Below are 57,671 nucleotides of genomic sequence, written 5' to 3'. Positions count from 1 at the left end.
GCCGACCTGGCCCTCTTCGCCGTGCTGTTCACCGACGGCATGCACGTCTCCTTCCCCGCGCTGCGCCGGGCCTGGCGCAACCCGGTCCGCGCGCTCGGGCTGGGCATGCCGCTGGCCTTCCTCGGCGTCGCGCTGCTGACGCACTTCCTGGTCGGCCTGGACTGGACGACGTCCTTCCTGGTCGGCGCGGTGCTGGCGCCCACCGACCCGGTGTTCGCGTCGGCCATCGTGGGCCGCAAGGAGGTGCCCGCGAAGCTGCGGCAGCTGCTCAACATCGAGAGCGGCGTCAACGACGGCCTCGCGCTGCCCTTCGTCCTGGTCCTCATCGCCGCCGCCGCGCCGTCCGGGCACGCCGAGGACGCCGACTTCGGCACGATCGCCACCGAGCTGGTCCTCGGACTGATCTTCGGCATCGTCCTCCCGCTGCTGGTGAACTGGCTCGTCCGCTTCCGTCTGCTGGGCGCCGAGCCCCGGCTCCAGCCGCTGCTGCCGCTGGCCGTCGGCGTGACCCTGTACGCCGCCTGCCACCTCACCCACGCCAACCCCTACCTCGCCGCGTTCTCGGCGGGCGCGGTGATCGTCGCCGTCGCCCCGGAGGCCAAGGAGGCGTTCGAGCCGCTGGGGGAGTCCCTGGCGGAGCTGGCGAAGTTCGCCGCGCTGCTGGTCTTCGGCGCGCTGCTCACGCCGCAGCTCTTCGGCGACCTGTCCGCCGGCGGCTACGCGGTGGCGGTCCTGGCCATCGTGCTGATCCGCCCGGCCTCGCTGCTGCTGTCCCTGGTGGGCACCGACTTCGACCGCAAGGAGAAGCTCACCGCGGCCTGGTTCGGCCCCAAGGGCTTCGCCTCGGTGGTCTACGGGCTGCTGGTGCTCCAGTCCGGCATCCCGCGCGCCGAGGAGGCGTTCACGCTGATCGCCGTCACCATCGCCTTCTCGATCGTCGCCCACAGCAGCACGGACGTGCCCATCGCGCGGGTCTTCGACGTCGAGGAGCTGGCGGGCATCCCGGACGACGGAAAGGGGCCGCGCCCGCCGGTGGGCGGGCGCGGACGGGACGGCGGACGGGACGGCGGAGGAGACGGGGGCAGCGGTACGGGGTCCGGCCGGGACGCCGTCAGCCCTCGCGGTTGATCCGCCCGGCGGCCTCGCCGCCGCTCGTGCCCCGCGGCCGCTCGTAGACGTCCGGGATGCCGTCGTGGTCCTCGTCCCGGTTCTCCTCCTCCCACAGCCGCTTGTACCGGCCGTCGCGGACCTTGAGGAAGATCGCGGCGGCCAGCGCGGCGGCCAGCGAGCCGATCAGGACCGCCGCCTTGACCTGCTCGGCGACCTCGGCGTCGGCGAAGGCCAGCTCGCCCACCAGCAGCGAGACGGTGAAGCCGATGCCGGAGAGCAGCGCGACGCCCACCACGTCCGCCCACTCCAGGTCCTCGCTGAGCTGGGCCCGGGTGAAGCGGGCGGCCAGGTACGTACCGCCGAAGACCCCCAGGAGCTTGCCCGCGAACAGGCCGAGCATCACGCCCAGCGCCTCCGGCTGGCGGAAGGTGTCGCCCAGCGCGTCGCCGGAGACGCTGACGCCCGCCGCGAAGAGCGCGAACACCGGCACCGCGAAGCCGGCCGACAGCGGCCGCACCAGGTGCTCGATCCGCTCGGCGGGGGACTCCTTCTCGGTGGGCCAGCCCGCGCTGCCCTTGGCCGGGATCACCCGCAGCAGCATGCCCATCGCCACACCGGCGATGGTGGCGTGCACGCCGCTGGCGTGCATCAGCGCCCAGATGACGATGCCCAGCGGCACGTACACGTACCAGCCGCGCACCCGCAGCTTGTGGTGGAGGAACCAGAACACCACCAGCCCGGCCAGCGCCCCGGCCAGGGCGGGCAGGTTCAGGGAGGAGGTGTAGAAGACGGCGATGACCAGGATCGCGCCGAGGTCGTCGACGATGGCGAGGGTGAGCAGGAAGGCCCGGATGCCCGACGGCAGGTTGGTGCCGATCACGGCGAGCACACCGAGGGCGAAGGCGATGTCGGTGGCCATGGGGATGGCCCAGCCGTCCATCTGCCCGCCGCCCGCGGCGTTGACCGCGACGTAGAACAGGGCGGGCACCACCATGCCGCACACCGCGGCGACCACCGGCAGCGCGGCGGCGGCCGGGCGCCGCAGCTCACCGAGGAGCAGTTCGCGTTTCAGCTCGATGCCGGCGACGAAGAAGAAGATCGTCAGGAGGCCGTCCGACGCCCAGTGCCCCACCGACAGGTCGAGGTGGAGGGACGGGATGCCGAAGTGGAAGTCGCGGACGGTCTCGTACAGGTTCCCCCAGGGAGAGTTCGCCCACACCAGCGCCACCACCGCGGCGGCGAGCAGCAGCATTCCGCCGACCGTCTCGGTGCGCAGGGCCTCCAGCAGGAAGCGGCGCTCCTGGAACGACGGGAGGCCGAAGAGGGAGGTGCGCTCTTTGGGGGCGTTGGACATGGAGTGACCTCCGGGGTCGGTTTCCGGGTACGGCGAAGGACGTCGCCGACCAGACTTCCCGGCACACCACTCGTGATCTTGATTGTCATACCACCGTACCCACATCCGGCCGTTTCGACGCAAGAGCGGATCCGTGCGGGGCTGTGCGAGTACTGTCCGGTAATTCCCCGGCGCGCCCGGCCCTTGTCGGTGAATGCCCAGACCGTCCCGGTCCTACCGGTGACGACCATCACACCGCCACCGCGCCGTGCTCCCCGTCCCGCGACGCGCCCCGCCATCTCCGTCGCCGCCGCCCGGCCCCTCCCCCTACGCTGTCTACGCTGTGCCGGTGACCTGGGCCGGACGGCCCGGAGGGCGGCCGGTACGCGGCTGGAGGGGAGCTGTACACCGATGAGGCGCGGCGGGATTCCCGACTCCTTCCTCGGCGACTACGCGGAGCTGCTCGCCGAGGTGTCCCGGACGGGGCGGCTGCCGCGCCGCACCGAGCTGGACGCCTTCCGCGAGGCGGGGGAGCGCGCCGCCGAGCAGGGCTACGGCCTGCGCGAACTGGTCGGCCTCTACCTCGCCGCGACCCGCCGCCTGTGGGGCGCCCTGCCCGGCATCGCCCGTTCGGCCACCGCCGCGGAGCGGGCCCGCACCGGGGACGGCCTGCTGGCCGCCGTGGAGGCCACGGTCGCCGCGCTCGGCGAGGGGCACGAGCGGGCCCAGCGGCTGGCGGTGCGGCAGGAGGAGGCCGAGCGCCGGGAGTTCGTGGACGACCTGCTCTACGGCCGCAGCGACCTGGGCCGGCTCGCCGAGCGCGCCCAGCGCTTCGGCCTGCGGCTGGCCCGCGCGCACGCGGTCGCGGTGGCCTCGGGCACCGAGAAGTACGACGACGTGCACCCCACCGTGCGCCGCATCGAGCGCGAGCTGGTGGGCCGCTTCGGCGAGCGCGACGTGCTGCTCGCCACCAAGGACGGGCGGCTGGTGTGCATCGCCGCCAGCGCCGAGAGGTCCGTCCTGGAGGCCTTCGCCAGGCTCGCCGAGAACCCCGGACCGGGCTACCCCGCCGCCGGGCGCGTGGCGCTCGGCCGGTCCCACAGCGGCCCCAGCGGCGTGGTGCGCTCCTACGAGGAGGCGCTCGGGGCCCTGGACCTGGCCGACCGGCTCGGCCTGGAGGGCGCCCGGTTCAACGCCTCGGAGATGCTGGTCTTCCCCGTGCTGCTGCGCGACCGCGCCGCGATGGCCGACCTGGTGCGCACCGTGCTGGGGCCGCTCACCCAGGCCCGCGGCGGGGCCGCGCCGCTGCTGGAGACCCTCTCGGTGTGCTCGGCGGCGGGCTACGTGAACGCGGAGGCCGCCCGCCGGCTGGGCGTGAGCGTGCGGACCCTGTCGTACCGCCTGGCGCGCATCCGGGACCTGACCGGCTACGACCCGGGTGACGGCCTCCAGCGCTACACCCTGGAGACCGCCGCGATGGGCGCCCGGCTGCTGGGCTGGCCGGAGAAGCCGCTGTAGGTCCCCGCGCTCCGTGCCGGACGCGCCGATGGTTCCCTCCGGTTGCCGGACGTAAGCACGGCATAAAGATTGCCGGATCCTGGCAATGTACGGTCCGGCAGCGGAGTGTCAGCATATGGCCACGCCGCGACCGGTACGGGGGTGGAACGATGAGCGAGTTCGTGCGTACGGCCATGGGCTTCCCCGCCAATCTGTTCGGATTCGGACTGGTGGTGGTGCTCCTCTACTGGTTGACGGTGCTGGTGGGAGCGGTCGGCGTCGATGCCCTCGACGGGGGTGAGGACACCGGCGCCGACCCGGCCGGCACCGGCCCCGCGGGGGCGCTCGCGGCGGCCGGGCTCGGCGGGGCACCCGTCTCCGTCACCCTGTCGCTCCTCATCTCGATTTCCTGGTTCGCATCACTGAGCGGTGCGGTGCTGGTCGAGGGAGCGGGCGGGGGCGGCCTGGCCCGCCTGCTGGTCCTCCCCGCCGCGCTGCTCGCCGCCTGGACGCTGACGCGGCTGCTGGTCCGCCTGTCGGCCCGGCTGGCGCCGCGCGAGACGGGCACCAGTCACCGCGATCTCGTCGGCCGGGTGTGCGTCATCCGCACCGGGCACGTCAGCCACCGCTTCGGGCAGGCCGAGATCACCGCCGACGACGGCTCGGCCGTGCTGGTCCAGGTCCGCGCCCGGGGCGAGGACGCCGCCGGCCTGGGAGCCGGAAGCACCGCCCTGGTCTTCGACCACGATCCCGACGGCGGCTTCTTCCACGTCATGCCCTGCGATCCCGTGCTGGACCCCCGCCCGGACGGCGGCCGGCCGCCGCGCTGAGCGCGCCCACCGCGCGCCCGCCCACACGACCTCAAGCCCACAACCCCACAAGGAACCCATCGCCATGGACGTCATCTCCACGGGCCTCGGCGTGCTCGTCGCCGTGCTCCTGCTCATGGGAGCAGCCCTCCTGATCGTGGTCAGCCGCCTGTTCCGCAAGGTCGAACAGGGCAAGGCGCTGATCGTCTCCAAGATGCGCAAGGTCGACGTGACCTTCACCGGCACCGTCGTCCTGCCCGTGCTGCACCGGGCCGAGGTCATGGACATCTCGGTGAAGACCATCGAGATCGGCCGCACCGGCCGCGAGGGCCTGATCTGCCGGGACAACATCCGCGCCGACATCCGCATCTCGTTCTTCGTCCGCGTCAACAAGACCGTCGAGGACGTCATCAAGGTCGCCCAGGCCATCGGCACCGAGCGCGCCAGCGACCGGGGCACGCTCCAGGAGCTGTTCAACGCCAAGTTCTCCGAGGCGCTCAAGACCGTCGGCAAGCAGCTCGACTTCGCCGACCTCTACACCAAGCGCGACGAGTTCCGCGACCGGATCATCGCCGTCATCGGCACCGACCTCAACGGCTACAGCCTGGAGGACGCGGCGATCGACTACCTGGAGCAGACCCCGCTCGCCCAGCTCGACGGCGACAACATCCTCGACGCCCAGGGCATCCGGAAGATCACCGAGCTGACGGCCGCCGAGCACATCCGCACCAACGAGTTCCAGCGCAACGAGGAGAAGGAGATCACCCGGCAGAACGTCGACGCCCGGGAGGCCGTCCTCGAACTCGAGCGCCGCCAGGCCGACGCCGAGATCCGCCAGCAGCGCGAGATCGAGACCGTACGCGCCCGCGAGGAGGCCGAGACCGCCCGCGTCCAGGCCGAGGAGCGGCTGCGCGCCCACACCGCGCACATCCGCACCGAGGAGGCCCTCGGCATCCAGAACGAGAACCGCGAGCGCGAGATCGCCGTCGCCAAGCTCAACCGCGACCGGGTCGTGGCCATCGAGAACGAGCGCATCGAGAAGGACCGCCTGCTGGAGGTCATCGCCCGCGAGCGCGAGACCCAGCTGCGCCGGATCGCCGCCGACAAGGAGGTCGAGGCCGAGAAGCGGGACATCGCCGACGTGGTCCGCGAGCGGATCGCGGTGGAGAAGACCGTCGCGCAGCAGGAGGAGGAGATCAAGAAGCTGCGCACCGTGGAGGAGGCCGAGCGCGAGCGCCAGGCCCTGATCATCGCCGCCGAGGCCCAGGCCCAGGAGCGGCTGGTGAAGGACATCAAGGCGGCCGAGGCCGCCGAGCAGGCCGCCGGGCACCGGGCCGCCGAGGAGCTGACGATGGCCGAGGCGCGCCGCAAGGCCGCCGAACTCGACGCGGCGGCCGCCGTCCGCCTCGCCGAGGGCAGGAGGGCCGAGGCCGCCGCGGCCGGACTCGCCGAGGCCGAGGTCAAGGAGCGCATGGCCGACGCCATCGCCAAGACCCGCCACGCCGAGGCCGTCGCCGAGCGCGAGATCGCCCTGGCCCAGGCCGACGGGCTGCGCGAGAAGCTCAAGGCCGAGGCCGAGGGGCTCACCGAGAAGGCCGGCGCCATGGCCCGCCTGGACGAGGCGAGCCGGGAGCACGAGGAGTACCGCCTGCGGCTGGAGGCGGAGAAGGAGATCCGCGTCGCGGGCATCGACGTCCAGCGGCAGATCGCCGAGGCCCAGGCCACCCTGATCGCCACCGGCCTGGAGAACGCCAACATCGACATCGTCGGCGGGGACTCCGTCTTCCTCGACCGGCTCATCGGCTCCATCGCCGCCGGCAGGAGCGTCGACGCCTTCGTCGACCGCAGCCAGACCGTCCAGGCCATGGCGGGCCCCTGGCTCGACAAGGAGGCCTCGACGTTCACCGGCGACCTCACCGCCGTGGCCGCCGGGCTCGGCGCCGGCGGACTGCGCGACCTGACCCTGGCCGGCCTGCTGACGAAGCTGGCCGCCGCCGGCGGCCCCACCGCGCCGGAGCTGTCGGCCCTGCTGGACGCGGTGCGCGGCTCGGGCGTCGCGGACCTGCCGCTGTCGGCCCTGGCGGGCGGCGGGGCGGGCCGCGCCCCCGCCGCCGCGAACGGCGCCCCTGCGGGCCGCTGACCCGCACACCACCGAAGGACCTTGAGCAAGCGAGGAGTTGAGGGCACGTGGCGACCGAGGTACGCGACACGCGGAGCACGCGGCCGGACGCGGGAACCCACGAGGTGCTGCGGGACCGGATGGCCGCCGCCGCGGCGGACCTCGCGGCCCGGGCCCGGGCCCTCAACGCCCGCCGCGTCGAGGCCTTCGGCGGCGCCGGGCTGGAACTGGCGGGCACCGCGCGGCTGGCCACCGGGCGGCCCCGGGTGCCGTGCGACGCCGTGGCCGTCGGCGGGGCGCTGCTGCTGGGGGCCAACCCGCCCGCCGGGCACGGGCGTCCCGAGGAGGTCGGCGACGTGCTCACCCTCCACCGCCTCCACCACCCCGACGGCGGCGGCCCGCCGGCCTTCGAGCCCGCCGCCCCGGGCGCCGTCCCCGGCCTGCTGGACGACCCGCGCCTCCACCGCGACCTGGAGGAGCTGTACCGCTACTACCGCCACGCCCGGCTGCTGCGGCTGCGCCGCACCGGACCGCTGCTGCTGGCCGTCTTCTCCACCGGGGAGCGGGCCTCCGACATCCGCGTCCTGCGCTGGCGCGTCGGGGACGACGGCGCCGTCGCGTACCTCGACGCCAAGGGCGAGCGCGACCACCACGGCCGGACCGCCCGCTCCGCCTCCGACGTGGTGTGGACGCCGGCCGGCCGCGAGGACCACGTCACCGGACGCCATCCGCACGTCGCCGTCGACGGCGGGACGCTGTACGTCTCGACCGTCGGCGGGGCCCTCACGGTCAAGACCGGGAACGACACCGAGACCGCCGAGGGCGTCTACGGCGAGCCCGTCGACGACCCCCTCCAGTCGCTGGCCGACGCCGAGATCGCCCACGCCCGCGTGGGCCCGCTCGTCCTGCTGCGCGTCCTGCCGTACAACGAGGCCGCCCACCGCCACCTGGTCTTCAACACCCGCACCGGCGAGACGCTGCGGCTGGACGGCATCGGGCGCGGCTGCCGCCGCCTCCCCGACGACCAGGGCGTCGTCTTCCCCGGCGGCTGCTACCTCGCCGACGCCCCGGCCGGGGCCGCCGCCCGCACCTTCGAGGCCGACACCGAGGGGATGGAGTTCGAGGCGGCGGTGCGCTCGCCCAACGGCGAGGACGTGCTGTACGTCTTCCACGCCCCCGCCCGGGGCCGCACCCTGCTGCTGCCGTACAACCTCATCCGCAAGGAGGCCGCCGCCCCGATCCCCGCCCTGGGCCACGCCCTCTTCGACGACGGCACCCTGGCCGTGCTGAGGGAGACCCCCGCGGGGGAGGAGGCCCTGGTCGCGGGGGAGACCGCGCACCCCGTCCAGGTGTGGCGCACCCCGTACCTCTCCGACGCCCGCGCCGCCGCGCGCCCCGCGGGGGACGGGCCGCTCGCCCGCGTCGGCAACGCCGAACTGGTGCGCGGCATCTCCGACTGCCTCTCCGTCGTGCGGCTGGCCGAAGGGGTGACCGGACGGACGGGCGGGGGAGCCGCCGGGAGCGAGCCGCCCACGGCGGCCGCCCTGGAGGCGGTCGCCGCCGCCTGCGCCCGGACCGCCGACCGCCACCACTGGCTGGACGCCCCCGGCCTGGCGCGGGAGCTGGAAGGGCTCGGCGGGCCGCTGCGGACGCTGCGCGAGGCCGCCGGGCAGGCCGTCGCGGAGTACGCGCGGGTGGCCGAGCTGCGCGAGCGGGCCGCCGCCGCCGTGGAGGAGGCGGCCGTGCGGACCACCGCGCTGGTGCGCCGGTCCCGCGGCGAGGCGCCCGGCGACGCGTCCGGCTGGGTCGCCCTCCTCGCCGAACTGCGCCGCGCCCGGGGCTCGGTGGAGACCCTGCGCGAACTGCGCCACGCCGACCCCGCGCGGATCGACGGGCTCGGCGCGGAGCTGGACGGGGCGCTGGCCGCCACCGGCCGCCGCGCGGCGGCCGAGCTCTCCCGCTCCGGCGCCTTCGGCGGCGTCATCGCGGACCTGGCCGAGCTGGCCGACCGCGCCGCCGCTGCCGCCACGTCGGCCGAGGCCGACGCGCTGGGCGGGCGGATCGCCGGGCACGCCGACGGACTCGGCGCCGTCACCGAGGTGATCGGTTCCCTGGAGGTCGCCGACGCCACCGTGCGCACCGCCCTGCTGGAGCGGATCGGCGAGGCCACGGCCGCCGCCAACCGCGCCCGCGCCGTACTGGAGGGGAGGCGCCGGGAGCTGCTGGAGGCCGAGGGCCGGGCGGAGTTCGCCGCCGAGACCGCCCTGCTGGGGCAGGCGGTCACCGGCGCGCTGGCCGCCGCCTCCACCCCCGAGGAGTGCGACGAGCAGCTCGGCCGGCTGCTGGTGCGCCTGGAGGACCTGGAGTCCCGCTTCGGCGCCCACGAGGACTTCCTCGTCCGCCTGGCCGAGCGGCGCGAGGAGATCGGCGAGACCTTCGCCGCCCGCCGCCAGGCCCAGCTCGACGAGCGCGCCCGGCGCGCCGAGCGCCTGGCGGTGTCCGCCGCGCGCGCCCTGGAGGCCGTCACCCGCCGCTGCGCGGCCCTCGCCTCCGCCGAGGAGGTGGCCGCCCACTTCGCCGCCGATCCGCTGGTCGCCCGGATCCGCGCCACCGCCGGGGAGCTGCGGAGCCTGGGCGACACCGCGCGCGCCGAGGAGCTGACCGGCCGGCTGGCCGCCGCCCGGCAGGAGGCGGACCGCGCCCTGCGCGACCGCGCGGACCTCCGCGCCGGCCCCGGCGGGGCCGGGAGCACCCTGCGGCTCGGCCGCCACCGCTTCGCCGTCAACACCCGGCCGCTGGAGGTGACGCTGGTCCCGCACGGCGACGGGACGGCCTTCGCGGTGTCCGGCACCGGCTACCGCGCCGCCGTGCGCGACCCGGACTTCGCGGCCACCCGCGAGTTCTGGGACCAGCCGCTGGTCTCGGAGTCCCCGCAGGTCTACCGCGCCGAGCACCTGGCCGCCGCCGTCCTGGCCGGCCTGCCCGAGGGACACGGCGGCGGCGCCGAGGACCTGCTGCCCGCGGTCCGCCGGGCGGCCGAGGCCGCCTACGACGAGGGGTACGACCGGGGCGTCCACGACCACGACGCCGCCGCGATCCTCGCCGCGGTGCTGCGGTTGCGCGCCGCGGCCGGGCTGCTGCGCTTCACCCCCGAAGTGCGGGCCGCGGCGCAGCTCTTCTGGGCGTACGGCACGGACGAGGCGGCCCGCGCCGCCTGGACGGTGCGCGCCCGGTCCCTGGTCCGGGCCCGCGCCGTCCTCGGCGCGGGCGGGGCGCTGGACCCCCTCGCGGACGAACTGGGCCGGGCCGCCGCCGGGTTCCTGGCCGGGGCCGGACTGCCGGCGCCGCCGCGACCGGTGGCCGTGGGCGAGTACCTGGCGGAGGAACTGGCCGCCGGCGGCGGCCGGTTCGTCGTCGGTCCCGCCGCCCGCGCCCTGCTGGACGGCTTCCACGACGCGCTGGGCGGCCCGGAGTCGGTCCCGGCCAAGGAGTTCGCCGAGGACCTGCGGGTGCTCGGGGGCGGACCGGCGGCGGGCCCCGGGAGCCTCGCCGCCCGCCACCAGCTCGCGGCGGCCTGGCTCGGCTCGTACGCCGGATCCGCGGGGTCCGCCGGGTCCGCCGGCCAGGATCCCGACCTGCCCGAGGCCGTCGCCGTCGCCCTGTGCGGCGAGGCGCTGGAGTACCGGGACGTCGACGCCCCGCTGACCACCACCGTGACCGGGCTGCTGGGCACCCACCCGCGGATCACCGGCGGCGCCCTGCCGCTGCGCCTGGACGAGTTCCTCGCCCGCACCGGGGAGTTCCGCGCCGTCCGCGTCCCGGCCCACCGCGCCTACACCCGCCGCCGCGCCCGGCTGCTGGACGCCGAGCGGGAGCGGCTGCGGCTGGACGCGTACACGCCGCGCGTGCTGCCCGCGTTCGTCCGCAACCGCCTCATCGACGAGGTGTACCTGCCGCTGATCGGCGACAACCTCGCCAAGCAGCTCGGCACGGCCGGGGAGGACCGGCGCACCGACAGCCAGGGCCTGCTCCTGCTGCTCTCCCCGCCCGGCTACGGCAAGACGACGCTGATGGAGTACGTCGCCGCCCGCCTGGGCCTGGCGTTCGTCCGCGTCGACGGCCCGGCGCTCGGCCACCGCACGACCTCCCTGGACCCGGCCGCCGCGCCGGACGCCACCGCGCGGCGCGAGGTCGAGAAGATCAATTTCGCGCTGGAGGCGGGAAGCGACGTCCTGCTCCACCTCGACGACGTCCAGCACACCTCGCCCGAACTGCTCCAGCGCTTCATCCCGCTGTGCGACGCCCAGCGCCGCCTCGACGGCGTGCGGTTCTCCGACGGCCGGCCGGCCACGTACGACCTGCGCGGCAAGCGGTTCGCGGTGTGCATGACGGGCAACCCCTTCACCGAGTCCGGCGACCGCTTCCGCGTCCCGGACATGCTGGCCAACCGGGCGGACGTGTGGAACCTGGGCGACGTGCTGAGCGGCCGGGAGGAGCTGTTCGCGCTCAGCCACGTCGAGAACGCCCTCACCGCCAACCCGGTGCTGGCGCCCCTGGCCTCGCGCGAGCGCGCCGACACCGAACTGCTGGTGCGGCTGGCCGGCGGCGAGCCCGGCGCCGACCCCGGCCTCGCCGACCGCCTGGTCCACCCGTACGCGCCGGCCGAGCTGGAGCAGGTGCTGGGCGTGCTGCGCGGGCTGCTGCGGGTGCGGCGCACGGTGCTGGCGGTCAACGCCGCCTACATCGCCTCCGCCTCCGCGGACGAGGCCGCCCGCACCGAACCGCCGTTCCGCCTCCAGGGGTCCTACCGCGACACGGCGAAGCTGGCCGGACGCCTCGCGCCGGTGATGACCGACGAGGAGGTCGAGGCGCTGATCGACGACCACTACACGGCCGAGGCCCGCACCCTGGCGGCGGACGCGGAGGCGAACCTGCTGAAACTCGCCCGGCTGCGCGGCCGCATGACGGACGGACAGGCGCGGCGGTGGCGGGAGATCAAGGAGGCGTTCCGGGCCCGGACGGCCCGCGCCGCCGGTGCGGGTGCGGGGGAGGCGCGGTGACGGGCCGGACCCGCCGCGGGCCCGCCCGCGACCGGCGGGCCGCCGCGCCGTGCGTCCGTGGGAAGGCGGCCGAGGCGAACGCGGCGAACGCTGCGGACGCGGCGGACGCCGCGGACAGGGCCCGGGAGAAGGTCCGGATGTCCGGCGACCTGGGCCGCGCCGTGTACGGCCGCCGCAGGGCGCTGGGCATCTCCCAGGCCGAGCTGGCCCGCCGCGCGGACATGACCCAGCCGCAGGTCTCCAGGCTGGAGCTGGGCGGCGCCATGCCGACCCTCGCCGTCCTCGCCCGGCTGGCCCGGGGCCTGGAGGCGACCTTCGCCCTCACCTTCGACGGCGGGGAGCCGCGGGTGGTGTTCGAGCCCCTGCCGCGCCCCGCCGGGGCCTCCGCCGCACCACACAGTGGCATATGACGATCGCGGAGAGTGGCGCGAAGGGCGGGACGGACGCGGGGAACCGCCCCTAGAGTGCTGATATGACCGATGAGGGGGAGGGGCCGACGGCGGTACTCCGCCGGCAGCCGGACCCGTACGGCCCGGCGCGCGGCCCCGAGCGCGGCCCGCGCCTACGCGCAGGGCGCCGAGGTGGCGTCCCCCAGCGTCTCCAGTGCCCCGCGCAGCGCGCGGATGCTGGTCAGCCGGCGGTCGGCGCCCGGCGGCACGATCCAGTGCAGGCCCGGCGGGCGGGTGCAGGCGGCGTCGGGCACGACGACGTAGGAGCCGCGGCCGAGGACCCGGGCGCCGGGCAGTTCCCAGCGCTCGGCGGCCCTGGGCGGGATCAGGAAGTACATCCGCGACCTTCCCTCGCCCTCCTCCGGCGCGCCCGGTTCGCCCGCCTCCCCGCGCAGGTCGGCGATGACCGGGCCGGGCGGTCGGTCGCCGTGCCGCAGCAGCGCGTCGAGGACCCGCAGCCCCGTCCGCCCCGGCATCCGCACCGCGTCCCACCAGGTGCCCGCGGGCACGGCGCGGTGCGTCCCGCCGTACGGCAGCCAACTGGGCCGGGCGGCGTACGTGGTCCCGTGGACGGGACGCCGGACGAGGTGGGGCACCGGACGCGGGCCGGGCTCGGCGGGGGCGCCGGCCAGCCGTATCCGGCCGCCTCCCTCGCGCTTGACCTCCCGCAGCGCCACGTCGGAGTCCAGCAGCAGGTCGGACAGCCCGCCCGACCCGGAGCCCGCCGGGTCCCAGACGGCGACGCCGAGCGAGACGGTCTGCCCGGTGATGGTCACGGTGGTGCCGCGGCTGACCCGGGCCGGCACGGACATCTCCCGCACCCCCCGCTGGACGAGCCGGGCGGCGGCCAGCGCCTCCTCGGCCCCGGCGCCGGGCAGCAGCGCCAGGAACTCGTCGCCCGCGTGGCCCCCGTAGCGTCCGCAGACCGCGCCCTCGAGGCGGCGCAGCACGTCCGCCGCGGCGCGCAGCACGGCGTCCCCGGCGAGGTGGCCGTAGGTGTCGTTGACGCTCTTGAAGCGGTCGAGGTCGCCCAGCAGCAGCGCGAGCGGCCTGCGCTGCCGGCGGGCGGAGGCGAGGGCCTGGGAGGCCCTGATCTCCCAGGCCCCTCTCACCAGCAGGCCGGTGAGGTCATCGGTCAGGGGGTGATGTCCGCCTCCCGGACAGCACGAGGGGGACGGCGCGTGCTCCTCGGTCATCCTCGGCGCAGTACTCATCGATCCCCTTCTCCCCCGGTCGGTCGTTCCGGTGCGCGGGCGGTGGTGAACCTGCGGTTGAACAGTTCGCCTTTCAACTCAACTGGTAGTTGAGTGGATGCGATGAGTGAGTCTAGGCTTCCGAATGACCGAACTGTCAACTCCCACTCAGAGGACAGGAGTTATGATGCGGTGACGGCTCCTGGTCGGTTCAGGTGTGGTGGTGGAGGTGGATGCGGTGTCCGATCCCCGCGGGCGTCGGACGCTGGCCGAGAAACTCGACCGGCTCTTCGACACGATCCGCCCGGAGGGGCCCAAGGGCCGCCGGTACACCAACGAGGAGGTCGCCACCGCCGTCAAGCGGGCGGAACCCGGCATCCGGGTGGGCGGCGCCTATCTGTCGGCCCTGCGCAAGGGCACCAAGAAGAACCCCTCCACCGAGCTGCTGACGGCCCTGGCCCGCTTCTTCGGCGTACCGGCCTCCTACTTCCTGGACGAGCACACCGCGGCCCGGACCGACGCGGAGATAGAGCTTGCCAAGGTCGCCCACAACCTGGGCGTCAGGCGGCTCGCCCTGCGCGCCCTGGAGCTGTCGCCCGAGGGGCTCGCCGCCGTGACGAGGATCGTCGAGAGCGTCCTGGAGAGCGACCCCGGGACCCGTGCGCGGCCGGCCGGCCCGCCGCCCTCCGGAGCCCCCGCGGAGCCGCCGCCGGACGGCCGGCCGGGGGAGCGCTGATGCGATGGACATGAAGGCCATGCGCCGCAGCTGCGCGGCACTGGTCCGCGACCTGGACCTGCCCGTCCCCGCCGAGCCGGACCAGGTCATCTCCGCGCTGTGCGACCGGATGCGGCAGCGGCTGGGGAAGGACGTCCACCACCGCCTCGTCCCCTTCCCGCCCGACACGGTCAGCGGCCTGTGGGTGGCCACCGACTCCGCGCACTACATCCTCTGCGAGGAGCGCACCAGCCCCTGGCACCAACTGCTCATCACCTGCCACGAGTTCTGGCACATGGAGGTGGAGCACGAGGCCACCGAGGCCGGCGACGACGCCCTCGGCCCGCTCCTGCCCTCCCTCGACGCGAGCACCGTCGCGCGCATCGTCGCCCGGCGCAGCCACTGCGACGCCGTCGCCGAGCAGGAGGCCGACTTCTTCGCCTCCATGCTGATGGCCAAGGTCAGCCGCTGGCTGCCCGAACGCACCTGGGAGGTCCCCGACTCGGCCGCCGCCGTCGTCCACCGGCTGGAGGCCGCGCTGGGCAACGGGACCGAGAGCCGCCGCCCCGGCGCCGGGGAGCGGTGAAGCGCCGGTGAACGACCTGAGCGCGGTCCAGCTGCTCTGCTCCGCGGTCGGCTGGGTGGCGTTCGCCGTCAAGCTGCGCGACCTGCGGCGCGCGCCCCGCAACCCCATGCGCCGGGCGGTCTGCGCCACCCTCTTCCTCGCCTCCGCCTGCGTCTTCTGCGGCGCGCCCGCCGTCATCGAGGCCGTCAACCGCCTCACGGGCGTGCCCAACTTCTCCGCCCCGCTGGTGTACTGCCTGCTCGTGGCCCTCGGCGCCTCCTGCCACGTGCTGATGGCGTACTGGCGCCTGTCGGCCGAGGAGGCGCGGCCCGTCGCGCGCCGCTGGACGCTGGCCTACGCGGCGGTGGTCGTCACCCTGATCGCGCTCTTCGTGGTGGGGGACGCCTCGGTCGAGAAGCCGGTGAACTTCGACACCCACTACGCCACCACCCCCTACATCGCCCAGTTCGTCCTGCTCTACCTGGTGGCGCTGAACGTGGCGATGGTGTCGCTGATGCGGATGTGCTGGGGCTGGGCGAAGGTCGCCGGGCGCCCCTGGCTGCGGCGCGGACTGCGGCTGATCGTGCTCGGCGCGCTCGGCGCGTTCGGTTTCGGCGTCGCCAAGCTGACCGCCGTGGCCGCCCGGTGGACCGGCACCGACTGGGACGGCCTGGACTCCGTGCTCGCGCCCGCGCTGGCCATGGTCGGCCTGGTGGTGAGCGCCGTCGGCTACGCGCTGCCCGCCCTGGGCGACCACCTGTCGGTGCTGCGCGGCCGGATCGGGCGCTACCGCGCCTACCGGGCCCTGTACCCGCTGTGGGACGCGCTGCGGAGGGCCACCCCCGCCATCGTGCCCCCGGCCCGCGTCCCCTGGTGGGACTTCGAGCTGCGGCTGACGCGACGGCTCGCGGAGATCAACGACGGCCGGCTCGCGCTGCGTTCGCACTGCGACCCCGAGGTGGCCCGGACCGCACTGCGGCTGGGGCGCGAGGCCGGGCTCACCGGCGCCGAACTGCACGCGGCCGTCGACGCGGCCCGGCTGAAGGCGGCCGTGGCGGCCAAGGCGGAGAACGTCAGGTTCCCCCAGGAGGACCCCGGGGAGGAGAGCGCCGCCGGTGACGGAGGCGCCCGCGGGGGCACCGACGCCATCGGGGAACTGGCCTGGCTGGTCGGCGTCTCCCGGGCCTTCGCCGCCTCGCCGGTCGTGGCCGCCGCGGTCGACCGGACCGGCAGGCCCGCCGGGACCGCCCGGTCCGCGAGAGGATGAGGCCCCCACCCCGGGGCGGAGCAAGGAGGATCGGTGCGCCCGACGACACATGCCGTGGTGCTCGGTGGAGGACTGGCCGGAACGCTGGCCGCCGCGGCACTCGCCCGCCACGTCGACGAGGTCACGGTCGTCGAACGTGACGTCATGCCGGACGGCCCGGAGCCCCGCCGGGGCGTACCGCAGGCCCGCCACTCCCATCTGCTGTGGTGCGGCGGCGCCCGCGCCATCGAGGCGCTGCTGCCGGGGACGACCGAGGCGCTGCTGGCGGCCGGGGCGCACCGCGTCGGCCTGCCCAGCGGACTCGTCCTGCTGACCGCGCACGGCTGGATGCCGCGGTGGCCCGAGACCCACTTCATGATCTCCTCCAGCCGCGACCTGCTGGACTCCACGGTGCGGCGGCAGGTCCTCGGGCGGCCGGGAGTGACCCTGCGGCAGGGCGTGCGCGCCGTCGGTCCGGTCGGCACCGCCGAGCGGATCACGGGGGTGAGGGTCCGGGACGAGAGGTCTGGAGAAACCTTTGTGCTGGAGGCCGACTTCGTCGTCGACGCCACCGGACGCGCCTCCCGGGCGGACCGGTGGCTGGCCGGCCTCGGCCTGCCGGCGGTGCGCGAGGAGACCGTCGACTCCGGACTCGCCTACGCCACCCGGGTCTTCCGCGCGCCGCCCGCGGCCGGGAAGGACTTCCCCGTGATCACCCTCCAGGCCGACCCCCGCGACGGGCAGCCCGGCCGGGGAGCGGCGCTGCTGCCCATCGAGGGCGACCGCTGGCTGGTGACGCTCTCCGGCACCCGCGGCGGCGAACCGCCCACCGACGAGGAGCGCTTCCACGCGTTCGCCCGCGGCCTGCGCAGCCCCGTCGTCGCCGAGCTGATCGAGGACGCCGAGCCCCTCACCCCGGTCCACGGCTCCCACGGCACCGCCAACCGCCGCCGCTACTTCGAGCGCCTCGACCCCTGGCCCGACGGCTTCGCCGTCCTCGGGGACGCGGTGGCCGCGTACAACCCCGTCTACGGCCAGGGCATGTCGGTGCTGGCCCACGGCGCGGTCCTCCTCGACCGGATCCTCGGCCGGCACGGCCTGCGGCCGGGGACGGCCCGGCGCGTCCAGCGGGCGGTGGCGGGGCCGGTGGACGGCGCCTGGCAGACGGCCGTCGGCCAGGACGTCCAGTTCCCGGACGTGGCCGGGCCGAGCCCCTCGGCCGTGGACCGGCTGCTGCTGCGCTACCTGGACCGGCTGGTGAGGACGGCCACCTCCCGCCCCGCGGCGGCCGAGGCGTTCCTCGAGGCGATCACCCTCTCCGGGCCGATGACCCGGCTGGTCGGCCCGAAGGCCCTGCTGACCACCCTGCTCGGCCCCCGCCGCCCGGCCCCCGCCGCCCCGACGCTCACGGCCGACGAGCGCTCCCGGGCCCGCGGGGCGGGCGCGACACCGGAGGTGCCGGACACCGTTTGACGCTGTCTGACACCTTTTGGCACCGTTTGGCGCTGTCTGGTGCCGCCCGACACCGCCCGACGCCGTTCGGCACCGTCCGACGCCTCCTCACGCGCCCCGACACCGGACATGGTTGCCCGAATCGTCCCGTACTCCTACGCTCTGGGACGAATCGTCGCCGTGTGAGGAGAGCCGACCTTGACGCTGCTGATGGGCGCCGTGGCCTACGACCCGAAGACCGTCACCATCTGGACCGGCTTCCGCGCCTGGCTGCGCGCCCAGGGCCTGCCCTTCGACTACGTCCTCTACTCCCACTACGAACGCCAGGTCGAGGACCTGCTCGCCGGACGCCTCCACGCCGCCTGGAACTCGCCGCTGGCCTGGGTGCGCGCCGACCGGCTGGCGAGGGCGGAGGGCCGGGAGGTCCGCGCGCTGGTGATGCGCGACACCGACCGGGACCTCACCTCCGTCGTCCTCACCCGGCAGGACTCCCCGGTCGCCTCGCCCGCCGACCTCAAGGAGCGCACGGTGGCCGTCGGCGCGGTCGACTCCCCCCAGGCCACCCTGCTGCCGCTGGAGACGCTGCGCCGGGCGGGCCTGCGCCCCGGCGAGGACTTCCGCGTCCGCCGGTTCGACGTCGGCACCGGCCTCCACGGCGACCACGTCGGCGGGGAGCGGGAGGCGGTGCGCGCCCTGCTCGCGGGCGAGGCGGAAGCCGCCTGCGTCCTGGACGCCAACCACCTGCTCTTCGGACGGGAGGGGACGCTGCCGCCGGGCGGCACGCGGGTGCTGGCGCAGTCGGAGCCGTACGACCACTGCACCATGACGGTCGCGGACGGCGCTCCCGCCGACCTGGCCGAGGAGTTCGGCCGGCTGCTGCTGTCCATGTCCTACGCCGACCCCGAGGTGCGCCCGCTGCTGGACCTCGAGGGGCTCACCGCCTGGCGGCCCGGCCGCACCACCGGATACGCCCTGCTGGAGGCCGCCGTCGACGGGGCGGGCTTCTACGACGCCGCCGGCCGGATCACCGCCGCGGACTACCTGCCGTGACCGGGCCCGGCCGCGCGCGCCTCCACCTGGGACGGCTGGGCTTCGAGCGGGGCGCGCACCTGCTGGTGCAGCGCGCGCTGCGCGACCTGCGCCCCGGCCAGGAGCTGGACGTGACCGGGGACGACCCCGCGCTGCCCGTCCACCTCCGCGCCTGGAGCCGCGCGCACGGCCACGAGGTGCGGACGCCGGAGGCCGGCGAGCGTCTCGGCCGGGCGCCCGTACGCGTCCGGATCGTCCGCGGCCGGGCCGACCTCGACCGCTGGTCGGACGCCGAGCGGGCGGGACGGCCCGGCCCGGACGGCGTCGCCGCGCGCCCCTCGCCCGCCTGGGGCCTGGCGGCGCGCGGCGCGCTGGTCGAGAGCGGCGGCCCCGCCGGGCCCTTCGACCTGGCGGACCGCGACCACGTCTGGGCGGACGTCGCCCCCCACCTCTACGCCCGCGCGGCGGCTGCGCAGTGGGACCCGGCCCGCGCCGTCGACTGGGACGCGCCCTTCACCCTCCCCGACGAGGTCGAGCGGGCCGTCGTCCAGGTGATGACGTACCTGGTGGAGAACGAGCAGGCCGCCCTGGTCGTCCCCGCCCGGCTGCTGGCGCGCGTCCATCCGCACTTCCGGGAGGTCGTCCAGCTCCTGGCCGTCCAGGCCGCCGACGAGGCCCGGCACATGGAGGTCTTCACCCGCCGGGCCCTGCTGCGGGGCGGGGAGATGGGCACCTCGTCGGCCGGGGGCCGGGAGTCCCTGCACACCCTGCTGACCGAACCGGACTTCTCCCTGGCGTCCTTCCTGCTCTCCGTCCTCGGCGAGGGCAGCTTCCTGAGCCTGCTGGAGTTCCTGGAGCGCCACGCCCCGGACCCGGTCACCCGCCGCGTCACCGCCCTGGCCCGCCGCGACGAGGCCCGGCACGTCGCCTTCGGCGTCGCCCACCTCCACCACCGCGGCACCGTCGACCCGACCCTGCGCACCCGCCTGCGCGCCGCCGTGGAGCGCCGCCACGACGCCCTGGCGGACACCTCCGGCCTCAACCAGGACGTCTTCGACTCCCTGGTGGTCCTCGCCGCCGGCGAGTGGACCCCGGAGGCGATCGCCCGCGGCCACGACGCGGTCCTGCGCCTCCAGGCCGAGATGGACGAGGGGCGGCAGCGCCGCCTGGTCCACCTGGGCTTCCCCGCCGACGAGGCGGCCGAACTCTCCGCGCTCCACACCCGGAACCTCATGTGACGGCTGCGGCCCGGCCGGGGCGGGCCGCGGACGGACGCGCACCCGGAGCGGGATCAGGGCGCGAGGACCGTCAGCCGCGGGAGAGCGGCGGCGGCCAGGACGGCGGGGAGCGCGTACCACCACCCGCGCAGCCACCCGGCCCTCACGAAGGCCCACGTCAGCAGTGCCGAGACGAGGACGACCACCAGGGCGGTCCCCGCCGCGAAACCGGAGTGGGCGGCGGCGTCCCGCTCCCAGGGGTCGGCTGTCCCGGCCGTGTACGCGAGGAGGGCGAGGTACCCCGCCACCGTGTGCGGGAAGGCCAGGACGGCGGCGCACACCGCGGCGCCGGCCCGGCCGGGAGCGCCCGGTTTCCGGCCGTGCCGCGCCGGGGCGGGGGAGGGGGCACCGTTCACTCCAGGGCCTCCTTCGCCCGGTCCGGCTTGCTGTCGAAGCCCCGGCCGTACGCCTGGGCGTCCTCGCTCCGGTGGCAAGGGCCGCCGTTGTAGCGGGCGGCGAGCTCCTGCATCCGCTCCCGGGTCATCCGCTCCGGTGGGACGTTGGCGAAGCTGCTCTCGGCCTTGGGCTGGGCCAGGTACTCCGAAGCGATGAAGATGTTCCGCGCGGGGTCCCTGACCGCGCTCACGACGGCGTCGCGCTGCACGCCGGTGGGGTTTCCGGGGTCGTAGCCCAGCGCCTGGGCGGCCCGGCGGACCCGAACGGCCATCGGGCCTCCGGTGAGCTAGGAGGAGCGAGGGCTCCCCGGCTCGGTTGCAGTGCCGTCTGCGTCATGCCGTTCGGCGCGGTCTGCGGCGGAGGGCTCGTAAACCCCCACGCCTTCCGCATCCACGACCCAGCGCGCCGGCTTCGTCAGCTCCAGGCTGGAGAGGTGCTTCTTCAGTCTCCTGGCCATGGGGAGGAAGGTCGCGAGAGTGAGCCCGCCGGAGACGACGGCCCCGACGACGGGGATGGCCTTCGAGACGCTCTTTGCGAAGGACTGCTTCGTCATCTCGACGCCGAGGTAGCCCGCCACCTTCTTCACCATCGGATAGATGACGCCCTTGGTGAGTGCCCTCTGGGGCAGCTTCTTGGCGACCTGCTCCGAAATCATCCCCGCGACCTTCCCCACGGCGGCGTTCGCCTGTTGGGTGCCGAACATCACGCCGAAGAAGAGCGTGAGTATTCCCTCGGTCGCGTCGTCGAGGCCGTCGCTGTCGTGGGAGAACAGGTCGGGCCAGCTGTAGAGGTAGGCGAGTTTCTGTGCGATGCGCAGCAGGTGGCCGAAGTGCTGGGCCGCATCGGCGGGCACGGTGGCGGGAAGGAAGAGCAGGCCGGGTATACCGGCAGCCGCGGAGAGCGTGCTGACCTTGGCGGCTTCGTATTTGATGGAATCGTTGGCCGCTTTGTCCAGGACGTCGAGGGGGATGCCCGCCGCCGCAGGGGTCTCTTCGACCGCTCTGCGGATCTGCTCCTCGGAGCAGTGGCGAGCCAGCGCCTTCCGGAGGTATGCCTCCCTGTCGACACGCACACCCGGAAGCTTTGCCGCGGCCACCAGCACTGCGGAGAAGCGCGACTCGGGGTTCTCGCTCACCTCGTTCTTGGCCATGGCTGGAACCTACAGCACCCGGAAGACCCGGAGTCCTTTCCAACCTGCTTGCCGGGCAATGCAGTTGAGGGTGTGGGCGATGCGCGGACGTGGAGAAGCCCCTGGTGGTCGGTTGGGTGTCGATTCCACGCCGTCCTGCCGGGAGCCTCCGCGTGCCGGCTCCCGGCCGGCGCCGGTCCGTCCACCTCGGCCCCGTACCGCCTCACTTCGGCCCGGGTGGGGCGCTGGAGAGTCCGGTGGGTCGGCCGGTATCCGGGTTGGGAGGAAACGGCACCGAAGTCGCCCGAGTCCTGATACGGTCCCAGGCCGACACCGGCGGGGGCGGGCGCGGTGGGTGCTCGAAGGGGGACGGGTATGGCAGGCGAGGGGCGCTACACCAAGCTGGGAACGGTCATCGGTGCGATCGGCCTGCTCATCGCCTACATGTCCCTGGCCTCGGACCGGTCGTGGTGGCCGTACGACCAGGCCGTCGGCGACGACAGGGGGGTGGAGGCCGTCCCCTCGTCACCGTCCCCGGATCCCTCGCCCGAGCCCTCGCCCAGCGAGGAGCCGTCCCCCACGCCCGACCCCACTGCCGGCGGCGAACGGACCGGCGAACGGACCGGCGAACCGTCGGCCGGGGTGGGCCGTGACGACGGGGGCGCCGAGGACTCGTCCGTTCCGGACGCGGGACCGTCGCCGGTGCAGTACCTCAGTGACATCGAGGGCACCCGCGACAAGAGCGCGACGCTCGTCCTCGGAGGGCGGCAGCGCCAGTGCCTCAACAGCCTCATGATCGCGGCTCACCTGTTCCAGGACACCAAGACCCTGGAGTACTCGATCGATCCGGGCTGGGACGCCTTCCGCGCCGTCGCCGGCATCGACACGGCACCGCCCGCCGGCAACCGGATGCGGTTCACGGTGTTCGTGGACGGCCGGCAGGCCGCCGTCCACGAACTCTCCGACCGGGAGGCCGTGGAGATCGAGGTTCCGGTGGCGGGGAAGAGCCAGCTGAAGCTCGTGACCGAGACGCTCAGAGCGGGAAAGGTGCCGAAAGGCGGATACGGGGCGTGGGGGGACGCCCGGTTCACGCGGGGGGCGGACACCGAGGCCGCCTGCTGAGGCCGCCCGCCGGCGCGACCCCCGGACGCACGCCGTCCGCGCACTCCGCCCAGTCGGCGCGGAGCCCGACGCCCCGGGCACGGCGCGGTGCGCCGGATCGGGCGCCTTCACCGACGCGGTGGTGGGCACCCCGCTGCGTCGGACCGGCTCTGCCTGCACGCCGTGGACGACAGAGCGGGGCGCGGGCTGAGGTCCGGCGAGGCCCTGCCCCCGTGGCCGGCGGAGGCGACCCGGCCACCCATCTGGCCGCCCCGGACTCGGCCGCCGCCGTCCTCTCCGAACCGGTGCGGTTCGCCGTCGGTGCTCGGCGACCCCCGTCCGGGCGGCCGGAGCCGGGGGAGGGGCGGTGGTGCGGGCCGTCCCGCTCTCGTTCCTCCGCGACGTCCACCCCCGTAGCCGCGCGCGAGTTCGGCCAGGCCGTGGTCGTGGCCGACGGCGCGCACCGACCGGCGGCATCGCCGCCGGCGGGTGGCGGTGGGCGCCCCCGGCAGGACTCGAACCTGCGGCCAAGCGCTTAGAAGGCGCCTGCTCTATCCACTGAGCTACGGGGGCCGGAGCGGTCGCGGACGGACGGTGGGGGGCGCCTCCGGGTGACCTTGCCGCGACAAGGATAGAGGCCCGGTTGCTTCCTCCCCGTTGCTTCACGTCCGCGACACCCTGTGGAGGTTCAGTGAAGCGGTCCGATAATCGCAGGCGAGTACGAATCATGCATCGGTTTGAACGCCCCGCGGGTCGGGTGTTGTGCACTCGTTATGCCTTCCACCGTCACCATCGCGCGGGCCACAGGGGTCAAAACAACCGGTTCTAGACCTAATGCACTTCAAAAATCATTCGAAATTGGGCATTCTGCGCATGTGGCGATCTTGGAAGCTAGGACCGAACTGCTCGACGCGCTCACCACGCTGCGTGACCGCGTCGCGGCAGCCCGCTTTCCGCTGCCGCTGCCCGGGGCCGAGCGCGCCCGCCGCTCCCGGAACGAGCTGCTTGCCCAGCTCGACGACTACCTGGTGCCGAGGCTGCGCGCTCCCGAGGCACCGCTGCTCGCCGTCGTCGGCGGTTCCACCGGGGCCGGGAAGTCCACCCTGGTCAACTCGCTCGTGGGGCGCCGGGTCAGCGACGCGGGCGTGCTGCGCCCCACCACGCGGACGCCCGTGCTGGTCTGTCACCCCGCCGACCAGCACTGGTTCGCCGGCCCCCGCGTACTGCCCCGGCTGAGGCGGGTGTGGACGCCGCGGCGGTACGACTGCCGGACGGGCGAGGACGAGCGGCCCCTCGCCCACGAGGACGACCACGGGGCGGACGACGGGGACACCCCGCCCGCGCTCGCCGTGGAGACCGCCGAGGCCGTACCCGTCGGGCTCGCCCTCCTCGACTCGCCCGACATCGACTCCCTGGTGGCCGCCAACCGCGAACTGGCCGCCGAGCTGTTCTGCGCCGCCGACGTCTGGATCCTGGTGACCACCGCCTCCCGGTACGCCGACGCGATCCCCTGGCACCTGCTGCGCACCGCCCGCGAGTACGACGTGACGCTGGCCACCGTGCTGGACCGGGTGCCCCACCAGGTCGCCGCCGAGGTCTCCCGCCAGTACGCCGCCCTGCTGCAGCGGGCCGGGCTCGGCGACGTGCCGTGCTTCACCGTCCCCGAGCTGCCCGAGTCCGCGCGCGGCGGCTCCGGGCTGCTGCCCGCCACGGCCGTGGCCGAACTGCGCCAGTGGCTGCTCCACCACGCCGGGGACCCCGCCGCCCGCGCGGTCGCCGCCGGCCGGACGGCCGCCGGGGCGCTGGCGTCGCTGCGTTCCCGCGTCCCCGAACTCGCGGGCGCCGCGGCGGCCCAGCACGCCGCCGCGCTGCGGCTGATGCGGTACATCGACGGCGCGTACGAGGAGGCCGGCGCGCGGGTGCGGCGGCAGATCGCCGACGGCGAGCTGCTGGCGGGCGACGCCCTCGCCCGCTGGCGCGGCTTCCCCCGGGACAGCGGCGGCGACGAACTCCTCGACGCCTTCGCCGACGGCCTCTCCGCCCTGCTGCGCGGAGCCGTCGGCGACGCCGACGAGCAGGCGGCCGACGCCTGGCGCCGCGAGCCCGGGGCCCCCGAGTGCGGACGCGCCGACGAGCTGGTCACGGAGCGGATCGAGCTTCTGGTGCGGCGCTGGCGGCGCTGTCTGGAGGAGGTCGCCGACGAGGAGCTGCGCGCGGCCGAGGGCGGCTGCCCGCTGTCGGCCGAGGAGGTCGCGGCCCTGCTCGCGGCCGTCCTGCTGGGCGGACGCCGCGCCCGGGGCGCGGGCGAGGCGCTCGCGGGGTCCCTGGGCGCCGCCGTGGCCATCCGGCTGCGCGAGCGCGGCGAGCGGTTGCTGGAGGACTGCCTGGACCGCGTGCTGCGGGGGGAGCGCGGCTACCGCCTGGCGCCCCTGCGGGACCTCGACGCCACCCCCGACCAGCAGGTGGCCCTGATCGCCGCACTGTCCGTACTGCAGAGGGAGAGGTGACCGCGGTGGGCGCGGATGTCCGCACAGACGGCGGCCGGACCTGGGACGACGGGCTGATCGCCCGCAGGGCCCGTACGGACGGGGGCGCCGGGCCGCGCGAGGAGGCGGAGGGCGCGCCGTTCCCCGCCGGGCCGTTCGACGGCGTCCGCTCCAGTGCCCGCTCCGGCGGGCGGTACGGCGGCTGGGAGGACCGCTGGGACGGCCGCCGGGAGGGCGGCGCGCGGGCGTACGCCGCGCCGGGCACAGCGCCGGGTGCCGCGCCCGAGGAGGAGACGCTGCGCGAACGGCTGCGCGCCCTGCGGGAGTTGGTCGGCCTCTCCCGCACCCGGCTGGACGGCGAGGTGCTCGGCGAGGCGGGCCGGGTCCTGGACGAGGTCGCGGCGCGCACCCGGCTGTCGCGGGCCTACACCACCGTGGCCGTCGCCGGGGCCACCGGCAGCGGGAAGTCGATGCTGTTCAACACCCTCGCCGGGGTCCAGTTCTCCGAGACCGGGCTGCGCCGCCCCACGACCTCGGTGCCCGTCGCCTGCGTCTGGGAGACCGAGTGGGACAGCGGCGCCGACGGCCTGCTGGAGCGGCTGGGGGTGCCGCCCCGGGCCCGGCGCCGGGTCCAGCCGCGCGATCCGGCGCTGCGCGGCCTGATCCTCATCGACCTGCCCGACCACGACTCCGCCGCGCCGGGCCACCGCGAGCAGGTCGACCGGATGCTGCGGCTGGTGGACGCGGTGATCTGGGTGACCGACCCGGAGAAGTACGCGGACGCCGTGCTGCACGAGCGCTACCTGCGGCCGCTGGCGGGCCACGCCGAGGTGACGCTCGTCGTGCTCAACCAGGTCGACCGGCTGCCGGGCGACGCCGTCGACACCGTCATGGACGATCTGCGGCGGCTGCTGGACGAGGACGGCATGGCGCTCGGCGAGCACGGCGAGCCCGGCGCGACCGTACTGGCCCTGTCCGCGCTCACCGGCGGGGGCGTCGACGAACTGAGGCACTCCCTGGGCGAGCTGGTCTCGGAGCGGCGGGCCGCGGCGCTGCGGCTGTCGGCCGACGTGGACGGCGCGGTCACCCGGCTCCGTCCGGTCTACATGGCCGACACCCCGCACGGCCCGGCCGGGCTGACGGAACGGGCGCGCGAGGAGTTCGAGGACCGGCTGGCCTCGGCGGTGGGCGCGTCGGCGGCCGGGCAGACCGCCGAGCGCCTCTGGCTGCGGCACGCCGAACAGGCCTGCGGCACGCCCTGGGCCCGGCTGCTGCGCTGGTACGAGGCGCGGCGCGGGCGCGGGGAGACGGCCACGGCCCCGGTCCGGGCGGGCGCCGGGGAGGCGGGCGGGGCGGGCGCGGTGGAGACGGCCGGGCCGGAGACGGCCGCGGTGGCCCGGCCCGTACTGGCGCAGGCGGTGCGGACGCTGGCCGAGGAGGCGTCGGCCGGTCTGCCGCAGCCGTGGGCGCGGTCGGTGCGGGACGCGGCCTGGCGCGGCGCGCTGGGGCTGCCCGAGGCGCTGGAGGAGGCGATCGCGGGGGCCGGGGACGAGAGCGGGGAGGGCGGCGCCGCGGGGGCGGGCGGGAGCGGAGGCGGGTCCGGCGGTGGGTCCGGTGGTGGATTCGGTGGTGAGCCCCGGTTGCCGAGGCCGCGCTGGTGGACGGCGGCGGCGTGCGCGCAGTGGCTGATGCTGGCCGTCCAGTTGCTGGGCCTGTACCTGCTGGTGGACCTGGTCGCCGGAGGACCGGGGTGGGGCGGTGTCTGGCTGCCGGTGGCGCTGCTGGCGGGCGGCGCGCTGGGCGGTCCGCTGCTGGCCTGGTGCTGCCGGATCGCGGCACGGGGGCCGGCGCGGGCGTACGGGCTGGAGAAGGAGCGCCGGCTGCGGCGGCTGGCGACCGGCTGGGGCCAGGCGTGGGTGCTGGAGCCGGTGGCCGCCGAACTGCTGCGGTACCGCGAGGTGCGCGAGCAGTACGTCATCGCGGCGGGCGGCACGGACCGCGCCTGAGAGGGCTCCCGGGGGTCCGTGTCACCCGTCCGGGTGGCGGAGTCGTCCACAACCCGCCAGTACTCCACAGGCCGCGGCGGGTACCGGCGGGGGGCGGGCAGCATGGGGTCCGTACGGCGCCGCACGACACGGCGCGGCACGGGACACGCGCGGGATGCGGACGGCACGCGCACGGGATGCGAACGGGGGCGGTCGGAGTGAACGAGACCATGGTGACGGTGGTCGGCAACGCGGCGTCGGCGGTGGAGGCGAAGAAGACGGCGTCCGGCCATCCAGTGGCACGGCTGCGGCTGGCCACCACGGTGCGGCGCTACGACGGGGAGCGCGGCGGCTGGACGGACGCGTACACCAGCTTCTACACGGTGTGGGCGTTCCGGGCGCTCGCGGAGAACCTGGCCGCGTCCGTGGTCGTCGGCGAACCGCTGCTCGTCCGGGGGCGGTTGCGGGTGCAGCAGGGCGAACACGAGGGGAAGCGCTGGACGTCGGCGGAGATCGAGGCGACGGCCGTGGGCCACGACCTGGCGCGCGGCACCTCGTCGTTCCACCGCGTCACCCGGGTCGTTCCCGCCGGCGAACGGGCCGCCAGTCCATGACACTTACACGCAACCAGGCGGTAACCACCCCTATGGGGCCGGAAGTCCGACTCCTTGGCATTCCCCGATAACGATTGGGACTCGGAGTGTGTAACGTCTGATATTCCTGGGGACCGCGTTCCGGTTGCTCCCTACGATCACCCCTTGAGACACGGGGGTTGACGAGGGGACGACCAGACCATGATTTCTGTACGCGGACGGGGTCCCGCCCGTTTCGCCGCCGCCGCGATCGCCACGGGCGTGCTGGCGGCAGGAGCAATAGCCGGTGCGGGGACCGCGGTCGCCGACGAGAACGAGCAGCAGCCGGGCGGCGCGACCGCCACCCTGGACGGGCTGAACAAGGACCGCTCCCACCTCGCCGTCTTCCACGACGACGGCAACAAGGAGATCGGTGCCGGTCTCTTCGACATGACGGTCGACGGCGGCGGCACCCTGCAGACCTACTGCATCGACATCAACACGGGTACGCGTAAGGAAGCCAGGTACAAGGAGGCTTCCTGGGCCGAGTCCTCGCTCCACGACAACCAGAACGCGGGCAAGATCCTCTGGATCCTGAAGAACTCCTACCCGCAGGTGGACGACCTCACGGCGCTCGCGAGCAAGGCCGGCGCCGGCCGGCTCACCGAGAAGACCGCCGCCGCGGGCACCCAGGTCGCGATCTGGCGCTTCTCCGACAACGCGAACGTCACCGCGAAGAACCAGGACGCCGAGAAGCTCGCCGACTACCTGGAGAAGAACGCCCAGGACCTGGCCGAGCCCAAGCCGTCGCTCACGCTCGACCCGCCGGCCGTCTCCGGCAAGGCCGGTGAGAAGCTCGGGCCGATCACCGTCCACACCAACGCGCAGAGCGCGACCGTCGCGCCCAGCGCGGAGGCCGCCGGCAACGGCGTGAAGGTCGTCGACAAGGACGGCAACGTGGTGACCTCCGCCAAGGAGGGCGACCAGCTCTTCTTCGACGTGCCCAAGGGCACGGCGGACGGCACCGCCTCGCTGACCCTCCAGGCCAGCACCGAGGTGTCGGTGGGTCGTGCCTTCACCAGCGTCGACCCGAAGAACCCGAGCCAGACCCAGATCCTGGCGGGCTCCAGCGGCTCCAGCGTCACCGCGACCGCGACCGCCACCTGGGCGACCAAGGGCGCCATCCCGGCCGTGACCGCCGAGAAGAACTGCGCCAAGGGCGGCGTGGACGTCACCGCCAGCAACCAGGGTGACGAGCCGTTCTCCTTCTCCCTGGCGGGCAAGGACTACGAGATCCCGGCCGGCGGTTCCGAGACCGTGACCGTCCCGGTCCAGGAGGACCAGGCCTACAACATCACGATCACCGGTCCGAACGGCTTCAAGGAGACCTTCACCGGCACCCTCGACTGCGAGACCGCCCCTGTCACCACCGGTGGCACCACCGGCGGCGGCGAGGAGAAGCCCGAGCCCTCCACCGCGCCCAGCCCGGCCACCGTCGGCGGAAGCACCGGCGACACCGGCGACGCGGGTGACACCGGGACCACCGGTGACACCGACGGCAACCTCGCCGAGACCGGCAGCAGCAGCAACACCCCGATCATCGCGGGCGTCGCCATCGCCCTGGTGGTCCTCGGCGGTGCCGCCGTCTTCTTCCTCCGGAAGAAGAAGCCCGCCACGGCCGGTTCCGACAGCTGAGCCGCTGACGGTTCCCGCTCCACCGGTCCGGGCGTGATCGCCTGATCCGCCCGGACCCCCGGTCACGTGCCGCCGCGCATCCGCGGCGGCACGTGACCTTTTCCGTCCCGCCCGCCGTTCCCGGACCGCTCCGGGCCGTCCCGTACGCCCCCGGAGGGTGACGCAGGTCGCCCGGCCACTCGTTTTCGTCCCAGAGCGGGGGTGCGGCAAGATGGGGTGTATCTGCCCACTCCCTGATTGCCGGACGGTATCTCTTGGCTGAGTACATCTACACCATGCGCAAGGCGCGTAAGGCGCACGGCGACAAGGTGATTCTCGACGACGTCACGCTGAGCTTCCTGCCCGGCGCGAAGATCGGTGTCGTGGGCCCCAACGGCGCCGGCAAGTCCACGGTGCTGAAGATCATGGCCGGGCTGGAGCAGCCGTCCAACGGCGACGCCTTCCTCGCCCCCGGCTACAGCGTCGGCATCCTCCTCCAGGAGCCCCCGCTGGACGAGTCCAAGACCGTGCTGGAGAACGTCCAGGACGGCGTCGCGGAGATCAAGGGCAAGCTCGACCGGTTCAACGAGATCGCCGAGCAGATGGCGACCGAGTACACCGACGAGCTGATGGAGGAGATGGGCAAGCTCCAGGAGCAGCTCGACCACGCGAACGCCTGGGACCTGGACGCCCAGCTCGAGCAGGCCATGGACGCCCTGGGCTGCCCGCCCGGCGACTGGCCCGTCACCAACCTCTCCGGCGGTGAGAAGCGCCGCGTCGCGCTGTGCAAGCTGCTGCTGGAGGCCCCCGACCTGCTGCTGCTGGACGAGCCCACCAACCACCTGGACGCCGAGTCCGTGCAGTGGCTGGAGCAGCACCTGGCCAAGTACGAGGGCACCGTCGTGGCCATCACCCACGACCGGTACTTCCTGGACAACGTCGCCGAGTGGATCCTGGAGCTCGACCGCGGCCGCGCCCACCCCTACGAGGGCAACTACTCCACCTACCTGGAGAAGAAGCAGGCCCGCCTCAAGGTCGAGGGGCAGAAGGACGCCAAGCGCGCCAAGCGCCTCAAGGAGGAGCTGGAGTGGGTCCGCTCCAACGCCAAGGGGCGGCAGGCCAAGTCCAAGGCGCGTCTGTCCCGCTACGAGGAGATGGCCGCCGAGGCGGAGAAGACCCGGAAGCTGGACTTCGAGGAGATCCAGATCCCGCCGGGCCCGCGCCTGGGCAACGTGGTGGTCGAGGTGGAGGGCCTGCACAAGGCGTTCGGCGACAAGGTCCTCATCGACGACCTGTCCTTCACCCTGCCGCGCAACGGCATCGTCGGCGTCATCGGCCCCAACGGCGCGGGCAAGACCACGCTGTTCAAGATGATCCAGGGCCTGGAGCAGCCGGACTCCGGCACCATCAAGGTCGGCGAGACGGTCAAGATCTCCTACGTCGACCAGGCCCGCGCCAACATCGACCCCAAGAAGACGCTGTGGGCCGTCGTCTCCGACGAACTGGACTACATCAACGTCGGCCAGGTCGAGATGCCCTCGCGCGCCTACGTGTCCGCGTTCGGCTTCAAGGGCCCGGACCAGCAGAAGCCGGCCGGCGTCCTCTCCGGCGGTGAGCGCAACCGCCTCAACCTGGCGCTCACCCTCAAGCAGGGCGGCAACCTGCTCCTGCTCGACGAGCCGACCAACGACCTCGACGTCGAGACCCTGTCCTCGCTGGAGAACGCGCTGCTGGAGTTCCCCGGCTGCGCCGTGGTGGTCTCCCACGACCGCTGGTTCCTGGACCGCGTCGCCACCCACATCCTCGCCTACGAGGGCGAGAGCAAGTGGTTCTGGTTCGAGGGCAACTTCGAGTCGTACGAGAAGAACAAGATCGAGCGCCTCGGCCCGGACGCCGCCCGTCCGCACCGCACCACCTACAAGAAGCTGACGCGAGGCTGAGGAACGCGTGCGCCACACATTCCCCTGCCCCCTGCGCTGGTCCGACATGGACTCCTTCGGGCACGTCAACAACGTCGTGTTCCTGAGGTACCTGGAGGAGGCGCGGATCGACTTCATGTTCCGGCTGGCCCGCCAGGCGGCGTCGGGAGCCTTCACCGGCGGCTCGGTGGTGGCCCGGCACGAGATCGCCTACCTGCGCCCGCTGACGCACCGGCACGAGCCGGTCGTGGTCGAGATGTGGGTGACGAAGATCGGCGCGGCGTCGCTGACGGTCGAGTACGAGGTCAAGGACGGCCCCGCGGAGGGGGACACCGTCTACGTCCGCGCCTCGACGGTCGTGGTGCCCTACGACCTGGAGCGCGAGCGGCCCCGGCGGCTCACCGACGAGGAGAAGGCGTTCCTCAAGGAGTACCTGGACGACGGAGCGACGGGAATCGCCGCCGCATGAGCGGCCGGCCCCCACGCCTGGTGTTCGCCGATCCCGGGGAGACGGCCGAACTGGCCGCCTTCCTGGGACGGCTGCTGCGCTGGGAGAGGACCGCGGCGGTACGGCTGCGGGCGACCGAGGACGGCGTCCTGGGCGTCTTCGCGCGCCCGGCCCGTTTCGAGGTGCTCGCCGTGCGCACCGCCCGGCTGTCCGATCCGGCGGAGCTGGACGCGACGGTCTCCGCTGGGGAACTGCTGGAGGGCGTCGACGAGACGACCGGGTCGGTGACCGTCCCCGCCGCCGTGACCGGCCCGCCCTGGGCCGGTCTGCTGCCGCCGCGCGGCGGCTGGCGCACGGTGGGCGAACTGCCGTACGAGGGGGTCCGCGCGGCCGCCGCGGCGGTGGTCGCCGAGTTCCGGAGGCGCAGCGAGGCGCTGCCGCCGGAGGAGCGCACCCGCGAGGCGCTGGACGCGCTGGCGGAGGAGATCTGGTCCCGCCCCCTGGGCGGCGGCACGGGCCTGCCGCTGCGCGCCGTCCACGCCGCGCAGGCGCTCGGCATGCTGCGCTCGCGCGGCCCGGCCCTCGCGGCCGGCCCCCAGGGCCCGCCGCCGCCCGCCGCGGACGGGCCCGCCGGCACGGTGGCCGTGCTCACCGCCGGCTCCTGGCTGCGGCTGCGCACCCCGTACGGCTCCGTCGCCGTGCGCGGCGGCGGACGCGCGGGGCTCGGCGGACGCGCGGGGCTGAGCGTCACCCCGCTGTGAGGAACGCGTGCGGGAGCCCCCGGCCCGAAGCATCGGCCGGGGGCTCCCGCAGGTGCGGGCGGACGGGGGTCAGCCCGGGGTGTTGACCATCGAGGCGGCCGCGTAGACCAGGTAGTCCCACAGCTGCCGCTCGTGCTCGGGGGCCAGGCCGAGGCTGTCCACGGCGTCCCGCATGTGCCGCAGCCAGGCGTCGTGGGCGGCGCGGTCGACCGTGAAGGGCACGTGCCGCATGCGCAGCCGGGGGTGCCCCCGCTGCTCGCTGTACGTCCGGGGCCCGCCCCAGTACTGCATCAGGAACAGCGCCAGCCGCTCCTCGGCCGGGCCGAGGTCCTCCTCCGGGTACATCGGCCGCAGCAGCGGGTCCTGTGCGACGCCCTCGTAGAACCGGCGCACCAGTCGCCGGAACGTCTCCTCGCCCCCGACCTGCTCGAAGAAGGTCTGCGTCTGCAAGCTGCCGCGCGGAATCTCCATCACGCCCTCCATGGTCGCAGATGCCCGGCCCGGGACTTCGGCCCCGGGGCGGACCCCCGCGGAACCCGTGCGTCCCTCACGCGTCGTCCCAGCGGAAGAGCCGGGCGGCGACGGCCGTCAGGACCGCCGCGAACAGCAGCAGCCCGCCCATGGTGGGCAGGGCCGCGCCCCAGGACTGGCCGCGGGAGAGGACGTCCTGCATCGCCTCGGTCAGGTACGTCAGCGGGAGGACGTCGGAGGCCGCCCGCACCCAGGCCGGCGCGTTGTCCAGCGGGAAGAAGGAGCCGGAGAGGAAGGCCATCGGCAGGACGACGAGCTGGGAGACGCCGTTGGCCGCCTCCTCGGTCTTCGCCCAGGCGCCGATGACCAGTCCGATGGACATGAAGGCCAGCGTGCCGCAGACGACGAGCGGCAGGGACAGCCACCAGTCGCCGCTCAGCTCCAGGCCGTAGAAGGGGATCGAGGCCACTCCCACGAAGACCAGCGTCTGCACGAGGGCCAGCGCCACGCTCACCCCGACGCGGGCGCCGATGACCGACCCCGCGTTCACCGGGGCGAGCCAGAGCCGGCGCAGGATGCGCTTCTTGCGCCAGTTGACCAGCGTGAGGGCCGAGCCCATGATCGCGCTCATCGACACCGCCCAGCCGAGCATGCCCGGGGTGAGGAACTGGATCACCTTCAGGGACTCGTCCTCGACCCGCGCGGTGGTCAGCTCGTACGCCGGCGGCTGCCCGGTCGCCGCGATGTTGGCCTGCTGGACGACGGAGTTGACGATCGCCTGCACATTGCCCGCCCGGGCCGGGTCGGCCGCCGAGTAGCGCAGCCGCACGTCGTCGCCCTCCTGCCAGACCACCGCGTCCACGTCGCCCGCGCGGACCTCCTCCAGCGCCTTCTCCCGGTCGCCGGACCTCTCGATGCTCAGGAAGTCCTCCAGCCCCTCCCGCGTCTCGCGGGGCAGGGAGTCGAACACCTCGACCCGGCCGATCTGGACGATCTCCGCCCGCGGCGTCGACTCGTTCTTCAGCAGCGCGCCGAGCAGGACCAGGAACATCAGCGGGAAGAGCAGCATGAAGAACACGGCGGTCCGGTCCCTCAGCAGGCCCAGGGCCATGGCCTTCGAGAGACCGGCGAACGTCCTGGCACTCACTGGCGGTACTCCCGTCCGGTCAGCTGGAGGAAGACGTCCTCCAGGGAGGCCGCGCCCAGCTCCTCGATCAGCTCGGCGGGGGCGCCCACGCGCAGCACGCGGCCGCGGTCCATCACCGCGACCCGGTCGCACAGCGCCTCGGCCTCGTCCATGTAGTGCGTGGTGAGCACCACCGTGCGGCCCTCGTGGTTGATGGCGCGCAGCAGGTCCCACAGATTGCGGCGGGCCTGCGGATCGAGGCCGGTGGTCGGCTCGTCGAGGAAGACCAGCTCCGGGTCGTGGACGAGGGCGCAGGCGATGGACAGCCGCTGGGCCTGGCCGCCGGAGAGCCTGTCCTCGCGGGTGTCCGCCTTCTCGGTCAGGCCGACGGTGTCCAGCATCGCGTCGGCGCGCTCGGCGGAGACGCCGTAGAGGGAGGCGAAGGTGCGGATCTGCTCGCGCGCGGTCAGCTTCTCGAAGAACGCCGACGCCTGGAGCTGGACGCCCATGCGGCGCAGCAGCGCCGGGTTGCGGGGGAAGGGGGATTCGCCGAGCAGCCGGACCGTCCCCTCGTCCGGCCTGCGCAGGCCCTCGGTCATCTCCAGGGTGGTCGTCTTGCCCGCGCCGTTCGGTCCGAGGATGCCGTAGAACTCGCCGCGTCCGACGGTGAGCGACACCCCGTCGACGGCCTGCACGTCCCCGTACCGCTTGCGCAGCCCCTCGACTGTGATCGCGGCAGTGGTCATGGTGCGGAGGCTAGTGGCGGAATATCACCTTCCGGCCTTCCCCCCGCTCCGGGGCGATGTCGCCCGGCCGTCCCGCGGCGGGACGGTGGTGACATGCGGGACACAGGTGACGAAGGGGGCGCCGAGGGGCGGGCGCGGGAGCTGACGCGGAAGCCGGCCGGAACCCTCGCGGCGGAGGGCGACCTGACCGTCCGCGGCGCGCGGCAGTGGGCCTGACCTGACGCCCCGGACGCCCCGGACTGCTCGAACGCTCCGGACTGCTCGGACGACCCGGACCGCCGGCCGCTGCCGCCGGGCGGCGGCAGCGGCACGGGCCCGGGCTCCGGAGCCGGTGTCAGCCCCGGTGCAGGGTGATCGTGGTCCACGCGCCGACGTGCACCCGGTCGCCCTCCTGGAGGGGGACGGGGACGAACGGCTGGATCGGGTCCTCGGCGCCGTTGATGGTGGTGCCGTTGGTGGAGTCCTGGTCGACCACGGACCAGCCGCCGTCGGGCTGCTGCACCAGCACCGCGTGCTGGTGCGAGACCCCCGGGTCCTCCGGCGAGCGGCCCAGGTCGATGTCGGGCGACTCGCCGGTGGAGTGGCGGCGGCGGCCGATGGTGACCTGGGGGCCGTTGAGCTGGACGCGCTGCTCGGCGGTGTAGGCGGGGATGTTGAGCCCGGCGGCCTCGGGGCCGCTGCGCCGCATCATCGCCGTGAAGTACTCGTGGTCCGGCCCCACCGTCACCACCCAGGTCGCGGGCTGCTGCGGCGGTCCCTGCTGCTGGTGGTGCTGGGGCGGCAGGTGCTGGGGGGACTGGTGCTGCGGCTGCTGATGGGGCTGCTGCTGGGGGTAGCCGTAGCCGGGCTGCTGCCCGTACGGGGGCTGGGTGTGCGGGGGCTGGGCGTGCCGGCCGGGCTGCTGCCCGCCGTGCGAGGGCGGCGGAAGCGTCCAGTCGTCCCCGCCGCCTCCCTGCTGCGGCGGCTGGTGCTGCGGCGGCTGCTGGGGCTGGGGAGCCGGCGGCTGCGGGGGCTGGGGGTAGCCGTAGCCGGGCTGCTGCCCGTAGTCGGCCCGGCCGTAGTCCGGCTGCCCGTGCTGGGGCTGCCCGTGGTGCTGCGGCGGAGCCATGGGCTGCTGGTGGGAGGGCTGGTGCTGGGGTTGTTGGACGGGCTGCGGCTGCGGCGGGGCGGGCGGAGGCGGCGGGCCGGGAGGGCCCTGCGTCTGGAAGCCGGGAGGAAGGTTCAGCCCGCTCATGCTGCCGCCGGGCGCCTGGGACGGCGGGGCGGGCGGAGGCGGCGGGCTGTAGGCGGCGGGGGAGCGGGTGAGGAAGTTGTACCGGCACTCCTCGCACACCGGCGCCTGGCCCTCGCGCGGAGTGCGGCACTGCGGGCACGGCTCGGACTGCATCGCGGAGTCGCCCCCCGGACCGGGGTAGCCGTAGCCGCCCCCCTGGCCGTGCATCGGGGGCGGGGGCGGCGGGACGGCGCCGGCGGGCACACCCGGAGCGGAGGCGATGCGGTGGCCGCACACCTCGCACCAGTCGTCGGCCGCCGACTGATGGCCGTTCGGGCAAGTCGGCATGTCGGTGTCCTTCCCCCTCCGCGCGGCTCCGTGTCGCGTCGCTCGGTCGTTCGCTGTCCTCGCGCGGACCGCCCTTCGGGCCGCGCGTCCGGCGGTCTCGTCGGCCTCGGGGACCGCCGCCTTCAGCGGAACAGTACCGGTCGCGGGGCCGGTCACGCCCACCGCCATCGCGACCGGACGCGCCCCGCGTCCGCCGGGCGGCGCCTCCGCCCGCCGCCCGGCGCGGCCCGTGCCGGGCGGCGGTCTGCCCGGAAGGGCCGGGTTCTCCGCCCTCGTTCCCTCCGCTGCCCTCCGGGCCGTTTCCGTCCGGCCCGGTACCGCGTGACCTGCGGGTTGCCCGCCGTCCGGCGGCAGGCGGCGCGACCGGCCCGGCCCCGTACCGCCGCCCGCGCCGCAGGTGCCGGACGTCCGGCGCCCGGTGGCCGCCGGGCGGGGAGGGCGGTTGCGTGATCTGCGCCACCTTCCGGACCGCCGCCCGGGAGGCACTCGTTCCGGTCGTCGTCCGCCGGGGCGCGGTACGCCCGATCCGGCGAGGCCGCGGCCCCCGGCGCGCGACGCGTCAGCCGGAGGCCTGCTGCCCGGGGACGGCCCGTCCGGATCCGGACGGCGCGGGGAACGGGAGCACCGCCACCGTCACGTTGTCGTGCCCCCCGCCGTCCAGCGCGTGCCCCACCAGGTGCCGGGCGCACCGCATCGGACGGGCGCGGGCGTCGGCCGGGACCGCCGCGGCCATCTCCTCGGCGGACTCGGCGTAGTTCCACAGCCCGTCGGTGCACACCACCACCACGCCCGGCCGGTCCGGGGTGAACGAGGCAGTGTGCGGATCGATCTCGTAGGCGTCCGCGCCCAGCCACCCGGTGATGGCGTGGGCCCGGGCGTCCGCGTACGCCTCGGCCTCCTCCATCAGGCCCGCCGCCACCATCTGGGCGGCCCAGGAGTCGTCCTCGGTGAGCCGGGCGGGCTGGGCGGAGCGGTCGTCGGGCACCCAGTAGACGCGGCTGTCCCCGATCCAGCCGACGGTGAGGAGGTCTCCGGCGACCACCGCGCCGACGATGGTGCAGGCCGGGGCGTTCTCCGCCGGGTCGCGGGACTCCGAGGCCAGGGCGTTGACGGCCTCGGAGGCGGCCACCAGGGCGTCGTGCACGGCCTGCCGGGCGTCGGCGCCGCGCGGCAGCGACTCCAGCAACGACGCGCGGGCGGACTCGGCGGCGGCGGCCGACGCCTCGTCCGGGCGGGTCGCCGAGGACACCCCGTCGCAGACGACGGCGATCACGGCCGGCGAGCCGTCCGGCAGCGTGGTGGCCGAGACCGCGAAGGAGTCCTCGTTGCGGTGGTGGCGCAGCCCGCGGTCGCTGGCCGCCGCCACCCCCTCCGACTCCTCCTCCATGTGGTCGCGTTCGCGCGGCTGGGCGTGGCCGCAGTGCTCGCAGCGGCCCTCCGCGTCGACGGCGCCCGTGCCGCAGGCGACGCACCGGCCCTCCGGCGCGCCGGGCGGGTCGCCGGCCGGACGCGGGTCCTCACGTGCGTCCTCACGTGCGTCCTCACGCGGGTCCGGCTCCGGCGCGGCGGGCGGTACGGGCGGCGGCCCGGCCTGGGCGGACGGAGCCGCGGGGGGCGCGGTGGGCGCGGGCGGCACCGCGGGGGGCGGAGGGACGGGGGGCACGGGAGGCACCGGCACCCCGGGCGGTGCGGCGGGCGGCACGGTGGGCGGTGCGACAGGCGGTGCCGGGGGAGGCGGCGGCACGAAGTCCTGCCCGGCGGGCGGCGACGGGGGAGCGGGGGGCACGGGAGGCACCGGCACCCCGGGCGGCACGGTGGGCGGCACCGCGGGCGGAACGGTGGACGGCACGGCGGGCGGCACCGGAGGAGGCGGCGGGACCGGGGGGTGCGAGCCGCCTGCCTCGGCCGCCAGGTCGGCGCCGCACGCGCCGCAGAAGAGATCACCGTCCTCCAGCGGCTCCTGGCACCGGGGGCAGACGGAGAGTCGGTCTAGCTGCGGCATGGTCACACCCACGTCTTGGGGCGGAGACGGTTGGCCCGTTCCACCAGTTCGATCCTTTCGTCGCCGGTCTGCGCGAGCCTGGCGAGCAGCCGGAACGAGCGTTCCAGCCCCAGACGGAGTCCCCTCTCGTCCGGCTCGCAGCCCAGCAGGGGCGGAAGCCGCCCCTGACCGGCGGATGCGGGCGCGCCGTGACGGCCCGCCAGCACCCAGTCCAACGCACTGCCCAGTACCTCGGTGGTCAACCGTTCGCGGCGCAGCGCGTCCAGACCCGACTCCCGCAGCCGCTCCACCTGGTGGGCGGCCGCCCGGAGGTCGTCCAGCAGCGGTTCGCGCGGGGAGCGCTGCCGCAGCCTGGCCCGTACGGCGGCGACCCGGGCCGCCGTGTGGTGGACGGAGGACTCCGGCACGGACTCCAGCGCCCGTACGGCACCCCGTCGATCACCGGTCGCCAACCGTACCCGGGCCAGACCGAACGCGGCGCTCACGAAACCCGGGTCGGTCGCCCACACCAGGCGGTGGTACTCCGCCGCGTCGTCCCAGCGCCCCAGCGCCTCCGCGCAGACGCCGAGCGCCAGCTTGGGGGCCGGCTCGCCGGGGAAGGCGCCGTGGACCGCCTCGAAGGACGGCGCCGCCCTCTCCCGGTCGCCGGTCACCAGGGCGTGCACCCCCCGGTACCAGACCACCCGCCAGTCGTCGGCGTACCGCGCCTCGAGTCCGGCCAGCACCTCCGCGGCGGCCGTGTACTCCCGCGCGCCGCCCGTCTCCAGCCGGGCGCGCAGTTCGCGCAGCCGCAGCTCGACGGAGTCGGCGGGCGCGGAGCCCAGGACGGCGGTCAGCTCGGCGGGGGAGGAGACGGACAGCCCGGTGAGGAAGCCGGCGTTCGGGTCGGCCGGGTCCATCAGCGGCACCGGGAGCGCGAGTGCCGCGGCCCGGGCGTCCAGCGGCACCAGCGCGGGAGCGGCGCCCACCGCGCCGGCGCCCGCCAGGGGATCCGCGCCGCCCGCGCCCGTGCCGTGCGCCCGGCGCCTCCAGCGCGCCCGCGGGGACCGGCGCGGCGTACGGGAGCCCAGCAGCGAGACGCCGCCGATCCGCGCCAGCAGCCGGGTGTCCACGACCCTCGTCTCCGGCCCGAACAGCGTGGACACCGACGGGCGCGGGGCGCCCGTCTGGAGCGCCACGATCTCCCGCAGCACGCCCGTGAGCTGCTCGGACATCTCCTCCGCCGAGGCGAACCGCCGCCGCGGATCGGGGTCGGTGGCCCGCACCAGCAGCCGGTGGAACGACTCGTACCGCCGGAAGACCCCGATGTGCTCCGGTCCCGGCAGGCTGTGCGCGAACAGGGTGGTGTAGCCCTGGAAGTCGAAGGTCAGCACCGCCAGCGTGCGCGCCACCGTGTACAGGTCGGAGGCCACCGACGGGCCCGCCGCCGCGATCTCCGGCGCCTGGTAGCCGACCGTTCCGTAGACCGGTCCCGCGCCGTCGTCCATCCGGCGGACCGCCCCCATGTCGATCAGCTTGAGGCGGTCGCCCTGCTGGATGGCGTTGTCGATCTTGAAGTCGCAGTACAGCAGGTTCCGGCTGTGCAGGTAGCCCAGCGCCTCCAGCGCCTCGATGCCGTACGCGCACGCCTGCTCCACCGGCAGCGGGTCGCGGCGGCCGGCGGGCGTGCGGCGGGAGTTGGCGATCTCCTTCAGCGACCTGCCGCCGACGTACTCCATCACGATGTAGCCGTCGAGGCTGCCGGTGCGCGGGTCCAGGTGCTCGACGAAGTTGTAGATGCGCACGATGGAGGGGTGCTCGATCTCGGCGAGGAAGCGCCGCTCCGAGATCGCCGCCGTCATGGCGTCCTGGTCGCCGGTGTCCAGCAGCCCCTTGAGCACCACCCACCGGTCGGAGACCGCGCGGTCCACCGCCAGGTAGACCCAGCCCAGGCCGCCGTGCGCGAGGCAGCCCGCCACCTCGTACTGGCCGCGCACGACGTCCCCCGGACGCAGCTTGGGGACGAAGGAGTACGGGTGCCCGCAGCGGGTGCAGAAGCCCTCGGCGCGGCCCGGCCGGCCGCCGCGGGTGCGGCCCACCATCGCGCCGCACTCGCGGTTGCCGCAGAAGCGCTTCCGCTCGGGCACCTCGGGGTTCTCCAGCACCGCCGAGCGCGGGTCCGGACGCGGCACCGGGGGCACCGCCACCAGCCCGGCGCCCAGCGCGCCGCGGCCCGACGAACCCGTCGACGGGCGCGAGCTGCGCACGGACACCGACCGCCCGCGGGAGCCGCCCGGCAGGGACCGCGACAGCCGTCCCGAGGACGGGGCGGAGGAGAGGGATGACAGGGACGACAGGGATGAGGCGGGCGAAGTGGATGAAGGTGATGAGGTGGACGAGACGGACGAAGGGGCCCCGGAGGAGTCCGGTGACGAGCGGCCCGGCGCCCCGGTGGGCACGCCGGCGAGGGCCGTCGTGGGCGGCGAGCCCACCGTGCCGTCGGGGAGGACCACCGGCGCCGTTCCGCAGACGCCGCACCGCGGTTCGCCGTCCCCGGCGTCCTCGTACACCCCGCCGCAGCCCGGCCGCCGGCAGGTCTCCGCGCTCCCCGTGACCGCCCCGGCCTCCGCGCTCACCGGAACTCCCCTCCCCGGTCGGCCGGTTCGCCGCCGGGCGGAGCCAGGGCCTCCAGCGCCGCGTCCCGGTAGCGCCGCACGGCCTGCTCGGCGGCCCGCAGATCGCACGGCGCGCTCCACAGCAGCCGCCGGGCGGCGTCGTACCGCTCCACCAGCAGCGGGTCGCCGTCCGCGCCGTGCCGCGCCACCCGCGCGCGGTACGCGTCCAGCCGGCCGCGCAGCTCCGCCCGTACGGCCAGCGGCGCGGTCACGGCGGTCAGCGAGGCGCGGGCCCGCTCCAGCTCTTCCTCCGCGCGCTCCTCCAGGCTCTCCAGCAGCGGCGACAGCCGGTGCCAGCGGGCGTGCCGCCGGTGCTCGGCCGCGGCGGCGAGCTGCTCGTACAGCGCGGTCGGCGGTCCGCTCACCGCGGGCACCTCGACCGCCGCGATCTTCGCCAGCACCTCGCCGCGCGCCGTCCGGGCCTCGGCCAGGGTGCGGTCGGCCCGCGACAGCACGTCGCGCAGCCGCATCAGCCGCTGCTCGGCGTCCTGCCGCACCTGGAGGACGGCGTCGATCTCGCGCCGGACGTCCTCCAGCGCGCGGGCCGCGCGGTCGTACCGCTCGGTGTCGGGGCGCCCGCCGCCGGGGGCCGAACTTCCGCCCGCGGGGACCCAGAAGGCCAGCGGGTCGGCGACCACCTCGGCGCGCAGCGAGGTCAGCTCCGCCGTGGTCCGCTCCAGCTCGTCGCCCGCGGGGTGCTCCCCGGGGCGCACGCCCACGGAGTGCGCCAGGGAGCGGACGCGCTGGAGCTCGGCGGAGAGCATGTCTATCCGGGCGGGCAGCGCGGACCAGACGGAGTCGGCGGCGACCACCGTGTCGAGGGCCCGGGCGTACCAGCCGTTCACCCGGTCGACCAGCTCCGCCAGGGCGATCCGCTCGACGGGCCCGTCACCGGAACCGCCCCCCGCCGCGCCGCCGCCCGCAGAGCCGTCGCCCGCGGGAACGACCACCGACGGGCCGCGCAGCCGCGCGGTCAGCTCGGCGAGGTCCTCCGGCGCCGGCCAGCGGCTCCTGCCGCGCAGCTCGCGGGCGGACTCCAGCGCGGCGGTGTAGGCGTCGAAGTACGCCCACAGCAGCGAGACGGCCTCCTCGGTCCGCGCCCACCGCTCCTTGGTGACCCCGGTCAGCTCGGCGCCCTCCAGCAGTCTGCGCCCCGCGTGGTCCTGGAGCGCGTACAGGGACGTCTCGATCGCCTCGTGCTCCGCGCCGAGCCGTGCCAGGGCGCGGTCCACCTCCTCCCGGCTCATCACCGGTCCGCCGGGTCCGGCAGCCCCGTCGTCCCCCATCGGTCACCTCGTCGCTCTGGTCGTCGCGTGGTCGTGATCGTGTCGTCGTGTCGTGATCGTGTCGTGTCGTCGTGTCGTGCCGTCGTGCCGTGATCGTGCCGTCGTGGCGGTGGCGGTGTCCGGCGCCCGCTCAGTCCCGGTAGACCGGGTCCGGGGGCGCCGGCTCCGCTATCTCCATCTTGTCGGCCAGCCACCGGTTGTATGCGGCCATCCACGGACTGTCCTCACCACCCCGGCGGTAGTCGTCGAGCACCTTGTTGACGCGGCGCACCAGATCCTCGTCCCCGAGGTTCATCGCGATGCCGTACGGCTCGACGGTCAGGGGCTCGCCGACGAGGTGGACGGAGGGGTCCTGCGCGGCCTGCCCGGCGGCCAGGGCGCTGTCGGTCATCACCGCGTCCACCTCGCCCAGCTGGAGCCGCACCAGGCAGTCGAGCTGGTGGCGCACGTACACCGGCCGCGCGCCCCTGGCGTCCTTCTCCAGCAGCGTCTGCGCGGTCGAACCGGCCGCCGTGCACAGCCGCCTGCCGCTCAGCGACCCGTCGAACCCCGTGACCGGCGAGGACCTGGGCGCGAGGATCTGCTGGCCGGCCTCGAAGTACGCGGTGGAGAACGCGACGTCCGCCAGCCGCTCGCAGGTGATGGACATGGTCCGCACCACCATGTCCACCTCGCGCCGCTCGATCGCGGGGATGCGCTGGTCGGTCGGGACGGTCTTGTAGACGATCTCGGGATCCTTCCCGAGCAGGTCCTCGGCGACGGCCCTCACCAGGTCGATGTCGAACCCGGTGAGCCTGCCGGAGGACGGGTCGCGGTAGCCCCACAGGTAGCTGTTCTGGTCGACGCCGACCACCAGCCGCCCCGCCTCCCGGACGCGCCGCACCGCGGGCCCGGCCTCCGCGGACGGGCGCAGGCTCCCGGCCGGGTCGCTGCCGTCGGCGCACCGCTCGCGCTCGGCGGCGGGACGCGCCCGCCCGGCGCCCGGCACGCGGTCCGCCGAGACGCCCGCCGCGGTGCCCCGGCCCGTCCCCGCGGACGGGTCCGCGGGCGCCGGGGGCAGCCCGGTGGCCGGCACCGTCTGGACCAGCACCGAGGCGGCCAGGGCGAGTCCGCCCACCGCCACGGCGATCGGCGTGCCGCGCCGAGCGCGGGCCGCGCCCGTCCGGGCCGCCCTCACGCGTACCCCCTCACCGCTGCCATCGCCGTCACCGCCCTCACCGGTACTCCGCCAGTCTGCGGCCGACGCCCAGCACCACGCCCGCGGCGCCGAGCACGGCCAGCGCGCCGACTCCGGCCGGCAGTCCGCCGAGCACGCCCCGGCCGCCCTCCGCCGCCCGCTCGAACTCCCGCTGCTCGTGCCGCACGGCCTCCGACAGCGCGGCGTCCACCGCGTCGAACGCGCCCCGCACGGTGTTCCCGCCGGGCTGGATCACCAGGGCGACCGCGTCGTCGTAGCGGCCGCTGTTCTCCAGCGCGCGGGCGGCCGCGTGGCGCTCCCGCCAGTGCGCCGCCGAGCGTACGGCCTCCTCGACCGGCCCGCGGCCCGCCTCGTCGTCCGCCAGCGCCAGGGCCCTGCCCAACTGCCCCCCGGCGCCCCCTCGGGAGCCGCCGTCCCCCAGGACCTCGCGCATGCCCCGGCGGTAGCTCTCCTCGTACAGCGCGCCGCCGCCGCGCGCCACCAGCGTCAGGCTCTCGTCGCCGCGCGCCTGGAGCACGCCCGCCCACGCCTCGTTGAGCGCCTGGAGGGAGCGGGCGCCGTGCCGGTCGGAGTCGCCGAGGCAGGACCGCGCGATCCCGTGCCCGGCCGCCAGCCACAGCAGTCCGGCGGCCGTCGCCGCGGTCGCCGCCAGCAGTCCGGGGCTGAACACCCGGTTGGTGCGCAGGTAGTGGCGGCGCTGCGCCCAGCCGAGCGCGGCGAGCGCGGCCGTACCGGTGAGCAGCGCGGGGACGGGCCAGGCGCGGGCGTCCTCGTAGTCCGCGCGCAGCCGGGCGGTCTCGGAGCGGTAGAGCGCCTCGGCGGCGGGCAGCATCTCCTCGCGCATCCGCTCGCTGGCGTGGCGCAGGTAGGCGCCGCCCAGGGGCAGCCCCTGCCGGTTGTTGGCGCGGGCGGTCTCCACCAGGCCCGTGTAGACGGGCAGTTGCTCGTTGAGTTCGGCTATCTCCTCGTGGCTGCGGGCCGAACCGCCGTTGTCGGCCGCCGCCTTGGCCAGCAGCCGGGAGGCGGTGCGGATGTCCCTCTCGTACCGCTCGCGCAGTTCGGGCGGCTCGTCGCCCCCGGCCAGGAAGGCCGCGGCGGCGGTGGTGTCGGCGTCGGCGAGGGAGCGGTAGACGCTCGCCGCGTCGGCGCTCAGCGGCTGGCTGCTGTCGATCACGGCGTCGGCGGCCCCGGCCCGGTCGGAGACCTGCCACGCCGCCTGGGCCCCGAACGCCAGCACCAGCGCGGCCAGGGCCGCCCCGATGATCCGCAGCCGCCCCGGTTCGGTCGTCGCCGCCCGGCGCAGCCGGCCCGCGTTCTCGGCCCAGGCCGTCCTGCGCGGCGGTACGGGCGCGGGCGCGGCGGGGGGCCGGGGAGGGGAGGACGGCGCATGTGTCACTGCTCGGGACCTCCCCCTCGGTCGCTGGCGCACCGGGCCCCCGCGCGGTGGAGACCGGGGAGCCCGGTCAGCAGTATGGCGGCCGGGGAGCGGTGACGGCACCGTTCCCGCCGGGATCTTGTTCGGATCGCGATCCCCGCGGGAGCAGCGGACCCTCCCCCCGCCCGGTGCCGCGGACGGCGCGCGCCCCCTCCGGCGCCACCCCCTCTCCCATGACACGCGGCAGGCGCGCATCCGGTTCTGCGCGCCGCGCATCGCGCCGCCGGGCGTGCGGTCGGGCCCGTGTGCTCGGGACGCGCGTCGGGCCCGTGTGCTCGGGTGCGCGTGCTCAGGCGCGCGCGGCGTAGTGCGCGCGCAACCGGGCGTACGGGGCGGGCCCGGCCCCCAGCCGGTCCAGGGCCAGCAGCCCGGCGCCGAGCACCGGGGGCGCGGTGACCACGTGAGCGGTGGCCCGCGGGGCGCGCTCGGCCAGCAGGGCGAGCAGGCGGTCGTGGAGGAGCGGGTGGCGGGCCGCCACGACGCCGCCGCCGAGCACCACCGGCGTCGGGGTACCGAGCAGGTCCAGGCGCTCCAGCGTCACCGCGGCCATCACCGCGATCTCCTCGGCCTGCCGCTCCACCAGCGAGCGGGCCACCGCGTCGCCCCCGGCGGCCACCGCGAAGAGGACGGGCACGAGCTCGTGCCTGCGCCCGCCCGGCAGGTCCCCCAGGTGCAGCGCCTCGATCAGCGCGTACATGCTGGGCAGCGCGAAGTGCGCGGGCAGCGCCCGGGCCAGCCCGGTGTCCGGGCCCCGGCCGTCCTCGGCGCGGGCGGCGTGCCACAGCGCCTCCTCCACCAGCCCCCCGCCGCCGCCCCAGTCGCCGGAGAGCCGGCCGACGGCGGGGAAGCGGTGGACGCGGCCGTCGGCGGCGACGCCGACGCAGTTGACGCCCGCGCCGCACACGACGGCGACCCCGTGCCGCGGCGAGCCGTCGTCGGGCAGGCCCGCGCGCAGGATCGCGAACGTGTCGTTGGCGACGCGGGTGGTGCGGCCCCAGCCGAGGGCGTCGATCCGCTCCGCCAGCTCCCGCTCCTCGCGCGGCAGGTCGGCGTTGGCCAGGCAGGCCGACACGTGCTCGGCCAGGGGGGCGCCGGGGTCCGTCCCCAGCCCGGCCTCCTCCGCCGCCCGCGCCACCGTCTCCGCCAGCGACGCGACGGCCGCCGCGGCCCCGACCGCCGGCGGCTGGAAACCGCCGCCGCGCGCCGAGCCGAGCACCGTCCCGTCCCCGGCGACCAGCGCCACGTCGGTCTTGCTGTTGCCCGCGTCGACCGCCAGCGCGGCGGCCCGCGTCAGGCCCATGAGAGGTGCTCCCGGTTGTGCGCGATCAGGCGGTCCGTCAGCTCCTCGGCGAGGGCGTACTGGCCGACCAGGGGATGGGCCAGCAGCGCGGCGAACACCCGGTCCCGGCCGCCGCGCAGGGCGGCGTCCAGCGCCAGGTGCTCGTACGCCGTCACGGCCGCGATCAGGCCCGTGTGGAGCGGGCTCAGCGGCGGTACGGGCAGGGGCTCGGCGCCCGCCGGGGAGACCTCGGCCGGGACCTCGATCACCGCGTCGTCGGGGAGGAAGGGCAGGGTGCCGTCGTTGCGGACGTTGACCACCTGCACATCCGCCCGCGCACCGCCGCCCGTGCCGCCCGCGCCGTCCGTCCCGTCCCGCCCGCCGCCCAGCAGCGCGGCGACCAGGGCGACGGCGGCCTCGGAGTAGTAGGCGCCGCCGCGCCGGCCCAGCAGCTCCGGCTTGGTGTCCAGCGCAGGATCGGCATACATCTCCAGCAGCCTGCGCTCCATCGCGGCGACCTCCGCCGCCCGCGAGGGCCTGGTGCGCATCTCGGCCACGACCTCGTCGTGCGCGTAGAAGTAGCGCAGGTAGTACGAGGGCACGGCGCCCAGCCGGTGCAGGAGGGGCTCGGGCAGCCGCAGGTCGGCGGCGATCGCCGCGCCGTGCCCGGCCAGCAGTCCGGGCAGGACGTCCCGCCCGTCCGGGCCGCCCAGGCGCACCCCCAGCTCCCAGGTGAGGTGGTTGAGCCCGACGTGGTCGAGGTGGATCTCCTCCGGGCGCACCTCCAGCAGCGCGGCGAACTTCCGCTGGAGCCCGATGGCCACGTTGCACAGGCCCACCGCCCGGTGGCCCTCGTTCAGCAGCGCGCGGGTGACGATGCCGACCGGGTTGGTGAAGTCGACGATCCACGCGCCGGGGTTGGCGCGGCGCACCCGCTCGGCGATGTCCAGGACGACGGGCACGGTGCGCAGCGCCTTGGCCAGCCCGCCCGCGCCCGTGGTCTCCTGCCCGACGCAGCCGCACTCCAGCGGCCACGTCTCGTCCCTCTCGCGGGCCGCCTGGCCGCCCACGCGGAGCTGGAGCAGCACGGCGTCGGCGTCCGCGACGGCCGCGTCCAGGTCGGAGGTGGTGGTGACCTCGGCCGGGTGGCCGGCCCGGGCGAGGATCCGGCGGGCGAGCCCGCCGACCGGCTCCAGCCGGTCCGGGGCGGGGTCGGCCAGGACCAGCTCGGTGACCGGGAGGACGTCCCGCAACCGGGCGAAGCCGTCGACGAGTTCGGGGGTGTAGGTGGACCCGCCGCCCACCACTGCGAGTTTCACGGGACCGCATCCTCCTCGGGAACCTGGGAAAGCCGGACGTCAGCGGGAGGTGTCGAACACCTCGTCGCGGGTGGTGGCCAGGGCGCTCTCCAGCGCCCCGCTCAGCACGGGGTGTTCGGTGACGGCGCCGACGACCAGCCGCGGCCGGGGCGCCGCCAGCTCGGCCAGTTCCCGCTGGACCATCGTGCGCAGCACCTCGCCGCCGGCGGTGAGCACGCCGCCGGACAGCACGATCAGCTCCGGGTCCAAGACGGCGACCAGCGCGGCCAGCCCGGTCGCGAGCCCGGTGGCGGTGCGCCGCAGCAGCTCGCCGTACGGGCCCCCGCCGTCTCCACTGCCCCCGCCGTCCCCACTGCCCCCACTGCCCCCGCCGTCCCTGACGTCCACGCCGTCCCTGACGTCCCCCGCACCGCTCCCGGCGCCCTCGGTGGGCTCCTGGCCGGTCTGCTCCACCGCACGGGCCAGCAGCCGCGCCGCGGCCTCGCCGGGCGGGCCGGGCGGGGGCTCGACGCCCAGCTCGCGCGCCGTCCGCAGCAGCGCGTGCGCGCCCGCCAGCTCCTGGAATCCGCCGCTGTTGGCCCGCGCGACCCGGCGGATCAGCGGGGCGCCGGGCACCGGCAGGAAGCCCACCTCGCCCGCGCCGCCGGTCCAGCCGCGGTGCAGCCGCCCGCCCAGCACCAGGGCGGCCCCGATGCCGTCCTCGTTCCACAGCAGGACGAAGTCGCCGTGGCCGCGGGCGGCCCCCAGGCGCTGCTCGGCGACGGCGACGAGGTTGACGTCGTTGTCGTAGTCCAGCGGCATCGGCAGCGCGGCGGCCAGCTCCTCCAGCAGGTCGGGGGAGTGCCAGCCGGGCAGGTGGGAGGCGTAGCGCAGCCGTCCGGTGCGCGGGTCGAAGGCGCCGGGGGTGCCGATGACGACGCGGTGCAGTTCGGCGCGGGTGAGCCCGGCGGCCTTGGCGGCGCCGTCCACGGCGGCCGTCACCTGCGCCACGGCCGTCTCGGCGGGCTGCCGCCCGGAACGTCCCGGCGCGGGCACCTCGAAGGTGCCGACGGTGCGGCCGGTGATGTCGGCGACCGCGGCGCGGATCCGGGCGGCGGTGACGTCGAGCCCGGCGACGTGGGCCACGGCCGGGTCGAGGGAGTAGAGCTGGGCGTTGGGCCCCGGGCGGCCCCGGCTGGTGCCGGTGACCCGGACCAGGCCGGCGGCCTCCAGACGGGCCAGGAGCTGGGAGGCGGTCGGCTTGGACAGCCCGGTCAGCCTGCCGATGCGGCTGCGTGAGAGCGGGCCGTGGGTGAGCAGCAGTTCCAGGGCGGCGCGGTCGTTCATCGCGCGCAGCACCCGGGGGGTCCCCGGCGTGGTCCCGGCCATGGGCCCTCCCCGCACGGCATTGTCAGGAAAGCTTCCTGTCGTGTGGGCAGGACCCTAGGGCCCGGCTCCGGCCGGCGTCAACGGACGAGACGGGTGCGGGCCCTCCGCGCGGGCCCGCACCCCTGCGCTCCGTCCCCCGGCGCCTGCCGGTGTCTCCGTGTGTCTTCCGGTGTCTCCCCGTGCCTGCCGGTGTCTCCGTACGCCTTCCGCGTGCCCGCGCCCCCGGTGCTCAGGACCGCCGCCCGCCGGCGCCCCGGCCGAGGTCCCGCACGGCGTCCTTCACCGGGACCGCCGCCTCCTTCGCGGGGACCGGTCCCTTCTCCGGCCGGGCCCCGCCCGCGCCGCGCTCCAGGGCGCCCAGGTCCTCGTCCAGCTTCCGCAGGGTGACCAGCGACTCCTCGTCCACCATCCGGATGCCCCGCGCGTCCAGCGCCCGCTTGATCCGCCAGCGCAGCTCGCGCTCCACCGGCAGCGCCTTGCCCGGCATGGTCTTGGCCGCGACCCGGATGACCATGGTGTCCAGCGTCACCGAGTTCAGGCCCAGCACCTCCACCGGCGCCCACAGGACCTCGTCCCACGGCGAGGACGTCGACATCTCCTCGCCGGCCGCCGCGATCGCCGACCGGACCTCGTCCAGGTCCTCGTCCGAGCGGACCTCCACGTCCAGGGCGGCCGTCGCCCAGCCCTGGCTGAGGTTGCCGACCCGCTTGATCTCGCCGTTGCGCACGTACCAGATCTCGCCGTCGTCGCCGCGCAGCTTGGTCACCCGCAGCCCGATCTCCAGCACCGTGCCGGTGGCCTCGCCCGCGTCGATGCGGTCGCCGACCCCGTACTGGTCCTCCAGCAGCACGAACATCCCGGTCAGCACGTCCGTGACCAGGTTGCGGGCGCCGAAGCCGATCGCCACGCCCGCGACACCGGCGCTGGCCAGCAGCGGGGCGAGGTCGATGCCCAGGGTCGACAGCGCGATCAGCGCCGCCGTCCCCATGATCACGAACGTGGTGACGCTGCGCAGCACCGAGCCGATGGCCTCCGTGCGCTGGCGCCGCCGCTCGGCGTTGACCAGCAGGCCGCGCAGGGCGTTGCCGCTCGCCTCGGCCTCGGCGTTGCGGTTCATGCGGGCGATCAGCCGCGTGATGGCCCGGCGGACGACCGAGCGCAGCACGACGGCGATCACCATGATCAGCGCGATGCGCAGGCCGATGGCGAGCCAGGTCCCCCAGTTCTCCTCTATCCAGCCGGCGGCGTTCGTGGCGGTCTCGTGCGCCTCGTCCATGGAATCCACCCACAACACACTAACGGGGGACAGGTCGCCGAACAGGCCGTCACGCCCCGGATAGCGCCGGTGCCGGGCGGGGGAGAAACGGTGTGTGGTCGAAAACACGCTCAGCGCGTTACGCGATCGTGGTGGCGCCGCCACCGGCACGCGGGACACACTGGGGGAGATCGTCCCGGCGCGAGCCACGCGCCGCCGACGTACAAGGAGGCACCGTGCCGCATGTCCTGGTCCTCAACGCGTCGTACGAGCCGCTCGGCGTCGTACCGCTCCGCCGCGCGCTCATCCTCGTCCTCAACGGCAAGGCGATAAGCCTGGAGGACTCCGGCGCCCTCATGCACAGCGCGACCCAAGCCATACCGGCCCCGAGCGTCGTCCGCCTGAAACGCTTCGTGCGCGTGCCCTTCCGCGGCACGGTGCCGCTCACCCGCCGCGCCCTGTTCGCCCGTGACGGCGGCAGGTGCGCGTACTGCGGTGGCGTCGCAACCAGCGTCGACCACGTCGTCCCGCGCAGCCGCGGCGGGCAGCACTCCTGGGAGAACGTGGTGGCGGCCTGCCGCCGCTGCAACCACGTCAAGGCCGACCGCCACGTCTCGGAGCTGGGCTGGCGGCTGCGCCACCAACCAGCCCCGCCGACCGGCCTGGCCTGGCGGATCATCGGGACGGGACACCGGGACCCGCGCTGGCTGCCGTACTTGCGGCCGTACGGCGCGGACGACGCCCTCGCCCGGATCGACGGCAGGACGACGACACCTGCCTGAGGTCCGGGCCCTGTTGTAAGGGGCGTCGCAAGGGACGCCGCAAGGGAGTCGTACGGGGCCGGTGACGGCCCCGTACGGCGGCGTGCCCGCTACCGTCCGGCCCCGCCGTCCCGTCCGGCCCCGCCGTCCCGTCCGGCCCCGTTGTCCCGGTCCTTCCGCTCCTCCCGGCCCTCCCGGTCCTCCACGGCGTAGACCTCCAGCGACCACAGCGAGAGGCCGAAGCGGGTCGCCCGCTCGTCACCGACCACCCGCACGTGGCGGGTGCCGGCCGGGGCGTCCATCCGCACCGTCTCCCGGCCGCCCCGCCCGTCGCGGACGGTGGCGGCCGTGCTCCAGCTCCTGCCGTCCGGCGAGACCTGGACGCGGTAGCGGGAGGCGTACGCGTCCTGCCAGTGCAGCCGCACCTCGCCGACCCGGGCCGGGCGGTCCAGCTCCACCCGCAGCCACTGCCCGTCCGCCGCGGGCGAGGACCAGCGCGTCTCCGGGTCGCCGTCGGTGGCGGCCGAGGCGGGGAAGTCCTCGGTCTCGTCGGCCGAGGAGCCGGTCCGCGCGCCGCGGGCCAGGTCCGGCCCGCCGGTGGGCGGATAGGCGCGCACCGTCAGCGTCCGCTGCCTGCTCTCGCCCCCGGCGGTGAGGGTGACGGGGATGCGGTACGTGCCCGGCCGTACGTCCTTGCCGGCCCGGACCTCGATCTCCGCCGTCGCGGGCACACCGCGCTGGAGCGTGACCCGGCGCGGCGCCCGCACCGTGAAGCCCTCGGGCGCCCGCACGGTCAGCCGCCCGCGCACGTCGGTGGGCCGGTGGCCGGTCAGCCGGGCCCCGACCACCGCGGGGCCGCCGCCGATGACGGCGTTGGTCTCCTCGCGGGCCAGCTCCAGGCCGGTACCGGGGGAGTCGGAGTACCAGGGCGTCAGCTCGTGGACCACCGGCGCCTTCGAGCCGGGCTGCCAGGCCAGCCGCACGGCGTCCGCCCGCAGGCCGTCGGCCCGCACCTCCGTCCAGCCCTGGTCGGAGAGCGTGCCGAGCCGCTTCCAGCCCTCGCCCGGCACGTGCGCCTCGACGGCGGCGCGGGCGCCCGTGCCCGGTTCGGACTGGACGGTGACCGCCTCCAGGGAGCGTGCCCGGGGCAGCCGCAGCACCAGTTCCCGGGACGCGGCACCGGCGTCCGCGTCCGGGCCGGCCGCGTCGTCCGGCGGATCGGCGGGGCGGAAGGCGGTGGCGGGATCGCCGTCGGCGGCGTCCTCCGGCGAGGAGCCCGGCAGCGCCGCGGGGCCGCCGCGGACCCGTTCCCCGGAGCGCTCGGCCTCCCCCGTCCTGCCGCCCGCGCCGGACCAGTCGTCGGAGATCCGCAGCGCCTTGTCCACGAAGGCGGGCAGCACGTCCTCGCCGACCGTCACCCCGCTCCCGCGGGCCTCGGCGCGCAGCCGCTGGAGCTCCAGCCGCGCCTGCCACGCCCCGGCGCCGTCCCCGCGCCGCTGGGCCGCCAGCATGTCCAGCGCGTACTGGCCCGCCCGGCCGTAGCGGGCCAGCTGCCGCACCCAGGGGCGCATCTCGTCGCTCAGGGCGCCGCCGGCGACGCCCGCCAGGTTCTCCGGGGCCTCGCGCAGGACGGCGAAGGCGTCGCGGAGCCGGCCGGACGCGGCGGCGAACCTCCCGTCGTCCTCGCCCGCGTGGGCCCTCCAGAAGGCGTCGAGCAGCGGGGCGAGGTAGGCCGACTCCCTCTCGTCCAGCACCGAGGAGGAGTTGTTGGCGGCGAGCGCGTGCAGCGCCTCGCGGGCCTTCCCCGCCGGCTCCCCGGAGCCGCCCGGGTCCTTCCGGTCCTCCGCTTCCTTCCGGGCTCCGGCCCCCTCCGCCGGTCCGCCCGCCGCGGCCAGGTCGTCGACGGCGGCCTTCCAGGACTCCTCCGGCCGGTAGCCGCGGGGGTTCCAGGCGTAGTCGGCGACCGTGAACAGCGGCAGGCGCGAGGCTGTCGCCTGCTCCATCGCGTTGGCCAGCAGCGCCGCCGAGCGGTTGGCGACGGCCGGCTCCCGGCCGGTGTACGGGCCGAGGAAGACGCGGTCGCCGGCGTAGTCGTTGACCGGGTAGTTGTCCATGGTGACCAGCGGGTGGCGGAAGACCGAGCGGGCCCGGGCCAGTTCGCCGCCGGTGATGGTGGCGGGCACGACCCCGACCCCCGTCCAGGCCACCTCCACGTCCGCGTCCAGCCCCTCCGCGAGCGCGGCGCGGTACTCGGTCGGGCCGTCCTGGTAGAACTCCGTGGGCACCACCGACAGCGGCACCGCGTCGCGCCCGAAGCCGTACCGCCGGGCCAGGTGCGCCGCCACCTCGTTGGCCAGCTCCGTGTGGGCGGTGGCCGCGGCCCGCGGTCCCGTGCCGTAGCGCTCGGCGTCCGCGTCGCAGTGCCACTCGGTGTAGCTGACGTCCTCGAAGCGGAGCTGGAACGCCCGCACCCCCAGCGCCGCCATGGCGTCGATCTTGCGCAGCAGGGCCTTCCGGTCGTCGCCGGAGGCCAGGCACATCGACTGCCCCGGCGAGACGGCCCAGCCGAGCACCACGTGGTTGCGGCGGGCGCGCTCGGCGAGCTCGCGGAACTGGGCGCGCCGCGCGGCGGGGTAGGGGTCGCGCCAGCGCGACTGGCGGAAGGCGTCGTCGCCGGGGGCGTACAGGTAGCGGTTCTGCTTGGTGCGGCCCATGAAGTCCAGGTGCGCCAGCCGCTCCCGGTGCGACCACGCCTCGCCGTAGAAGCCCTCCGCGGTGCCGCGCACGGGGGAGGCGGGCCAGTCGCGCACGACGGCCCCGGTGATCTCCGCCCCGCCGTCGCGGACGGTCACCAGCTGGCGCAGCGTCTGCGCGGCGTGGAACAGCCCGTCCCGGCCCACGCCGGCCAGCGCGGCCGTACCGCCCGGCCCGTCCAGCCCGTCCGCACGGCCGACCGCCAGCCGGTAGCCGCCCGCGGGAAGGTCGCCGGGCTCGGCGGCGCCCAGGACGCGCAGCGCCCGCCCGGCGGACTTCTCCCCGGCGCGCACCACCAGGCCCCGGGCGCGTACCTCCTGGCCCGGGCGCACGGTGCGCACCTCGCGCGCTCCGGCCGCGCGCAGGACGCCGCGGAGGACGTCGAGGGCGTACGGGTCGGCGTCCTCGTCCGCCACCAGCAGGACCTCGTCCCCGACGGGGACCGGCTCGCCCCGCGTCCGCAGGGCCTGGGGGCGCGGCCAGACGCCGGGAGCGCCGTCCAGCGAGACGCGGGCGTCCCGGTCGGCGGTGTCCCGCGCCGGCGGGGACGCGGCCCTGTCCGGCTGCGGCGGTGCGGCCTGTGCGTTCGGCGCGCCGCCGAGCAGCCCGCCGAGAACGGCCGCGACCAGCGCCGTCGCACCGGTCCTGCGCGTGGCGCGGCCATGCGTCGCGTGGTTCACGTCTCTGTCGGCCCTTCTCGCCCCGTTCAGATACGGCTCTCAAGCTGCGGACCGGACCCGCCGGTCGGCGACGAGCCCATCACCGCCGCGGTCGGGGTGTCAACGACGGGGGCCGAAGTGCCGGGTTTGTCACCCGGTGCGGCCGGGGCCGGAGGGAGCGGGGCCGGCGCGCGCCCCGAGGTGGTCGCTTCTGGGAGGGCGGTAAATCTTGGTCGAGATGCCCGCTTTGCTCGAATGCCCTACGCTGACAGGCGCGTCAAACCGTGAAATCATCGGCGGTGAGCCTGTGACCCGGCTCACGTTTGTACCGCTGAAAGTGTCTGGGTTCCGCCTCAGTGGGTAGGGCCTTGATGTCCGACCGACAGCAACGAACGGAGGCCCCCGTGGCCGCGTCCGCTGAACTCCTCGCCCCCCACACCCTGTTCCCCAAACAGGGGCGGGAGCCGATCGACCTGTCCGGTGTCTCCGACCCCGACTCCGGCCTGGACGGCTCCTGCTCCTGGGACCACGCCGAAACGCCGCTGACCAGCGAACCCCCGCTCGCCGACGCCGCTCCGCTCACCAGTGAGCCGCCCCTCGCCGCCGAACTCCCGCTGACCAGCGAACCGGCCGGGGTGGGATACGGGACGGATTCCGCGGAAATCTAGGTCATGGGAGGCCCAGGGAGAGCGGAGGGAGATCCAATGAGCCGACTGGCGCGACTCGCCGCGGCACACGGAGTCTGCACCTCCTACGACCCGGCCCCGGGCCGTACGCTCCAGGTGCCCGACGAGACGATCGTCGAGGTGCTCGCCGCACTGGGCGTCGACGCCTCCACCCCCGACGCCGTACGCGACGCGCTGGAGCGCCACGCGCACGAGGAGGCGGCCCGGCTGCTTCCTCCCACCGTCGTCGTACGCGCGGTCTCCCGCGGCGGCGCCTCGCCGCCCGCCGCCTCCCCCTCCGCCGTCCGCGGCGGCGTCCCCCCGCTCCCCGACGGCACCGTGCTGCGGGTCGAGACGGAGGACGGCCGCGACCTGGACTGGGGGGCGGACCCGGACGCCGACGGCGAACGGCTGCCCCTGGGCTGCCACACCCTCCACGCCGAGGCCCCCGACGGCCGGACGGCCCGCGCCGCCCTGATCGTCGCGCCGGACCGCTTCCCCGCCCTGGAGGGGCGCTCCTTCGGGCTGCTGGTCCAGCTCTACTCGCTGCTGTCCTCGCGCTCGTGGGGCATGGGGGACCTGGCCGACCTGGCCGACCTCGCCGCCTGGGCCGGACGCGCGACCGGCGCCGACTTCATCCAGCTCAACCCCCTGCACTCGGCCGTGCCCGCCGCCGAGGGCGAGACGGTCGACCCCTCCCCGTACCGCCCCTCCTCGCGGCGCTTCGCCGATCCGGTGCACCTGCGGATCGAGGAGATCCCCGAGTACGCCTACCTGCGCGGCGAGGCCCGCGCGCGGGCGGACGAACTGCTGGCCCGCGCCGCCGAGCTGCGCGAGGCCACCCTCACCAAGGACGGGCGGATCGACCGCGACGTGGTGTGGTCGCTCAAGCGCCGCGCCCTGGAACTGCTGCGCACCGTCCCCCTCAGCCCCGGCCGCCACGTCGCCTACTGCGACTTCCTCGCCGAGCAGGGCCAGGCCCTGGACGACCACGCCACCTGGTGCGCCCTGGCCGAGGTCCACGGACCCGACTGGCGCTCCTGGCCCGCCGGCCTGGACGACCCCCGGTCGGCCGCCACCACCCGCGCCCGCGGCGAGCTGCTGGACCGGGTGGACTTCCACAGCTGGCTGGCCTGGCTCACCGACGCCCAGCTCGCCCGCGCCCAGCGCACCGCCCACGACGCGGGCATGTCCATCGGACTGGTGCACGACCTGGCGCTCGGCGTCCACCCCTCCGGCGCGGAGGCCTGGGCGCTCAAGGACTTCCTGGCCACCGGCATGTCCATCGGCGCCCCGCCGGACGCCTTCAGCCCCCACGGTCAGGACTGGGGCCTGCCGCCCTGGAGCCCGGACGCGCTGGCCGCCTCCGGCTACGCCCCCTACCGCGCGCTGCTGCGCGAGCTGCTGCGCCACACCGGCGGGCTGCGCATCGACCACGTGATGGGCCTGTTCCGGCTGTGGTGGATCCCCGAGGGCCGCCCGCCCACGGAGGGCGCCTACGTCCGCTACGACGCCGAGGCCATGCTCGGCGTGCTCGCCCTGGAGGCGCACCGCGCCGGGGCCGTCGTCATCGGCGAGGACCTGGGCACGGTCGAGCCGGGCGTGCGCGGGGAGCTGGCCGGGCGCGGTGTGCTGGGCACCTCCGTGCTGTGGTTCGAGCGCGACTACGACCACACGCGCACCCCCCAGCACGAGACGCCCCAGCCGCTGGAGCCGCAGGACTGGCGCGCCGACTGCCTGGCCACCGCCACCACCCACGACCTGCCCAGCACCGCCGCCCGCCTCAGCGGCGACCACGTCCGGCTGCGCCACGGCCTCGGACTGCTGTCCGGCCCCCTCGCCGAGGAGCAGACCCGGGACGCCATGGAGACCGCCGAGTGGATCTCCCACCTGACCCGCCTGGACCTGCTGCCGGAGGGCCCCGGCGAGGAGGAGGGCGAGATCAGGGGCATCTACCGCTTCCTGGCCCGCACCCCGGCGAAGATGGTCGGCGTCTGGCTGCCCGACGGCATCGGCGACCGGCGCCCGCAGAACGTGCCGGGCACCTGGGACCAGTACCCCAACTGGCGGCTGCCCGTCGCCGACGGCGACGGCAGGCCCGTCACCCTGGAGGAGATGGTCACCTCACCCCGTCTGCGCGACCTGCTGGAGACGGTGTACGAGGAACTGCACGGGCCGCGCGAGTGCCGCATACCGGCTCCCGGGCAGCAGGGCGGAGCGTGCGAGGAGGGCCGGGCGGAGGGCCGTGCGGAGATCCGCACGGAATCCGAAGGCCACCCTGGACGCGTGTCCTCCGGAGACGTTCGCTAGCGTTGACTCCGTGGACAACAAGGTCAACGAGAACGTCAGGAGCGCCGGCACCGCCGTGCGCGCCGGATTCGTCACCGCCCTCACCGCGCTGACGCTGCTGGTCGCCTCCCCCTCCGCCCTCGCCCTCTACCGCGACGACGGCGACGACCCGGGCACCGGCCTGAGCGTGGTCGAGACCCTCGGTCTCTACGTCGTGGCGCCCGTCGCCCTGTTCGTGATCGTCACCGTGCTGGTGATGGTCGGCGACAAGTCCTCGCGCCCGAGCGGTCAGATCGGCGGCCGCCAGGAGCCGAACCGCGGCTGACCCGCGGTTGAACCGCGGCGTTCCGCCGGTCGGCCCGGTGATCCGGTCGCCGGCCGGCCCCGCCGGGGGACCGGGCGGGTCCGTGGCGTCCCCGCACGGCCCCACGGATCCCGCCGGCGCCGGCCCGGCTGACGACCGGTGCCGGCCCGGCTGACCGGCTGACGGCAGGTGCCGTCGGCGACGGCACCTGCCG

The 57,671-nt window shown here is 75.5% G+C and carries 44 protein-coding genes and 1 tRNA gene (1 of these 45 running past the window's edge); 25 read left to right on the top strand and 20 right to left on the bottom strand.

What is annotated here, in order from left to right:
- Positions 1-1,128 carry the 3' portion of a cation:proton antiporter gene (locus tag QC029_RS07335; protein ID WP_279554642.1) on the top strand. 177 nt of this gene lie to the left of the window's left edge, so only the last 1,128 of its 1,305 coding nucleotides appear in the window; its start codon lies off the left edge, out of view; the stop codon is at positions 1,126-1,128.
- Here QC029_RS07335 and nhaA read toward each other — a convergent pair.
- Positions 1,112-2,464 carry a Na+/H+ antiporter NhaA gene (gene nhaA / locus QC029_RS07330; RefSeq protein ID WP_279554641.1) on the bottom strand — a complete coding sequence of 451 codons (1,353 nt, stop codon included), beginning with the start codon at positions 2,462-2,464 and terminating at the stop codon, positions 1,112-1,114. The genes QC029_RS07335 and nhaA overlap by 17 nt on opposite strands.
- 390 nt (positions 2,465-2,854) lie before the next feature.
- On the opposite strand from nhaA, the gene QC029_RS07325 reads away from it, so the two are divergent.
- The 5 genes from QC029_RS07325 (at position 2,855) to QC029_RS07305 (ending at position 12,338) form a co-directional block, all read left to right on the top strand.
- Positions 2,855-3,961, top strand: coding sequence for a CdaR family transcriptional regulator (locus QC029_RS07325; protein WP_279554640.1), 1,107 nt, complete (start codon positions 2,855-2,857; stop codon positions 3,959-3,961).
- 149 nt (positions 3,962-4,110) lie between these two features.
- Positions 4,111-4,770 carry an OB-fold-containig protein gene (locus tag QC029_RS07320; protein ID WP_279554639.1) on the top strand — a complete coding sequence of 220 codons (660 nt, stop codon included), beginning with the start codon at positions 4,111-4,113 and terminating at the stop codon, positions 4,768-4,770.
- Between the two features lie 64 nt (positions 4,771-4,834).
- Positions 4,835-6,889: a flotillin family protein gene (locus QC029_RS07315; protein ID WP_279554638.1), complete on the top strand. Its 2,055-nt coding sequence runs from the start codon at positions 4,835-4,837 to the stop codon at positions 6,887-6,889.
- Positions 6,890-6,936: 47 nt separating this feature from the next.
- Complete coding sequence (locus tag QC029_RS07310; protein WP_279554637.1) at positions 6,937-11,928, top strand: DNA repair ATPase; 4,992 nt, start codon at positions 6,937-6,939, stop codon at positions 11,926-11,928.
- Complete coding sequence (locus tag QC029_RS07305) at positions 11,925-12,338, top strand: helix-turn-helix domain-containing protein (protein ID WP_279554636.1); 414 nt, start codon at positions 11,925-11,927, stop codon at positions 12,336-12,338. Before QC029_RS07310 ends, QC029_RS07305 begins: the two co-directional genes overlap by 4 nt.
- Positions 12,339-12,490: 152 nt before the next feature.
- On the opposite strand, the gene QC029_RS07300 is transcribed toward QC029_RS07305, so the two are convergent.
- Entirely contained in the window at positions 12,491-13,591 is a 1,101-nt protein-coding gene (locus QC029_RS07300; RefSeq protein WP_279554635.1) for a GGDEF domain-containing protein, read from the bottom strand.
- A 217-nt stretch (positions 13,592-13,808) separates the two neighbouring features.
- On the opposite strand from QC029_RS07300, the gene QC029_RS07295 reads away from it, so the two are divergent.
- The 6 genes from QC029_RS07295 (at position 13,809) to QC029_RS07270 (ending at position 19,815) form a co-directional block, all read left to right on the top strand.
- Positions 13,809-14,306, top strand: a complete 498-nt coding sequence (locus tag QC029_RS07295) for an XRE family transcriptional regulator (RefSeq protein WP_279554634.1) — start codon at positions 13,809-13,811, stop codon at positions 14,304-14,306.
- Between the two features lie 4 nt (positions 14,307-14,310).
- Positions 14,311-14,871 (top strand): hypothetical protein, encoded by a 561-nt coding sequence (locus QC029_RS07290; protein WP_279554633.1) that lies wholly within the window; start codon positions 14,311-14,313, stop codon positions 14,869-14,871.
- 7 nt (positions 14,872-14,878) lie between these two features.
- Complete coding sequence (locus QC029_RS07285; protein ID WP_279554632.1) at positions 14,879-16,117, top strand: MAB_1171c family putative transporter; 1,239 nt, start codon at positions 14,879-14,881, stop codon at positions 16,115-16,117.
- A gap of 33 nt (positions 16,118-16,150) precedes the next feature.
- Positions 16,151-17,569, top strand: a complete 1,419-nt coding sequence (locus QC029_RS07280; protein WP_279554631.1) for an FAD-dependent oxidoreductase — start codon at positions 16,151-16,153, stop codon at positions 17,567-17,569.
- 177 nt (positions 17,570-17,746) lie between these two features.
- Positions 17,747-18,598, top strand: coding sequence for a PhnD/SsuA/transferrin family substrate-binding protein (locus tag QC029_RS07275; RefSeq protein ID WP_279554630.1), 852 nt, complete (start codon positions 17,747-17,749; stop codon positions 18,596-18,598).
- Positions 18,595-19,815 (top strand): ferritin-like domain-containing protein, encoded by a 1,221-nt coding sequence (locus QC029_RS07270; RefSeq protein ID WP_279554629.1) that lies wholly within the window; start codon positions 18,595-18,597, stop codon positions 19,813-19,815. The genes QC029_RS07275 and QC029_RS07270 overlap by 4 nt, the downstream gene beginning before the upstream one ends.
- A 53-nt stretch (positions 19,816-19,868) precedes the next feature.
- On the opposite strand, the gene QC029_RS07265 is transcribed toward QC029_RS07270, so the two are convergent.
- From QC029_RS07265 to QC029_RS07255, 3 genes are read right to left on the bottom strand one after another with little or no spacing between them, the layout of a single operon-like run.
- Positions 19,869-20,210, bottom strand: coding sequence for a hypothetical protein (locus QC029_RS07265; protein ID WP_279554628.1), 342 nt, complete (start codon positions 20,208-20,210; stop codon positions 19,869-19,871).
- Positions 20,207-20,521 carry a hypothetical protein gene (locus QC029_RS07260; RefSeq protein WP_279554627.1) on the bottom strand — a complete coding sequence of 105 codons (315 nt, stop codon included), beginning with the start codon at positions 20,519-20,521 and terminating at the stop codon, positions 20,207-20,209. The genes QC029_RS07265 and QC029_RS07260 overlap by 4 nt, the downstream gene beginning before the upstream one ends.
- A 15-nt stretch (positions 20,522-20,536) precedes the next feature.
- A complete protein-coding gene (locus QC029_RS07255) occupies positions 20,537-21,400 on the bottom strand; it encodes a hypothetical protein (protein ID WP_279554626.1) in 864 nt (287 codons plus the stop codon).
- Positions 21,401-21,754: 354 nt separating this feature from the next.
- On the opposite strand from QC029_RS07255, the gene QC029_RS07250 reads away from it, so the two are divergent.
- Complete coding sequence (locus QC029_RS07250) at positions 21,755-22,501, top strand: NPCBM/NEW2 domain-containing protein (RefSeq protein WP_279554625.1); 747 nt, start codon at positions 21,755-21,757, stop codon at positions 22,499-22,501.
- A 479-nt stretch (positions 22,502-22,980) separates the two neighbouring features.
- Here the strand turns inward: QC029_RS07250 and QC029_RS07245 are convergent.
- Positions 22,981-23,053: transfer RNA gene (locus QC029_RS07245), tRNA-Arg, on the bottom strand.
- Between the two features lie 311 nt (positions 23,054-23,364).
- Between QC029_RS07245 and QC029_RS07240 the strand changes: the two genes are divergently transcribed.
- From QC029_RS07240 to QC029_RS07210, 7 genes are all read left to right on the top strand, one after another.
- Entirely contained in the window at positions 23,365-24,987 is a 1,623-nt protein-coding gene (locus QC029_RS07240) for a GTPase domain-containing protein (RefSeq protein WP_279554718.1), read from the top strand.
- Positions 24,988-24,992: 5 nt separating this feature from the next.
- Complete coding sequence (locus QC029_RS07235) at positions 24,993-26,972, top strand: GTPase (protein WP_336621565.1); 1,980 nt, start codon at positions 24,993-24,995, stop codon at positions 26,970-26,972.
- 197 nt (positions 26,973-27,169) lie between these two features.
- A complete protein-coding gene (locus QC029_RS07230) occupies positions 27,170-27,565 on the top strand; it encodes a single-stranded DNA-binding protein (protein WP_279554623.1) in 396 nt (131 codons plus the stop codon).
- Positions 27,566-27,745: 180 nt separating this feature from the next.
- Positions 27,746-29,218: a Cys-Gln thioester bond-forming surface protein gene (locus tag QC029_RS07225; RefSeq protein ID WP_279554621.1), complete on the top strand. Its 1,473-nt coding sequence runs from the start codon at positions 27,746-27,748 to the stop codon at positions 29,216-29,218.
- Positions 29,219-29,472: 254 nt separating this feature from the next.
- Positions 29,473-31,137 carry an energy-dependent translational throttle protein EttA gene (gene ettA / locus QC029_RS07220; RefSeq protein WP_279554619.1) on the top strand — a complete coding sequence of 555 codons (1,665 nt, stop codon included), beginning with the start codon at positions 29,473-29,475 and terminating at the stop codon, positions 31,135-31,137.
- A 7-nt stretch (positions 31,138-31,144) separates the two neighbouring features.
- Complete coding sequence (locus QC029_RS07215; RefSeq protein ID WP_279554618.1) at positions 31,145-31,585, top strand: thioesterase family protein; 441 nt, start codon at positions 31,145-31,147, stop codon at positions 31,583-31,585.
- Positions 31,582-32,325 (top strand): hypothetical protein, encoded by a 744-nt coding sequence (locus tag QC029_RS07210; protein WP_279554617.1) that lies wholly within the window; start codon positions 31,582-31,584, stop codon positions 32,323-32,325. The genes QC029_RS07215 and QC029_RS07210 overlap by 4 nt, the downstream gene beginning before the upstream one ends.
- Positions 32,326-32,394: 69 nt before the next feature.
- Here QC029_RS07210 and QC029_RS07205 read toward each other — a convergent pair whose 3' ends face one another.
- The 3 genes from QC029_RS07205 to QC029_RS07195 all read right to left on the bottom strand — a co-directional run bounded on the left by QC029_RS07205 (position 32,395) and on the right by QC029_RS07195 (position 34,668).
- Positions 32,395-32,808, bottom strand: coding sequence for a globin (locus QC029_RS07205; RefSeq protein WP_279554615.1), 414 nt, complete (start codon positions 32,806-32,808; stop codon positions 32,395-32,397).
- Positions 32,809-32,872: 64 nt separating this feature from the next.
- Positions 32,873-33,943: an ABC transporter permease gene (locus QC029_RS07200; RefSeq protein ID WP_279554614.1), complete on the bottom strand. Its 1,071-nt coding sequence runs from the start codon at positions 33,941-33,943 to the stop codon at positions 32,873-32,875.
- Positions 33,940-34,668: an ABC transporter ATP-binding protein gene (locus tag QC029_RS07195; RefSeq protein ID WP_279554613.1), complete on the bottom strand. Its 729-nt coding sequence runs from the start codon at positions 34,666-34,668 to the stop codon at positions 33,940-33,942. Before QC029_RS07195 ends, QC029_RS07200 begins: the two co-directional genes overlap by 4 nt.
- A 93-nt stretch (positions 34,669-34,761) precedes the next feature.
- Between QC029_RS07195 and QC029_RS07190 the strand changes: the two genes are divergently transcribed.
- Positions 34,762-34,884, top strand: coding sequence for a hypothetical protein (locus QC029_RS07190; protein ID WP_279554612.1), 123 nt, complete (start codon positions 34,762-34,764; stop codon positions 34,882-34,884).
- 118 nt (positions 34,885-35,002) lie between these two features.
- Here QC029_RS07190 and QC029_RS07185 read toward each other — a convergent pair whose 3' ends face one another.
- The 10 genes from QC029_RS07185 to QC029_RS07140 all read right to left on the bottom strand — a co-directional run bounded on the left by QC029_RS07185 (position 35,003) and on the right by QC029_RS07140 (position 50,046).
- A complete protein-coding gene (locus tag QC029_RS07185; RefSeq protein WP_279554611.1) occupies positions 35,003-36,229 on the bottom strand; it encodes an FHA domain-containing protein in 1,227 nt (408 codons plus the stop codon).
- A 559-nt stretch (positions 36,230-36,788) separates the two neighbouring features.
- Positions 36,789-38,231, bottom strand: coding sequence for a protein phosphatase 2C domain-containing protein (locus QC029_RS07180; protein ID WP_279554609.1), 1,443 nt, complete (start codon positions 38,229-38,231; stop codon positions 36,789-36,791).
- Between the two features lie 2 nt (positions 38,232-38,233).
- On the bottom strand, positions 38,234-40,846 hold the full coding sequence (locus tag QC029_RS07175; RefSeq protein WP_279554608.1) for a serine/threonine-protein kinase: 2,613 nt from the start codon (positions 40,844-40,846) through the stop codon (positions 38,234-38,236).
- Positions 40,843-42,171, bottom strand: a complete 1,329-nt coding sequence (locus QC029_RS07170; RefSeq protein ID WP_279554607.1) for a hypothetical protein — start codon at positions 42,169-42,171, stop codon at positions 40,843-40,845. The genes QC029_RS07175 and QC029_RS07170 overlap by 4 nt, the downstream gene beginning before the upstream one ends.
- Before the next feature lie 130 nt (positions 42,172-42,301).
- Positions 42,302-43,348, bottom strand: a complete 1,047-nt coding sequence (locus QC029_RS07165) for a glutamate ABC transporter substrate-binding protein (protein WP_279554606.1) — start codon at positions 43,346-43,348, stop codon at positions 42,302-42,304.
- Positions 43,349-43,385: 37 nt separating this feature from the next.
- Positions 43,386-44,765, bottom strand: a complete 1,380-nt coding sequence (locus QC029_RS07160) for a hypothetical protein (protein WP_279554605.1) — start codon at positions 44,763-44,765, stop codon at positions 43,386-43,388.
- A gap of 328 nt (positions 44,766-45,093) precedes the next feature.
- Positions 45,094-46,104: an N-acetylglucosamine kinase gene (locus QC029_RS07155; RefSeq protein WP_279554604.1), complete on the bottom strand. Its 1,011-nt coding sequence runs from the start codon at positions 46,102-46,104 to the stop codon at positions 45,094-45,096.
- Complete coding sequence (locus tag QC029_RS07150; protein WP_279554603.1) at positions 46,095-47,402, bottom strand: 6-phospho-beta-glucosidase; 1,308 nt, start codon at positions 47,400-47,402, stop codon at positions 46,095-46,097. The genes QC029_RS07155 and QC029_RS07150 overlap by 10 nt, the downstream gene beginning before the upstream one ends.
- Positions 47,403-47,441: 39 nt before the next feature.
- Positions 47,442-48,770 carry an ROK family transcriptional regulator gene (locus QC029_RS07145; protein ID WP_279554602.1) on the bottom strand — a complete coding sequence of 443 codons (1,329 nt, stop codon included), beginning with the start codon at positions 48,768-48,770 and terminating at the stop codon, positions 47,442-47,444.
- 229 nt (positions 48,771-48,999) lie between these two features.
- Complete coding sequence (locus tag QC029_RS07140) at positions 49,000-50,046, bottom strand: mechanosensitive ion channel family protein (protein WP_279554717.1); 1,047 nt, start codon at positions 50,044-50,046, stop codon at positions 49,000-49,002.
- A gap of 215 nt (positions 50,047-50,261) precedes the next feature.
- On the opposite strand from QC029_RS07140, the gene QC029_RS07135 reads away from it, so the two are divergent.
- Positions 50,262-50,807 carry an HNH endonuclease gene (locus QC029_RS07135; protein WP_279554601.1) on the top strand — a complete coding sequence of 182 codons (546 nt, stop codon included), beginning with the start codon at positions 50,262-50,264 and terminating at the stop codon, positions 50,805-50,807.
- Between the two features lie 89 nt (positions 50,808-50,896).
- Here the strand turns inward: QC029_RS07135 and QC029_RS07130 are convergent, their stop codons facing one another.
- Positions 50,897-54,220 (bottom strand): beta-N-acetylglucosaminidase domain-containing protein, encoded by a 3,324-nt coding sequence (locus QC029_RS07130; RefSeq protein ID WP_279554600.1) that lies wholly within the window; start codon positions 54,218-54,220, stop codon positions 50,897-50,899.
- 383 nt (positions 54,221-54,603) lie between these two features.
- On the opposite strand from QC029_RS07130, the gene QC029_RS07125 reads away from it, so the two are divergent.
- The 3 genes from QC029_RS07125 to QC029_RS07115 are packed head-to-tail and all read left to right on the top strand — an operon-like array spanning position 54,604 to position 57,478.
- Positions 54,604-54,867 carry a hypothetical protein gene (locus QC029_RS07125; protein ID WP_279554598.1) on the top strand — a complete coding sequence of 88 codons (264 nt, stop codon included), beginning with the start codon at positions 54,604-54,606 and terminating at the stop codon, positions 54,865-54,867.
- Between the two features lie 36 nt (positions 54,868-54,903).
- Positions 54,904-57,174, top strand: a complete 2,271-nt coding sequence (gene malQ, locus QC029_RS07120) for a 4-alpha-glucanotransferase (RefSeq protein WP_279554597.1) — start codon at positions 54,904-54,906, stop codon at positions 57,172-57,174.
- 10 nt (positions 57,175-57,184) lie between these two features.
- Positions 57,185-57,478 carry a hypothetical protein gene (locus QC029_RS07115; protein WP_279554596.1) on the top strand — a complete coding sequence of 98 codons (294 nt, stop codon included), beginning with the start codon at positions 57,185-57,187 and terminating at the stop codon, positions 57,476-57,478.
- The last annotated feature ends 193 nt before the right edge of the window (positions 57,479-57,671 follow it).

Origin of the sequence: Streptomyces sp. DH37 (assembly GCF_029813835.1) — a bacterium.
Taxonomy (GTDB): Bacteria; Actinomycetota; Actinomycetes; order Streptomycetales; family Streptomycetaceae; genus Streptomyces.
This window is presented reverse-complemented; position numbering and strand designations above follow the sequence as displayed.

Excerpts from the sequence above, each read along its gene's own strand:
- QC029_RS07195 (WP_279554613.1), bottom strand. The coding sequence starts at position 34,668 with ATGACCACTGCCGCGATCACAGTCGAGGGGCTGCGCAAGCGGTACGGG.
- QC029_RS07300 (WP_279554635.1), bottom strand. The coding sequence starts at position 13,591 with ATGAGTACTGCGCCGAGGATGACCGAGGAGCACGCGCCGTCCCCCTCG.
- QC029_RS07140 (WP_279554717.1), bottom strand. The coding sequence starts at position 50,046 with ATGGACGAGGCGCACGAGACCGCCACGAACGCCGCCGGCTGGATAGAG.
- QC029_RS07170 (WP_279554607.1), bottom strand. The coding sequence starts at position 42,171 with ATGGGGGACGACGGGGCTGCCGGACCCGGCGGACCGGTGATGAGCCGG.
- QC029_RS07190 (WP_279554612.1), top strand. The coding sequence starts at position 34,762 with ATGCGGGACACAGGTGACGAAGGGGGCGCCGAGGGGCGGGCGCGGGAG.
- QC029_RS07315 (WP_279554638.1), top strand. The coding sequence starts at position 4,835 with ATGGACGTCATCTCCACGGGCCTCGGCGTGCTCGTCGCCGTGCTCCTG.
- QC029_RS07180 (WP_279554609.1), bottom strand. The coding sequence starts at position 38,231 with ATGCCGCAGCTAGACCGACTCTCCGTCTGCCCCCGGTGCCAGGAGCCG.
- QC029_RS07145 (WP_279554602.1), bottom strand. The coding sequence starts at position 48,770 with ATGGCCGGGACCACGCCGGGGACCCCCCGGGTGCTGCGCGCGATGAAC.
- QC029_RS07320 (WP_279554639.1), top strand. The coding sequence starts at position 4,111 with ATGAGCGAGTTCGTGCGTACGGCCATGGGCTTCCCCGCCAATCTGTTC.
- QC029_RS07290 (WP_279554633.1), top strand. The coding sequence starts at position 14,311 with ATGGACATGAAGGCCATGCGCCGCAGCTGCGCGGCACTGGTCCGCGAC.
- QC029_RS07155 (WP_279554604.1), bottom strand. The coding sequence starts at position 46,104 with ATGGGCCTGACGCGGGCCGCCGCGCTGGCGGTCGACGCGGGCAACAGC.
- QC029_RS07250 (WP_279554625.1), top strand. The coding sequence starts at position 21,755 with ATGGCAGGCGAGGGGCGCTACACCAAGCTGGGAACGGTCATCGGTGCG.
- QC029_RS07210 (WP_279554617.1), top strand. The coding sequence starts at position 31,582 with ATGAGCGGCCGGCCCCCACGCCTGGTGTTCGCCGATCCCGGGGAGACG.
- malQ (WP_279554597.1), top strand. The coding sequence starts at position 54,904 with ATGAGCCGACTGGCGCGACTCGCCGCGGCACACGGAGTCTGCACCTCC.
- QC029_RS07255 (WP_279554626.1), bottom strand. The coding sequence starts at position 21,400 with ATGGCCAAGAACGAGGTGAGCGAGAACCCCGAGTCGCGCTTCTCCGCA.
- QC029_RS07185 (WP_279554611.1), bottom strand. The coding sequence starts at position 36,229 with ATGCCGACTTGCCCGAACGGCCATCAGTCGGCGGCCGACGACTGGTGC.
- QC029_RS07260 (WP_279554627.1), bottom strand. The coding sequence starts at position 20,521 with ATGGCCGTTCGGGTCCGCCGGGCCGCCCAGGCGCTGGGCTACGACCCC.
- nhaA (WP_279554641.1), bottom strand. The coding sequence starts at position 2,464 with ATGTCCAACGCCCCCAAAGAGCGCACCTCCCTCTTCGGCCTCCCGTCG.
- QC029_RS07205 (WP_279554615.1), bottom strand. The coding sequence starts at position 32,808 with ATGGAGGGCGTGATGGAGATTCCGCGCGGCAGCTTGCAGACGCAGACC.
- QC029_RS07225 (WP_279554621.1), top strand. The coding sequence starts at position 27,746 with ATGATTTCTGTACGCGGACGGGGTCCCGCCCGTTTCGCCGCCGCCGCG.
- QC029_RS07325 (WP_279554640.1), top strand. The coding sequence starts at position 2,855 with ATGAGGCGCGGCGGGATTCCCGACTCCTTCCTCGGCGACTACGCGGAG.